General features: G+C 61.7%; 56 protein-coding genes, 2 tRNA genes and 1 pseudogene (2 of these 59 cut by a window edge). 32 read left to right on the top strand and 27 right to left on the bottom strand.

What is annotated here, in order from left to right; all coding sequences use genetic code 11:
- From dgcB to J5M56_RS12205, 4 genes are all read right to left on the bottom strand, one after another.
- A protein-coding gene (dgcB, locus tag J5M56_RS12220; protein ID WP_207936994.1) for a dimethylglycine demethylation protein DgcB crosses the window boundary here: on the bottom strand, positions 1-1,891 show its 5' portion. Its footprint begins 62 nt before the window's first position; the window shows 1,891 of its 1,953 coding nt (coding positions 1-1,891); it begins with the start codon at positions 1,889-1,891; its stop codon lies beyond the left edge, outside the window.
- 180 nt (positions 1,892-2,071) lie between these two features.
- The gene (gene dgcA / locus J5M56_RS12215; protein WP_186478424.1) at positions 2,072-4,132 is read right to left on the bottom strand and encodes a dimethylglycine demethylation protein DgcA; all 2,061 of its coding nucleotides are present in this window, start codon (positions 4,130-4,132) and stop codon (positions 2,072-2,074) included.
- A 15-nt stretch (positions 4,133-4,147) separates the two neighbouring features.
- Positions 4,148-4,678 (bottom strand): DUF5943 domain-containing protein, encoded by a 531-nt coding sequence (locus J5M56_RS12210; RefSeq protein WP_060478331.1) that lies wholly within the window; start codon positions 4,676-4,678, stop codon positions 4,148-4,150.
- 77 nt (positions 4,679-4,755) lie between these two features.
- Positions 4,756-5,733 carry a dipeptidase gene (locus J5M56_RS12205; RefSeq protein WP_060478330.1) on the bottom strand — a complete coding sequence of 326 codons (978 nt, stop codon included), beginning with the start codon at positions 5,731-5,733 and terminating at the stop codon, positions 4,756-4,758.
- 284 nt (positions 5,734-6,017) lie between these two features.
- Between J5M56_RS12205 and J5M56_RS12200 the strand changes: the two genes are divergently transcribed.
- From J5M56_RS12200 to J5M56_RS12190, 3 genes are all read left to right on the top strand, one after another.
- On the top strand, positions 6,018-6,419 hold the full coding sequence (locus J5M56_RS12200; RefSeq protein ID WP_186478423.1) for a lysozyme inhibitor LprI family protein: 402 nt from the start codon (positions 6,018-6,020) through the stop codon (positions 6,417-6,419).
- Positions 6,420-6,533: 114 nt separating this feature from the next.
- Complete coding sequence (locus J5M56_RS12195; RefSeq protein ID WP_081016646.1) at positions 6,534-7,250, top strand: hypothetical protein; 717 nt, start codon at positions 6,534-6,536, stop codon at positions 7,248-7,250.
- Between the two features lie 68 nt (positions 7,251-7,318).
- On the top strand, positions 7,319-7,870 hold the full coding sequence (locus J5M56_RS12190; RefSeq protein WP_207936992.1) for a hypothetical protein: 552 nt from the start codon (positions 7,319-7,321) through the stop codon (positions 7,868-7,870).
- On the opposite strand, the gene J5M56_RS12185 is transcribed toward J5M56_RS12190, so the two are convergent.
- Entirely contained in the window at positions 7,861-8,823 is a 963-nt protein-coding gene (locus J5M56_RS12185) for a GlxA family transcriptional regulator (protein WP_060478327.1), read from the bottom strand. The two genes, J5M56_RS12190 and J5M56_RS12185, sit on opposite strands and share 10 nt — an antisense overlap.
- 146 nt (positions 8,824-8,969) lie before the next feature.
- On the opposite strand from J5M56_RS12185, the gene choX reads away from it, so the two are divergent.
- The 4 genes from choX to J5M56_RS12165 all read left to right on the top strand — a co-directional run bounded on the left by choX (position 8,970) and on the right by J5M56_RS12165 (position 12,386).
- On the top strand, positions 8,970-9,914 hold the full coding sequence (choX, locus tag J5M56_RS12180) for a choline ABC transporter substrate-binding protein (RefSeq protein WP_060478326.1): 945 nt from the start codon (positions 8,970-8,972) through the stop codon (positions 9,912-9,914).
- Positions 9,915-10,033: 119 nt separating this feature from the next.
- Positions 10,034-10,918, top strand: a complete 885-nt coding sequence (locus J5M56_RS12175) for a 3-keto-5-aminohexanoate cleavage protein (protein ID WP_060478325.1) — start codon at positions 10,034-10,036, stop codon at positions 10,916-10,918.
- Positions 10,919-10,936: 18 nt separating this feature from the next.
- Positions 10,937-11,902: an L-carnitine dehydrogenase gene (locus J5M56_RS12170; RefSeq protein ID WP_207936990.1), complete on the top strand. Its 966-nt coding sequence runs from the start codon at positions 10,937-10,939 to the stop codon at positions 11,900-11,902.
- 10 nt (positions 11,903-11,912) lie between these two features.
- The gene (locus J5M56_RS12165) at positions 11,913-12,386 is read left to right on the top strand and encodes a thioesterase family protein (RefSeq protein ID WP_207936988.1); all 474 of its coding nucleotides are present in this window, start codon (positions 11,913-11,915) and stop codon (positions 12,384-12,386) included.
- 47 nt (positions 12,387-12,433) lie between these two features.
- Here the strand turns inward: J5M56_RS12165 and J5M56_RS12160 are convergent, their stop codons facing one another.
- Positions 12,434-12,898, bottom strand: coding sequence for a hypothetical protein (locus J5M56_RS12160; RefSeq protein WP_207936987.1), 465 nt, complete (start codon positions 12,896-12,898; stop codon positions 12,434-12,436).
- A 334-nt stretch (positions 12,899-13,232) separates the two neighbouring features.
- Here J5M56_RS12160 and J5M56_RS12155 point away from each other — a divergent pair, with 334 nt between their 5' ends.
- Positions 13,233-13,490 carry a hypothetical protein gene (locus J5M56_RS12155; RefSeq protein ID WP_186478417.1) on the top strand — a complete coding sequence of 86 codons (258 nt, stop codon included), beginning with the start codon at positions 13,233-13,235 and terminating at the stop codon, positions 13,488-13,490.
- 55 nt (positions 13,491-13,545) lie between these two features.
- Here J5M56_RS12155 and J5M56_RS12150 read toward each other — a convergent pair whose 3' ends face one another.
- On the bottom strand, positions 13,546-14,652 hold the full coding sequence (locus J5M56_RS12150; protein ID WP_207936985.1) for a GlxA family transcriptional regulator: 1,107 nt from the start codon (positions 14,650-14,652) through the stop codon (positions 13,546-13,548).
- Positions 14,653-15,044: 392 nt separating this feature from the next.
- Positions 15,045-16,421, bottom strand: coding sequence for an L-serine ammonia-lyase (locus J5M56_RS12145; RefSeq protein WP_060478342.1), 1,377 nt, complete (start codon positions 16,419-16,421; stop codon positions 15,045-15,047).
- Positions 16,422-16,863: 442 nt separating this feature from the next.
- On the opposite strand from J5M56_RS12145, the gene J5M56_RS12140 reads away from it, so the two are divergent.
- From J5M56_RS12140 to choV, 3 genes are all read left to right on the top strand, one after another.
- A complete protein-coding gene (locus J5M56_RS12140) occupies positions 16,864-17,811 on the top strand; it encodes a choline ABC transporter substrate-binding protein (protein WP_060478315.1) in 948 nt (315 codons plus the stop codon).
- Positions 17,812-17,892: 81 nt separating this feature from the next.
- Complete coding sequence (gene choW / locus J5M56_RS12135) at positions 17,893-18,741, top strand: choline ABC transporter permease subunit (RefSeq protein WP_186478442.1); 849 nt, start codon at positions 17,893-17,895, stop codon at positions 18,739-18,741.
- Positions 18,738-19,916: a choline ABC transporter ATP-binding protein gene (choV, locus tag J5M56_RS12130; RefSeq protein ID WP_186478416.1), complete on the top strand. Its 1,179-nt coding sequence runs from the start codon at positions 18,738-18,740 to the stop codon at positions 19,914-19,916. The genes choW and choV overlap by 4 nt, the downstream gene beginning before the upstream one ends.
- Before the next feature lie 122 nt (positions 19,917-20,038).
- Here the strand turns inward: choV and hisF are convergent, their stop codons facing one another.
- From hisF to J5M56_RS12100, 6 genes are all read right to left on the bottom strand, one after another.
- A complete protein-coding gene (gene hisF / locus J5M56_RS12125; protein WP_060478312.1) occupies positions 20,039-20,809 on the bottom strand; it encodes an imidazole glycerol phosphate synthase subunit HisF in 771 nt (256 codons plus the stop codon).
- Positions 20,810-20,819: 10 nt separating this feature from the next.
- Positions 20,820-21,557 carry a 1-(5-phosphoribosyl)-5-[(5-phosphoribosylamino)methylideneamino]imidazole-4-carboxamide isomerase gene (gene hisA, locus J5M56_RS12120; protein ID WP_003257484.1) on the bottom strand — a complete coding sequence of 246 codons (738 nt, stop codon included), beginning with the start codon at positions 21,555-21,557 and terminating at the stop codon, positions 20,820-20,822.
- Positions 21,558-21,584: 27 nt separating this feature from the next.
- A complete protein-coding gene (locus J5M56_RS12115) occupies positions 21,585-21,845 on the bottom strand; it encodes a DUF2164 domain-containing protein (protein WP_060478311.1) in 261 nt (86 codons plus the stop codon).
- A complete protein-coding gene (gene hisH, locus J5M56_RS12110; protein WP_060478310.1) occupies positions 21,846-22,484 on the bottom strand; it encodes an imidazole glycerol phosphate synthase subunit HisH in 639 nt (212 codons plus the stop codon). It abuts the gene before it with no gap.
- Positions 22,485-23,078: an imidazoleglycerol-phosphate dehydratase HisB gene (gene hisB, locus J5M56_RS12105; RefSeq protein WP_023532883.1), complete on the bottom strand. Its 594-nt coding sequence runs from the start codon at positions 23,076-23,078 to the stop codon at positions 22,485-22,487. It lies immediately after the preceding gene.
- A 212-nt stretch (positions 23,079-23,290) separates the two neighbouring features.
- A complete protein-coding gene (locus tag J5M56_RS12100; RefSeq protein ID WP_060478309.1) occupies positions 23,291-24,949 on the bottom strand; it encodes an OFA family MFS transporter in 1,659 nt (552 codons plus the stop codon).
- Positions 24,950-25,373: 424 nt separating this feature from the next.
- Here J5M56_RS12100 and J5M56_RS12095 point away from each other — a divergent pair, with 424 nt between their 5' ends.
- From J5M56_RS12095 to J5M56_RS12075, 5 genes are all read left to right on the top strand, one after another.
- Positions 25,374-27,608: an AsmA family protein gene (locus tag J5M56_RS12095; RefSeq protein ID WP_207936983.1), complete on the top strand. Its 2,235-nt coding sequence runs from the start codon at positions 25,374-25,376 to the stop codon at positions 27,606-27,608.
- Entirely contained in the window at positions 27,605-28,672 is a 1,068-nt protein-coding gene (gene mutY / locus J5M56_RS12090; RefSeq protein ID WP_207936981.1) for an A/G-specific adenine glycosylase, read from the top strand. Before J5M56_RS12095 ends, mutY begins: the two co-directional genes overlap by 4 nt.
- Entirely contained in the window at positions 28,669-28,941 is a 273-nt protein-coding gene (locus J5M56_RS12085; protein ID WP_060478306.1) for an oxidative damage protection protein, read from the top strand. Before mutY ends, J5M56_RS12085 begins: the two co-directional genes overlap by 4 nt.
- Before the next feature lie 90 nt (positions 28,942-29,031).
- Positions 29,032-29,107: transfer RNA gene (locus J5M56_RS12080), tRNA-Phe, on the top strand.
- A gap of 234 nt (positions 29,108-29,341) precedes the next feature.
- Entirely contained in the window at positions 29,342-29,785 is a 444-nt protein-coding gene (locus tag J5M56_RS12075; protein ID WP_186478412.1) for a hypothetical protein, read from the top strand.
- Between the two features lie 87 nt (positions 29,786-29,872).
- Here the strand turns inward: J5M56_RS12075 and gabP are convergent, their stop codons facing one another.
- A complete protein-coding gene (gene gabP / locus J5M56_RS12070) occupies positions 29,873-31,258 on the bottom strand; it encodes a GABA permease (protein ID WP_060478304.1) in 1,386 nt (461 codons plus the stop codon).
- Positions 31,259-31,888: 630 nt separating this feature from the next.
- Between gabP and J5M56_RS12065 the strand changes: the two genes are divergently transcribed.
- The 5 genes from J5M56_RS12065 (at position 31,889) to J5M56_RS12045 (ending at position 36,197) form a co-directional block, all read left to right on the top strand.
- Positions 31,889-32,662 (top strand): ABC transporter ATP-binding protein, encoded by a 774-nt coding sequence (locus J5M56_RS12065; RefSeq protein WP_060478303.1) that lies wholly within the window; start codon positions 31,889-31,891, stop codon positions 32,660-32,662.
- Between the two features lie 11 nt (positions 32,663-32,673).
- A complete protein-coding gene (locus J5M56_RS12060) occupies positions 32,674-33,426 on the top strand; it encodes an ABC transporter substrate-binding protein (RefSeq protein WP_060478302.1) in 753 nt (250 codons plus the stop codon).
- A gap of 54 nt (positions 33,427-33,480) precedes the next feature.
- Positions 33,481-34,176, top strand: coding sequence for an ABC transporter permease (locus J5M56_RS12055; protein WP_207936979.1), 696 nt, complete (start codon positions 33,481-33,483; stop codon positions 34,174-34,176).
- A complete protein-coding gene (locus tag J5M56_RS12050) occupies positions 34,173-34,862 on the top strand; it encodes an ABC transporter permease (RefSeq protein WP_060478300.1) in 690 nt (229 codons plus the stop codon). Before J5M56_RS12055 ends, J5M56_RS12050 begins: the two co-directional genes overlap by 4 nt.
- 129 nt (positions 34,863-34,991) lie before the next feature.
- The gene (locus J5M56_RS12045) at positions 34,992-36,197 is read left to right on the top strand and encodes a methyltransferase (RefSeq protein WP_207936977.1); all 1,206 of its coding nucleotides are present in this window, start codon (positions 34,992-34,994) and stop codon (positions 36,195-36,197) included.
- A gap of 241 nt (positions 36,198-36,438) precedes the next feature.
- Here J5M56_RS12045 and J5M56_RS12040 read toward each other — a convergent pair whose 3' ends face one another.
- Positions 36,439-36,720, bottom strand: coding sequence for a DUF3077 domain-containing protein (locus J5M56_RS12040; RefSeq protein ID WP_207936975.1), 282 nt, complete (start codon positions 36,718-36,720; stop codon positions 36,439-36,441).
- A complete protein-coding gene (locus J5M56_RS12035) occupies positions 36,713-36,985 on the bottom strand; it encodes a hypothetical protein (protein WP_060478297.1) in 273 nt (90 codons plus the stop codon). Before J5M56_RS12035 ends, J5M56_RS12040 begins: the two co-directional genes overlap by 8 nt.
- Before the next feature lie 476 nt (positions 36,986-37,461).
- Between J5M56_RS12035 and J5M56_RS12030 the strand changes: the two genes are divergently transcribed.
- From J5M56_RS12030 to J5M56_RS26760, 3 genes and pseudogenes are all read left to right on the top strand, one after another.
- Entirely contained in the window at positions 37,462-37,710 is a 249-nt protein-coding gene (locus tag J5M56_RS12030; RefSeq protein ID WP_207936973.1) for a hypothetical protein, read from the top strand.
- 98 nt (positions 37,711-37,808) lie between these two features.
- Positions 37,809-37,884, top strand: a tRNA-Thr gene (locus J5M56_RS12025).
- A gap of 192 nt (positions 37,885-38,076) precedes the next feature.
- Positions 38,077-38,246 (top strand): annotated as a pseudogene (locus J5M56_RS26760) (integrase); the annotation flags it as partial.
- A 158-nt stretch (positions 38,247-38,404) separates the two neighbouring features.
- On the opposite strand, the gene J5M56_RS12020 reads toward J5M56_RS26760, so the two are convergent.
- The 3 genes from J5M56_RS12020 to J5M56_RS12010 form a co-directional block, all read right to left on the bottom strand.
- Positions 38,405-38,689 carry an XRE family transcriptional regulator gene (locus J5M56_RS12020; RefSeq protein ID WP_207936971.1) on the bottom strand — a complete coding sequence of 95 codons (285 nt, stop codon included), beginning with the start codon at positions 38,687-38,689 and terminating at the stop codon, positions 38,405-38,407.
- Between the two features lie 134 nt (positions 38,690-38,823).
- Positions 38,824-39,150 carry a type II toxin-antitoxin system RelE/ParE family toxin gene (locus J5M56_RS12015; RefSeq protein ID WP_207936970.1) on the bottom strand — a complete coding sequence of 109 codons (327 nt, stop codon included), beginning with the start codon at positions 39,148-39,150 and terminating at the stop codon, positions 38,824-38,826.
- Between the two features lie 639 nt (positions 39,151-39,789).
- Positions 39,790-42,087, bottom strand: a complete 2,298-nt coding sequence (locus tag J5M56_RS12010; protein WP_207936969.1) for a TonB-dependent siderophore receptor — start codon at positions 42,085-42,087, stop codon at positions 39,790-39,792.
- A gap of 139 nt (positions 42,088-42,226) precedes the next feature.
- Here J5M56_RS12010 and J5M56_RS12005 point away from each other — a divergent pair, with 139 nt between their 5' ends.
- Together J5M56_RS12005 and J5M56_RS12000 are read left to right on the top strand one after the other, a co-directional pair.
- Positions 42,227-42,946, top strand: a complete 720-nt coding sequence (locus tag J5M56_RS12005) for a response regulator transcription factor (protein ID WP_060478284.1) — start codon at positions 42,227-42,229, stop codon at positions 42,944-42,946.
- A 1-nt stretch (position 42,947) separates the two neighbouring features.
- The gene (locus J5M56_RS12000; RefSeq protein ID WP_207936968.1) at positions 42,948-44,330 is read left to right on the top strand and encodes an ATP-binding protein; all 1,383 of its coding nucleotides are present in this window, start codon (positions 42,948-42,950) and stop codon (positions 44,328-44,330) included.
- A gap of 150 nt (positions 44,331-44,480) precedes the next feature.
- Here J5M56_RS12000 and J5M56_RS11995 read toward each other — a convergent pair whose 3' ends face one another.
- From J5M56_RS11995 to J5M56_RS11980, 4 genes are all read right to left on the bottom strand, one after another.
- The gene (locus J5M56_RS11995; protein WP_186478399.1) at positions 44,481-45,770 is read right to left on the bottom strand and encodes an OprD family porin; all 1,290 of its coding nucleotides are present in this window, start codon (positions 45,768-45,770) and stop codon (positions 44,481-44,483) included.
- A 417-nt stretch (positions 45,771-46,187) separates the two neighbouring features.
- Positions 46,188-46,385 carry a hypothetical protein gene (locus tag J5M56_RS11990; protein WP_060478281.1) on the bottom strand — a complete coding sequence of 66 codons (198 nt, stop codon included), beginning with the start codon at positions 46,383-46,385 and terminating at the stop codon, positions 46,188-46,190.
- Between the two features lie 181 nt (positions 46,386-46,566).
- Positions 46,567-47,673, bottom strand: coding sequence for an agmatine deiminase (aguA, locus tag J5M56_RS11985; protein WP_060478280.1), 1,107 nt, complete (start codon positions 47,671-47,673; stop codon positions 46,567-46,569).
- A 20-nt stretch (positions 47,674-47,693) separates the two neighbouring features.
- Positions 47,694-47,885: a hypothetical protein gene (locus J5M56_RS11980; RefSeq protein WP_207936967.1), complete on the bottom strand. Its 192-nt coding sequence runs from the start codon at positions 47,883-47,885 to the stop codon at positions 47,694-47,696.
- 240 nt (positions 47,886-48,125) lie between these two features.
- Here J5M56_RS11980 and rfbC point away from each other — a divergent pair, with 240 nt between their 5' ends.
- Genes rfbC through J5M56_RS11955 form a run of 5 tightly spaced genes read left to right on the top strand, consistent with a single transcriptional unit; the run spans position 48,126 to position 53,237 of the window.
- Positions 48,126-48,668 carry a dTDP-4-dehydrorhamnose 3,5-epimerase gene (rfbC, locus tag J5M56_RS11975; RefSeq protein ID WP_207936966.1) on the top strand — a complete coding sequence of 181 codons (543 nt, stop codon included), beginning with the start codon at positions 48,126-48,128 and terminating at the stop codon, positions 48,666-48,668.
- Positions 48,665-49,525: a dTDP-4-dehydrorhamnose reductase gene (gene rfbD, locus J5M56_RS11970; RefSeq protein WP_207936965.1), complete on the top strand. Its 861-nt coding sequence runs from the start codon at positions 48,665-48,667 to the stop codon at positions 49,523-49,525. The genes rfbC and rfbD overlap by 4 nt, the downstream gene beginning before the upstream one ends.
- A 39-nt stretch (positions 49,526-49,564) precedes the next feature.
- Entirely contained in the window at positions 49,565-51,379 is a 1,815-nt protein-coding gene (locus tag J5M56_RS11965; RefSeq protein ID WP_186478396.1) for an ATP-binding protein, read from the top strand.
- Entirely contained in the window at positions 51,376-52,785 is a 1,410-nt protein-coding gene (locus tag J5M56_RS11960) for a sigma-54 dependent transcriptional regulator (RefSeq protein WP_186478395.1), read from the top strand. The genes J5M56_RS11965 and J5M56_RS11960 overlap by 4 nt, the downstream gene beginning before the upstream one ends.
- Positions 52,782-53,237, top strand: a complete 456-nt coding sequence (locus tag J5M56_RS11955) for a YiiD C-terminal domain-containing protein (RefSeq protein WP_207936964.1) — start codon at positions 52,782-52,784, stop codon at positions 53,235-53,237. Before J5M56_RS11960 ends, J5M56_RS11955 begins: the two co-directional genes overlap by 4 nt.
- A gap of 80 nt (positions 53,238-53,317) precedes the next feature.
- Here J5M56_RS11955 and cysQ read toward each other — a convergent pair whose 3' ends face one another.
- On the bottom strand, positions 53,318-54,136 hold the full coding sequence (gene cysQ / locus J5M56_RS11950) for a 3'(2'),5'-bisphosphate nucleotidase CysQ (protein ID WP_186478393.1): 819 nt from the start codon (positions 54,134-54,136) through the stop codon (positions 53,318-53,320).
- Positions 54,133-54,699 carry an ADP compounds hydrolase NudE gene (nudE, locus tag J5M56_RS11945; RefSeq protein WP_060478273.1) on the bottom strand — a complete coding sequence of 189 codons (567 nt, stop codon included), beginning with the start codon at positions 54,697-54,699 and terminating at the stop codon, positions 54,133-54,135. The genes cysQ and nudE overlap by 4 nt, the downstream gene beginning before the upstream one ends.
- 64 nt (positions 54,700-54,763) lie before the next feature.
- Between nudE and yrfG the strand changes: the two genes are divergently transcribed.
- On the top strand, positions 54,764-55,426 hold the full coding sequence (yrfG, locus tag J5M56_RS11940) for a GMP/IMP nucleotidase (RefSeq protein ID WP_060478272.1): 663 nt from the start codon (positions 54,764-54,766) through the stop codon (positions 55,424-55,426).
- A 110-nt stretch (positions 55,427-55,536) separates the two neighbouring features.
- Here the strand turns inward: yrfG and lysM are convergent, their stop codons facing one another.
- On the bottom strand, positions 55,537-55,571 hold the 3' end of the coding sequence (lysM, locus tag J5M56_RS11935; RefSeq protein ID WP_060478271.1) for a peptidoglycan-binding protein LysM. 406 nt of this gene lie beyond the right edge of the window; the window shows 35 of its 441 coding nt (coding positions 407-441); its start codon lies off the right edge, out of view; the stop codon is at positions 55,537-55,539.

The following is a 55,571-nucleotide window of genomic DNA, read 5'->3' as shown; positions in this document are numbered from 1 at the left end:
CTTCGAGCAGCACATCGGCCACCAGCTCGGCGAGGTCCTTGATCTGTGGGCGCGGCTCCACCACACCTTCGAGCATCGCAGTGCACTGCGGGCAACCCACGGCCACCAGCTCGGCCTTGGTTTCGCGGATGTCGTCCATGCGCATGTCCGGAATCCGCTGCTTGCCAGGGATGTCGGTGATCGGCGCGCCGCCGCCGCCGCCACAGCAACGGGAACGGAAACCTGAGCGTTGCATTTCGCGTACCTCGATACCCAGCGCCTTGAGCACTTCGCGCGGCGCTTCGTACTCACCGTTGTAACGGCCCAGGTAGCACGGGTCGTGGTAGGTGACACTGCCGCCCTTGTGCTTGCCGAGGTTCAACTTGCCGGCCGCAATCAGTTCAGCGATGTAGGTGCTGTGGTGCTGCACCTGGTACTCACCGCCCAATGCGCCGTACTCGTTCTTCAGTACGTGGAAGCTGTGCGGGTCGCAGGTGACGATGCGCTGGAACTTGTACTTGGCCATGGTCTGGATATTGCGCTTGGCCAGTTGCTGGAAGGTCGCTTCATCGCCCAGGCGGCGCGCCACGTCACCGCTGTCGCGTTCCTCCAAGCCAAGCACGGCAAAGTCGACGCCGGAGGCCTTGAGCACCTTGACGAACGAACGCAGGGTGCGCTGGTTGCGCATGTCGAAGGCACCGTCACCGACCCAGAACAGCACTTCGGTAGCCTGCACCTGCGACAGCAGCTGCAGGTTGAGGTCGGCCGCCCAGTTCATCCGCCCACCGGGGGCGAAGCCGCCGGGGTTGTCGGTGGCGATGAGGTTGTCCAGCACTTCGGCGCCCTTGTTCGGGGTCGCACCCTTTTCCAGGGTGAGGTGGCGGCGCATGTCGACGATGGCATCGACGTGCTCGATCATCATCGGGCATTCCTCGACGCAAGCGCGGCAGGTAGTGCACGACCACAGCGTCTCGGCGTCGACCAGGCCATTGACGATTGGCTGATGTGGGTTGCCGCTGTGCTCGCCAATCGGCTTGCCAGGATACGGGCTGCCGGCAAAGTTGGCATCGCTGCCGCCGGCCAGGCCGATGACCATGTCCTGAATGAGTTTTTTTGGGTTCAGCGGCTGGCCTGCAGCGAACGCCGGGCACATGGCTTCACATTTGCCGCACTGCACACAGGCGTCGAAACCGAGCAGCTGGTTCCAGGTGAAGTCCACCGGTTTTTCCACACCCAAGGGCGCGTTCGGGTCTTCCAGGTCCAGTGGCTTGAGGCCGGTGGAGCGGCCGCCGCCGAAGCGCTCGGCGCGGCGGTGCCAGGCCAGGTGCAGGGCACCTGCGAAGGCGTGCTTCATCGGGCCGCCCCAGGTCATGCCGAAGAACAGCTCCGACACACCCCACAGCACGCCCAGGCCAAGAATGGCCACCATGACCCAGCCGCCAGTGTTGGCCGGCAGGATACCGGCAACCGGCAAAGTGGCGATGAAGAAGCTTGCGGCAAACACTAGCAGGCTCTTGGGCAACCGCATCCACGGGCCCTTGGACAGGCGCGAAGGCGGGTTCAGGCGGCGTTTGAAGACGAAGATGGCGCCGCTGAACATGATCACCGTGGCGATCAACAGGGCGTAGCCGAGTATCTTGCTCTGCAGGCCGAACCCATGCACCAGGATCGCCAGCACGGCCGACAAGACAAAGCCACCAGCGGTGGCCACGTGGGTGTTGGACATGTACTTGTCGCGCTCGACCACATGGTGCAAGTCCACCAGGTAGCGCCGCGGCATGGCCAGAAGGCCGCCGATCAGGTTGACCTTGGATGGCCGGCCACGCCGCCACATGCGCACCCGGCGCAGGGCACCGAGCACTGCCAGGCCAAGGGCAGCGAACAGCAAAATGGGTAGAAGGGTGTTCAACATGGGAGGCTCCCACAACAGCTGAATTCTTGCGCCGCCTCAAGGGCTACGCGGACCCCTGTAGGAGCGAGCGAAGCTCGCGATAGCGCCCGAACAGACAACCCGGGTGCCAAGGCTGACGCCATCGCGAGCTACGCTCGCTCCTACAGGGGGGCCAGTCCCGCCTCTAGAGAGGCGGAGCGATCAGAAGTCCTTGCACAGGCGCAAAGCGTCGTAGATCGCCGCATGCACGTTGCGTTGGGCCACGCAGTCACCGATGCGGTACAGCAGGTAACCTTCGCCCGGCTGGCTAAGGATCGGCTGTGGCTTGATGGCGAACAGCGCTTCCACGTCGATCTGGCCCTTGTTACGCGAACCTTCCTTCAGCGCGTAATACAGTTGCTCGTCCGGGCGCACGCCGTTCTCCACCACCACCTGGTCGACCACGCGCTCTTCCTTGGCCCCGGTGTATTCGTTCTCCAGCACCGCCACCAGCTTGTCGCCCTCGCGGTAGACCTTTTCCAGCATCATGTCGCCGGTCATGATCACTTCTTTGGGGTACATGCTGCGGTAGTAGGTCGGGAAGGTAGTACCGCCCATGGCCACACCCGGCTTGATGTCGTCGGTGACGATCTCGACCTGGCTGCCCTTGTCGGCGATGAAGTCTGCCACCGACATACCGGTGAATTCGCAGATGGTGTCGTACACCAGCACGTTCTTGCCCGGCGCGACCTTGCCATCGAGCACATCCCAGCTGCTGACCACCAGCCCTTCGGCGGCGCCCCAGTGCTCGTTCTGCTCCAGGTAAGAATGCCCACCGACGGCCAGCACGATGATGTCCGGCCGCAGGTCCTGAATGGTCGCCACGTCTGCGGCGGTGCCCAGGCGCAGGTCGACCTTCAGGCGGGCGAACTCCAGCTGGTACCAACGCGTGATACCGGCAATCTGGTCGCGCTGCGGGGCCTTGGCGGCGATGGTGATCTGCCCGCCGATCTGGTCTTTCTTCTCGAACACGGTCACATCGTGGCCGCGCTCGGCCGCCACACGGGCCGCTTCCATACCGGCAGGGCCGGCACCGACGATGACGACCTTGCGCTTGGGCCCGGTGGTCTTCTCGATGATGTGCGGCACGCCCATGTATTCACGGGAAGTCGCGGCGTTCTGGATGCACAGCACATCCAGGCCCTGGTACTGGCGGTCGATGCAGTAGTTGGCACCGACGCACTGCTTGATCTGGTCCACCTGGCCCATCTTGATCTTGGCGATCAGGTGCGGGTCGGCGATGTGCGCGCGGGTCATGCCGACCATGTCGACGTAGCCGCCTTCCAGAATACGCGTGGCCTGGTTCGGGTCTTTGATGTTCTGCGCGTGCAGCACCGGCACCTTGACCACTTCCTTGATGCCCGCCGCCAGGTGCAGGAATGGCTCTGGCGGGTAGCTCATGTTGGGAATGACGTTGGCCAGGGTGTTGTGGGTGTCGCAACCGGACCCCACCACGCCGATGAAGTCGATCATGCCGGTGGCATCGTAATAGGCGGCGATCTGCTTCATGTCCTCGTGGCTGAGGCCATCGGGGTGGAACTCGTCGCCGCAGATACGCATGCCCACGCAGAAGTCGTCACCCACTTCGGCGCGCACGGCCTTGAGCACTTCCAGGCCGAACTTCATGCGGCCTTCGAAGCTGCCGCCCCACTCGTCGGTACGCTTGTTGACCCGCGGGCTCCAGAACTGGTCGATCATGTGCTGGTGCACAGCCGACAGCTCAACGCCGTCCAGGCCACCTTCCTTGGCACGCCGCGCGGCTTGCGCGTAGTTGCCGATCACGCGCCAGATCTCTTCTGGCTCGATGGTTTTGCAGGTGGCGCGGTGCACCGGTTCACGGATACCCGACGGCGACATCAGGGTCGGCCAGTTGAAGCCGTCCCAACGCGAGCGACGGCCCATGTGGGTAATCTGGATCATGATCTTGGCGCCATGCTTGTGCATGGCGTCAGCGAGGTTCTGGAAGTGCGGGATGATGCGGTCGGTCGAAAGGTTGACCGACGACCACCATTCCTGCGGGCTATCGATGGCCACTACCGACGAGCCGCCACAAATGGCCAGGCCGATACCTCCCTTGGCCTTCTCTTCGTAGTACTTCACATAGCGGTCGGTGGTCATGCCGCCGTCAGTGGCGTAGACCTCGGCGTGCGCAGTGCTGAGCACGCGGTTGCGGATGGTCAGTTTGCCGATCTGGATCGGCTGGAACATTGCTTCGAATGCCATGACGCTCTCTCCGGCTTACAACGGCTTGACGACGAACAGGCCATCTTCGTGGCCTTCTTCCGAACCGCCATAGACCTGTTCGGCCACGGTGCGGATAGAGCTGCCGCGGGCAGCGAGAATCTGGTCCATGGCACCGGCGAACCAGCCAGTGAACATGTAGTCGACCTTGCGCCCGCACTTGCCATAGACGTACACGAACGCCGAGTGCTTGAGCTTGACGCTGCAGGTGCCTTTATCCAGGTCGATGTCCTGGATCTCGAACAGGCCCCAGCCACGTTGGCTCAGGCGCTTCATGTAATGCTCGAACACCGCTACGCCTTCCAGGCCATGGCATTCAGCTTCTTTCTCGCACCAGTGCCAGGCGGACTTGTAGCCGGCTTTGTAGAGGATCTCGGCATAGGCGTCGGCGCCCAGCACTTCCTCAATACCGATGTGGTTGTTGACGAAGAAATGGCGCGGCACATACAGCATCGGCAAGGCGTCGCTGGTCCAGACACCGGTCTCGCTGTCGACTTCGATTGGCAATTGCGGGGCGATCTTGGCCATGGAAACTCAACTCCAGAAAATTTTTATGTGGGTGCCCCGGCGTTGCTGGCAGGGGCTATCAGGCTTTGGAGAGCGGCTTACTCGCCCCAGACGTCCTTAAGGACGTTTACCCAGTTCTCGCCCATGATCTTGCGGACCACGCGCTCGGAATGGCCGCGCTTGAGCAGGGTCTCGGTGAGGTTGGGGAATTCGCCGACAGTGCGAATGCCAAGTGGGTTGATGATCTTGCCGAAGTTGGTCAGGCGACGGGCGTAGCCCTTGTCGTGGGTCAGGTACTCGAAGAAGTCCTGGCCGTGGCCCTGGGTGAAGTCGGTACCGATACCGATAGCGTCTTCACCGACGATGTTCATGGTGTATTCGATGGCCTCGGCGTAGTCGTCGATGGTCGAGTCGATACCTTTGGCCAGGAACGGCGCGAACATAGTCACGCCGACGAAGCCGCCATGGTCGGCAATGAACTTCAGCTCCTCGTCCGACTTGTTGCGCGGGTGCTCTTTCAGGCCCGAAGGCAGGCAGTGGGAGTAGCAGACCGGCTTCTTCGATTCGAGGATCACTTCCTCGCTGGTCTTGGAACCTACGTGGGACAGGTCGCACATGATGCCGACGCGGTTCATCTCGGCGACGATCTCGCGGCCGAAGCCCGACAGGCCGCCGTCGCGCTCGTAGCAACCGGTGCCCACCAGGTTCTGGGTGTTGTAGCACATCTGCACGATGCCCACGCCCAGCTGCTTGAACACCTCGACATAGCCGATCTGGTCTTCGAATGCATGGGCGTTCTGGAAGCCGAAGAGGATGCCGGTCTTGCCCAGCTCCTTGGCCTTGCGGATGTCGCTAGTAGTGCGTACCGGCATCACCAGGTCGCTGTTCTCGCGGATCAGTTTCTGGCTGGCGGCGATGTTGTCGACAGTCGCTTTGAAGCCTTCCCAGACCGACACCGTGCAGTTGGCCGCAGTCAAACCGCCTTTGCGCATGTCTTCGAACAGCTCGCGGTTCCATTTGGCAATGATCAGGCCGTCGATGACGATGCTGTCGGCGTGAAGTTCGGCTGGGCTCATCAGGCTGTCCCCTTTAATGACTTGTGCTGCGCCGAATCTTCTGCCGGCGCTTTGAGGCCAGCATATGCCTGTGCCCAGCAGCGCCCCGATGCAAAAACGACAGGGGGTTTGCCGAAAGCGTCAATGCGCGACATCGCGCCCTCTGGCACGCCGTACGGCAATGAGAGGCAGTCGCGATAACGGCACCTGCCGCCGCTTGATGAACATTTCGTCAGAGAGCTATCGTCTTGCGGGTAGCTGAGCGAGAATCCAGCCGATGGGTGAGCCTTGTTAAGGAGAAAAGGATGAAGTCATTGGCATGGCTGGTATTGCTGGCCGTGGTGTCGGGCGCACAGGCCGGCGAAGAAGAAAGCACCCCCTGCGACAACGTCGAGACTGACCAGCAGACCTACGCCTGTGCGGCGTTCAACAAGCAGACCGCCGAGCGCGAATTGAAGTCGGCGTATGACGACTTGATTCAGCGCATTCGCGACCAGTATGCCGACGATGGCGACAAGGCGAGTGCCCTTGTTGGGAAAATGGACGCTGCCGAGAAGTTGTGGACCCAGCTGCGTGACGCCGACTGCAAGGTCGAAACCTATGCCGAAAAGCCAGGCAGCAAAGCGTTGCAGGCAGCCTGGGATACCTGCGTGGCGCAGCGTAGCGATGACCGCTCGGAGTACCTGCAGTCTATCGGCCAGCAATAGAAGCTTCGGCTGAACAGGAAAAGCTTTCAGCTTATCTGTCTTGGCGATCCGAACCACAGTGCATGCCAAGCGCCTCACCCGAGGCGCCGGAATGTACTGAACAGGAACCAAGATATGACCTCCAACATCAGCAAAACCGACATGGACACCGCCATCGCTGCCCTGAAGAAGGAAGGCGAAGAACGCGCCGTCATGGTCGCCAATACCGTCTGCATCTTTGCCCCGGATGTACCTGCCAGCGTTGCCGAAGACGTGCTCGATGGTATGCGCTTGATGAATTTGTCGGCGAACAAAAAGTTCGACAAAGAAACCCAACAGCGCGAGTGGTACAACTTCTACAACGATGGCCTAGGCAAGTTCGGCTGGACCCTGACCGGCGCTGCCCATGTAGAGGAAGCCCTCGACAAGGACACCCACACCCTGGCCACCCTGGCCCCTGAAATCGTCACCGTGCAGATTGGCAGCACCCATCGACTGAGCCGTTGTGTGAGGCGCTCTTTCGAAGTGATCGTGCAAACGCCAAAGGCGCAGCAGTTGCTCGAAGAGAGCAGCCTGAGCGTTTCGGGCAAATCCAGCACCATTCAGATTTCGGCTTGCGAAATGACCCCGCAAGGGCTGCCGATCATGCACATGACCAGCGTTCAGCTCAGCTATGACAAGGTTGAAAAAGCTGCTGGTTCTGCCGGTCGCCTTATCGACAAGTCGAACACCCGCGTTTACCGGGCTTCCCAGCAAGGCTCGTTCAGCGTTCGCCACTTCAACGCCATGCGCGAAACCGTGAGGCTGAAGCTGGCTAGCCAGGCGTTCGACATCCTGGCACTGGACATCTGACCCGGGCCCGGCGTCGCCCTGGCGGCGTCGGGTATCCCTTCCGACATTTGCAGCGAGGGGCCAGAAGCATGCCCGCAAAACCCGCCGCGCACGCCTTGGACGACCTTCATGCCTGCCTTCGCCTGGCACAGCTGGAGGCCAACCAGACGTACGATCGCCAGCAAGACGGCCAGCGCTGGTTCAGCCGTTTCTTGCGGAGCCTGGAAGACAGCGGTGTCGAACTGGTGCAGCGGACAGCGAAGAGCCTCGACTACGTCCCCACGGACGCCGTGTTTCAAGATGTCTTCACCGGCTGGATTCCCGCCCCCCAGGCGCGCAACCTCAAGTTCCGAAGGGTTGCCAGCGACATACTCCATGGTTTGAAACAGCCAGACCTCGCCTTGTTGCGCAACACCTCGGCCAGTTCGCACATGCACATCGAATTTGACCTGGATGACGAGGGTAGCCATATGGCAATCGTGTTTTACCTATGCTGTGCAACCGACCCTGACTCACCTCGCACGCACCTGAGACTGCATTTGCACCACCTGGGCGCGAAGCTTGATGTTCAGGCTTTCGAGGCGAGGCGATCGCAAGTTGAAAAGCGCCTGCAAGCGCTCTGCAATGTGGATCAGCTCTGATCCGGCAATTGTGGCTTGAGCGCCTGGCGCTCTTCACGTGGGCAGCGGCCAAAGCGTCGCTTGTAACGGCGGGTGAAATACGACGGCAGCTCGAAACCACACGCCACGCTGACCTGCGTAATGCTCATCTGCGTCTGACACAGCAGCTGGCGCGCCTTGTCCAGACGCAAGCTCAGATAAAAGCCGCTCGGCGTTTCATTCAGGTACAGCTTGAACAGGCGCTCGAGTTGTCGCCGAGTGATCATGGCTCGTGCGGCCAGGTCCAATGTACTGAGCGGTGGCTCGGTATGCTTTTCCATATCGCCGATCACCTGCACCAGTTTGCGGTTGCTGATGCCATAGCGCGAGGCAATCTGCATCCGCTGGTGATCCTGGCGCGGCCGGATGCGGCCGAGCACGAATTGCTCCGACACCTGCACCGCCAATTCACTGCCATGGGATCGGGCAATCAGGTCGAGCATCAGGTCGATCGACGCGGTGCCGCCGGCGCATGTGATTCGCCGCCGGTCGATTTCGAACAGCTCTTGGGTCGCCTGCAGGCTCGGGTAGTTTTCCTTGAACGCGTCCAACGCTTCCCAGTGCAGGGTAACGCGATGGCCATCGAGCAAGCCGGCCTCGGCCAACACCACCGCTCCGGTATCTATGCCGCCGAGGATGACGCGTTCATGGTCCAGGCGACGCAGCGTTTGCTGCAGTGCCGGCCCATAGCAGGCCAACGGATCGAAGCCCGCCACGATCAGCACAATGCCACAGGGTTCGGCCGCCCCGAGCGCTGCGTCGGCGTTCACTGACATGCCATTGCTGGCCTGCACGGCACCACCGTCCAGGCTCAGCACCTGCCAACGATAACAAGGGCCATTGAAACGGTTCGCCACACGAAGAGGCTCTACGGCACTGATGAACCCCATCGCCGAAAACCCTGGCAACAACAGAAAATGGATCAGTTGCGGCATTGCATGCTCCACGGCAAAAGGTGGTCGCCTCCGTGCAAATCTTGGTCGCCAGGGTGCGATTTTCCACCCTGGGTGCAGCGTAGCGTGTTCACACGGCCCACAGAGGCCCGAACCTATAAAAAATGCCCTGCCGATGGAGAGCCACCATGCACAGCTTGATCCGCCGCAGTCTGTTGACCTTCGCACTGAGCAGCATCGCTTGTACCCCACTTTTCGCCGCTGAGCCCGCAGCCTGCAAGAACGTGCGCCTGGGCGTGGTCAACTGGACCGACGTCATTGCCACCAGCGCCATGGCCCAGGTGCTGCTCGATGGCCTGGGTTACCAGACCAAGCAGACCAGCGCCTCGCAGCAGATCATCTTCGCCGGTATCCGCGACAAGCGCCTGGACATGTTCCTGGGTTACTGGAACCCGATCATGACCCAGACCATCACCCCGTTCATCGACGCCAATCAGGTCAAGGTCCTGGAAAAACCCAGCCTGGAGGACGCCCGCGCGACCCTCGCCGTGCCGAAGTACCTGTACGACAAAGGCTTGAAGACTTTCGCCGATATTCACAAGTTCGAGAAAGAGCTGGGCGGCAAAATTTACGGTATCGAGCCAGGCTCCGGTGCCAACACCCAGATCAAGGCAATGATCGCCAAGAACCAATTCGATTTGGGCAAGTTCCAGCTGGTGGAGTCCAGCGAAGCCGGCATGCTCGCCGCCGTCGACCGGGCCGTGCGGCGCAAGGAAGCGGTGGTGTTCTTCGGTTGGACGCCACACCCGATGAACGTGAACATCGACATGGCCTACCTGGGCGATAGCCAAGGCGCCCTGGGCCCTGACGAAGGGCGCGCCACGGTCTGGACCGTTACCGCGCCGGACTACGCCGAGCGCTGCCCCAATGCCAACCGCTTGCTGGCCAACCTTAACTTCAGCGCCGAAGACGAGAGCCGCATGATGCAACCGCTGCTCGACCACAAGGACGCGCTGGAGTCGGCCCGACAGTGGCTCAAGGACCACCCCGAGGACAAAGCCCGCTGGCTGGAAGGTGTGACTACCTTCGATGGCAAGCCGGCTGCAGACAACCTCAAGCTCACCGCCAACTGATCCGGCCTCTTCGCGGGTAAACCCGCTCCCACAGCCAAAGCACATGCCAGGGCCATCACGGCCCCTGTGGGGGCGGCTTCACCCGCGAAAAGCCAAAACCGACACCACAAGGAACCGCCATGAACCACGACGTCATCATCACCTGCGCCCTCACCGGCGCCGGCGACACGGTCGCCAAGAGCCACTTGGTCCCGGTCACCCCGAAACAGATCGCAGAATCGGCCGTCGAGGCCGCCAAAGCCGGCGCCACCGTTGTTCACTGCCACGTGCGTGACCCGCAGACCGGCCGCTTCAGCCGCGACGTGAACCTCTACCGCGAGGTCATGGAACGTATCCGCGAGGCCGACGTGGACGTCATCGTCAATCTCACCGCCGGCATGGGTGGCGACCTGGAAATCGGCCCGGGTGAATCGCCAATGGAATTCGGCCCCGGCACCGACCTGATTGGCCCACTGGAGCGCCTGGCCCACGTCGAAGCCCTGCTGCCGGAAATCTGCACCCTGGACTGCGGCACGCTCAACTTCGGCGACGGCAACGCCATCTACGTCTCCACCCCCGCGCAACTGCGCGCAGGTGCCAAGCGCATCACCGAACTGGGCGTAAAAGCCGAACTGGAAATCTTCGACACCGGCCACCTGTGGTTCGCCAAACAGATGATGAAAGAAGGCCTGCTCCAAGACCCGCTGTTCCAGCTTTGCCTGGGCATCCCATGGGGCGCGCCGGCAGACACCACCACCATGAAAGCCATGGTCGACAACTTGCCTGCGAACGTGACCTGGGCCGGCTTTGGCATCGGCCGTATGCAGATGCCGATGGCGGCACAGGCCGTGTTGCTGGGCGGCAACGTGCGGGTTGGCCTGGAAGACAACCTGTACCTGGACCGTGGCGTGCTGGCCAGTAATGGCCAGCTGGTGGAACGCGCCGCCGAAATCATCACCCGCATGGGTGGCCGCGTGCTCAGCCCGGCAGAAGGCCGGGCAAAAATGAACCTCAAGCGCCGCTGATCCTTTCAGGAGTTCGTTATGCCCTTCATCACCAAGATCAAGACCTTCGCCGCCCTGGGTAGCGGCGTGATCGGCAGCGGCTGGGTCGCTCGCGCCCTGGCCCATGGCCTGGACGTTATCGCCTGGGACCCGGCACCCGGTGCCGAGCATGCCCTGCGCAAGCGCATCGCCAACGCCTGGCCGGCGCTGGAGAAACAAGGCCTTGCGCCAGGGGCGGCGCAAGATCGCCTGACCTTCGTGGCAACCATCGAAGAATGCGTGCGCGACGCTGACTTCATACAGGAAAGCGCACCCGAGCGCCTGGACCTCAAGCTCGACCTGCACGCCAAGATCAGTGCGGCGGCCAAGCCCGAGGCGATCATCGGCTCCAGCACCTCCGGGCTGCTGCCCAGCGAGTTCTATGAGTCCAGCACGCATCCAGAGCGCTGCGTGGTAGGCCACCCGTTCAACCCGGTTTACCTGCTGCCACTGGTCGAAATCGTCGGCGGCAAACGCACCGCGCCCGAAGCCATCGAAGCCGCTATAACCATTTACACCGCACTGGGCATGCGCCCGCTGCATGTGCGCAAGGAGGTGCCAGGCTTCATCGCCGATCGCCTGCTCGAAGCGCTATGGCGCGAAGCTTTGCACTTGGTCAACGATGGTGTGGCGACAACCGGTGAAATCGACGACGCGATCCGCTTTGGCGCAGGCCTGCGCTGGTCGTTCATGGGCACGTTCCTGACCTACACCCTGGCCGGTGGCGACGCCGGCATGCGCCACTTCATGTCGCAATTTGGCCCGGCGCTGAAACTGCCGTGGACTTACCTGCCCGCGCCGGAGCTGACCGACAAATTGATAGACGACGTGGTGGACGGCACCGCTGAGCAACAGGGCGAACGCAGCATCGCCGCGCTTGAGCGTTACCGTGACGACACCCTGCTGGCGGTGCTGGACGCGGTGAAAACCAGCAAGGCCAACCACGGCATGGCTTTCGGCGACTGAGGTGCCCACGATGCCCACACTGATCACCCACCGCACCCCAATCCAGGAGGACTGGGTCGACTACAACGGGCACCTGCGTGATGCCTTCTACCTGCTGATATTCAGCTACGCCACCGACGCACTGATGGAACGCATCGGCCTGGATGCCGACAATCGCGGGCAGAGTGGCCACTCGCTGTTCACCCTCGAAGCCCATATCAACTACCTGCATGAGGTGAAGTTGGGTGCACACGTGTGGGTGCAAACGCAGATCATCGGTTTCGATCAAAAACGCCTGCACATTTATCACAGCCTGCACCGGGCAGGGTTCGATGAAGTGCTGGCCGGCAGTGAGCAAATGCTGTTGCATGTGGACCTGGCGGGGCCGAAGTCGGCGCCGTTCAGTGCATCCAGTTCCAGCTCATTGCAACTACTAGTGGACGAGCAACGAGAGTTGCCTACCCCTGAGTATGTAGGGCGCACGATCAAGCTGCCCGGTCGATAGGCGCAGGCAAGGCAGCATGGACGCATGCTGCCTTGCACCGATTGCACTCAGAGAGGTCGGATTTCTACCTGTTCAATCAACTTGGTCAAGTTGCCATTATTTGGGGTCAAGACCATACCTTCAGGCATTTCGAGGGGATGCGCCGATAACGTCGGCACATCAAAGTCACCTGCATAACTTGTGCTCGTATAGCTGTGATACGCCACGCTGTTACCCAAGCGCAGCGTCTTGCCTGCGGTCATGTTCTTGACCCGTGCCGACCATACTTTGCGTACCCAAGCACTGCCACACACGTCCTCGATCATCGTCGTAGCCATATTCCCCGCCGGCAGATCGAAGCTGCAACTGTCGCCCTGCATGCCAGGATTATCGAAGACCGTGACATTGATCAGTACCGGTGGATAGTAGTTCTCGACGGTTTCCCTGCGTTCGTTGAAACGCCGTGCTGCGTCATGGTGGTCGACGGTACCCAGCGCTGCACCCTCCGCGCTCCGTGTGCGAACCGTCGCCACTATCAGAGCAGGAGCACGCAGGTGGGTAACCTGGCAAAAATATCAGGTGGTCGGCTGGTGCAACGGCGGCAAAAAAGAACCCCGGAAAGCCGTGAGCGTCCGGGGCCAAGAGCGAGCAACATCCACTGTGCATGAGCGAGGGTGACCAAACCCTCTGAGGCCGTGAATGCTTGCAGTGTGCTGGGTTCGCAGGTGCTGGATTTAGCCGGAAACGACCTGTTCTTAGCCAAAGCAGCCATGCCCGCATTCTGTGGTTGCGGGCATGTCGCGGGCGCCACAGAATCGGTCGTAAATCAAAGCAGCACTCTTTTAGCGATAAAAAGGGACAACAGCCATGATGCATGCGGATTTGATTGACCAGGACGATCTGGCAGGCCACCTGCGCGCGCGCGGGTTCGACATTCCAGCCGGGGCCAGTGCCGAGCAGGCTTGCGAGGCGGTGATTCGTGGGCTGACCGAGCCTAACGCACGGGCGCTCAAAGGCATGGTGGAACAGATGTACACCGGCAGCGCGACCATCCTGCCTGCCGTGCGCCAGGCCATCGACAAGCAGCTGTTACCAGCGTTGGCCCAGTTCAGCCGACGCGGCTGATTATTTTCTGACTTGGCCTACTCGCGGATGACCCCGCGAGTAGGCCATTAGCGTTTCAGAGCCTTACGCTGGCGAACGTCGATTCGTTGCGCGCCTGGCTGAGGGCAGCCATCGGCCCACCGTGGGGCGACAGGGTCATGGCCTGCGGGATTGGCATCATCGCCACCTGTTGCGTGGTGTTGGAGCCCACACGCTCATCACGCGGTGGAATGCCGAAGTACTCGCGGTAGCACTTGGAGAAGTGCGGCGTGGATACAAAGCCGCACACCGACGCCACTTCGATGATCGACATCGGCGTCTGCTTGAGCAACTGCCGCGCACGGATCAGGCGCAGCTTCAGGTAATAGCGCGACGGCGAGCAGTGCAGGTACTTCTGGAACAGCCGTTCGAGCTGACGGCGCGATACCGACACATAAACGGCCAGTTCGTCGAGGTCGATCGGCTCTTCGAGGTTGGCCTCCATCAATGCCACGATCTCCTGCAGCTTCGGCTGGTTGGTGCCGAGCATGTGCTTGAGCGGCACGCGCTGGTGGTCCTGCTCGTTGCGGATGCGCTCGTAGACGAACATCTCGGAAATTCCCGCAGACAGCTCGCGGCCATGATCACGGCTGATCAGGTGCAGCATCATGTCCAGCGGCGCGGTGCCACCGGAGCTGGTGAAGCGATTGCGGTCGAGGGTGAACAGGCGGGTGCTCATATTGACCCTTGGGAAGGCCTCTTGCATCGCTGCCAGGCACTCCCAGTGCACGCTGCAATCGAAGCCGTCGAGCAGCCCGGCACAGGCCAGCGCCCAGCTGCCGGTACACACCGCACCCAGGCGGCGCGACTGGCGGGCCTGAGCCTGCAGCCAGGTAACATGTTCGCGGGTCACGGTGCGCTGAATACCCACGCCACCACAGACGATCACGGTATCGATCGGCGGTGCGCTGTGCATGGCTGCATCGGGGGTGATCTGCAAGCCGTCACTGGCCCATACCTGGCCACCATCGACGGTCAGGGTGTGCCAACGATAAAGCTCGCGGCCGGACAACTGGTTGGCCATGCGCAGCGGCTCGACAGCCGATGCCAGGGAAATCAGGGTGAAATTGTCCAACAGAAGAAACCCGATGGACTGGGGGGCTGTGCGGTTCTGGGTTGGGTTCCCGGAGGTGTACGACGTCATCGCGGTTTCTCCTCACACAAATGCAGGGGTGCCTCAGGCGGGCACTGATTTTCTTGTTATGACCCCGACTTCGATGCTGGGGGCTTGATAGCAAACTCAACGCAAAGGCCGTGCCTAAAGTTGAACGCGCATCCGAAAAAAACTGAAAACGACGCCTTCGTTCGGCAAATCAGGCACTTCGCTCAACTTGGCCAGCCTTCGCAAACCGGCGTGCTAGCGCCTTGCGGGTTACGGCTGAGCAATTTGGTGACAGGCCCAGCGCCGGTTGCCCAGAAACGACACTCTTTAGTGTCACCGACAATGCAGACACTGATCGCGACACCTGACGATTGGTTGAAATACAAACGCCCCAAAAAGGGGCGTCGCGCAGGGTGCAGACCGCTATCGGCGCATCAGCATTCGATGGCGCTGACCGCCAGGCCACCGCGGGAGGTTTCTTTGTATTTGTCGTGCATGTCGGCACCGGTGTCGCGCATGGTGCGGATCACCTGGTCGAGGGAGATGAAGTGCTCGCCGTCGCCGCGCAGGGCCATCTGTACGGCGTTGATTGCCTTGACCGCGGCAATGGCATTGCGCTCGATGCATGGCACCTGCACCAAGCCTCCGACCGGGTCGCAGGTCAGCCCGAGGTTGTGCTCCAGGGCAATTTCGGCTGCGTTTTCCACCTGCGGCGGGGTAGCACCCAGCACCTGGGCAAGGCCTGCTGCCGCCATGGCGCAGGCTGAGCCAACCTCACCCTGGCAACCGACTTCTGCCCCGGAGATCGAGGCGTTTTTCTTGCACAAGATACCCACGGCAGCTGCACCGAGGAAGAAGTCGACCACGCTCGACTCGTCCACCGCATCGCTGAAGCGCATGTAGTAATGCAGCACCGCCGGGATGATGCCGGCCGCGCCGTTGGTAGGTGCAGTGACCATGCGCCCGCCAGCGGCGTTCTCCTCGTTAACTGCCAGAGCGAACAGGTTCACCCACTCCATGGCGCTCATGGTCGAACCGATCACGTTGGGCTTGCCGATCTCCTGCAGGCTGCGGTGCAGCTTGGCAGCACGGCGGCGTACGTTGAGCCCGCCAGGTAACGTACCCTCGTATTTGAGGCCGTTGTTGACGCACTCCTGCATGGCTTCCCAAAGCTTGTGCAGACCGGCGCGGATTTCTTCCTCGCTGCGCCAGACCTTCTCGTTGGCCATCATCAATTGCGACACGCTGAGGTCGTTTTGCTTGCACAGGCGCAGCAGTTCGGCTGCGCTGTTGAAATCGTACGGCAACACCGTCTGGTCAGCGTCCAGTACGCCGCTGGCGGCCTGGGCGGCATCCACTACGAAGCCGCCCCCCACCGAATAATAGGTGTCACGGTGCAGTTCGCCCTGGGCGCCTTCGGCGATCAAGGTCATGGCGTTGGGGTGGTACGGCAGGTTTTCGTCCAGCAACAGCATGTCGCGAGCCCAGACGAACTCGATGGGCAGGCGATTATCCAGCTTGAGGATATTGGTTTCGCGCAGGTCGGCAATGCGCGGGACGATCTGGGTTGGGTCAATGGCGTCTGGCCATTCGCCCATCAGCCCCATGATGGTGGCGTTGTCGGTGCCATGGCCAATACCGGTTGCCGAAAGCGAGCCGTACAGCCGCACTTCGACCCTTTGCACCTGCTCCAGCTCGCCGCGTTCACGCAGGCCCTGAACGAACAGGGCGCCAGCGCGCATGGGGCCTACGGTGTGGGAGCTGGAAGGCCCGACACCGATCTTGAACAGGTCGAACACGCTGATGGCCATTGTCGCTTCACCTCTTGCTGGGCTTGTCTCTGCGCGCCATGCGCAGGGCGGGGCAACTGCTAGGCTGAAGCTGCGAGCCGCCACGAATGCACGCATCATCGGGCTTTTGCCTACCCCCTCGCCGTCTGCAACCGACGTACTTTTGTCCAGCAGCGCCGCGGCCATTTCGGCCAGGCGCGCGCCGCTTTCAAGCGGCCAGCTGACGCAAAAATACGGCTACAGGGGTGGAAAAACTCATAAACGACATCGCCCATACTGGATGCGACCCGTTGCGTACTGGTTACGACCCCACCAGTAGGCGATTGCCCTGCGCTGGAGGATTATCGAAAGCGACTCGTATAGCACGGCCACGCAACCTGCCCTCTGCAGGCCTGGTCGACCGGACCCTGAGAACGTCCGGCGACCCACGCGAACCCGAAGACAAAATCACAGGAGTCCATCCATGAAAGGTTCACCCTCGCTGTTGTTGGTTGCGATGCTTGCTGCGCCGCTGATGGCCCAGGCCGCCGAGCCTGAGCAGTGCAAGACGGTACGTTTCTCCGATGTCGGCTGGACTGACATCACCGTCACCACCGCCACCACCAGCGCTGTGCTCGAAGCACTGGGTTACAAGACCCACACCACGATGATCTCGGTACCGGTGACCTACAAGTCATTGGCCACCGGCAAGGACCTGGACGTGTTTCTCGGCAACTGGATGCCGACCATGGAGAACGACATCAAGCCGTACCGTGACGCAGGCACGGTGGAAACCGTGCGCGCTAACCTGGAAAACGCCAAGTACACCTTGGCCGTACCCCAGGCGCTGTACGACAAGGGCCTGAAGGATTTCAGCGATATTCCCAAGTTCAAGAAGGAACTGGACGGCAAAATCTACGGCATCGAACCGGGCAACGATGGCAACCGCACCATCCAGAGCATGATCGACAAGAACGCCTGGGGCCTGAAGGATGCCGGTTTCAAGATCGTGCAATCGAGCGAGGCCGGCATGCTGACGCAAGTGGACCGCGCGCAGAAACGCGGTGAAGCGATCGTGTTCCTGGGTTGGGAACCTCACCCGATGAACACTCGCTTCAAGATGCAGTACCTGACCGGCGGGGACGAGTTCTTCGGCCCCGATTTCGGCAAGGCTACCGTGCTGACCAACACCCGCAAGGGCTATACGCAGGAATGCAGCAACGTCGGCCAACTGCTGAAGAACCTGTCGTTCGAGCTCAAGGATGAAAGCACCATGATGGGCTATGTCCTGGACGACAAGATGAAGCCCGACGCAGCCGCCAAGAAGTGGCTCAAGGATAACCCCGGCAAGCTCGATACCTGGCTTGCAGGCGTTACCACCGTGGATGGCAAACCCGGCCTTGAGGCGGCCAAGGCCAAGCTGACGCAATAACGCAAGACGCCATGGCAACACCGCGGGGCAGGACCGTGCCTGCCCCGGACTGATTTCAATCTTTGCAGGTGGAAGCTCGCTATCATGCTTATCGATCAGAAAATACCCTTGGGGCAGTACATCGCGTCGTTCGTGGAATGGCTGACCCAGAACGGCGCCTCGTACTTCGATGCCATCGCCCGAGGCCTGGAGTTCATGATCCATGGGGTCACCAGCACCCTGACCTTTTTCAACCCATTCGTGCTCATTGCCATATTCGCCGCCTTGGCGCACTTCATTCAGCGCAAATGGGCGCTAACCGCTTTTGTCGCCTTTTCGTTTCTGCTGATCCTCAACCTGGGGTACTGGCAGGAAACCATGGAAACCCTGGCCCAGGTGAGCTTCGCCACCGTGGTTTGCGTGGCCATCGGCGTGCCGCTGGGTATCGTCGCCGCGCACAAGCCAATGTTCTATACCGCCATGCGCCCGGTGCTGGACCTGATGCAGACAGTGCCGACCTTCGTCTACCTGATTCCAACCCTGACCCTGTTCGGCCTCGGCGTAGTGCCGGGGCTGATTTCGACGGTGGTGTTCGCCATCGCCGCGCCAATTCGTCTTACCTACCTGGGCATCTGTGACGTACCGCAAGAGCTGATGGACGCCGGCAAGGCGTTTGGCTGCTCGCGCCGTCAGCTGCTCACCCGTATCGAACTGCCGCATGCGATGCCAAGCATCGCTGCCGGCGTTACCCAGTGCATCATGCTGTCGCTGTCGATGGTGGTGATCGCCGCCCTGGTGGGCGCCGACGGCCTGGGCAAACCTGTGGTCAACGCACTGAACACCGCCGATATCTCCCTGGGCTTCGAAGCAGGCCTGGCGATCGTGCTGCTGGCGATCATGCTCGACCGTATCTGCAAGCAACCGGAACTGCCGGTAAGGGGTGAGGCATGAGCATCATTCGATTCGAAGACGTCGACGTCATTTTCTCCAACAAGCCACGCGAAGCGCTGTCGCTTCTGGACCAAGGAAAGACCCGCGAACAGATCCTCAAGCAAACCGGCTTGGTGGTGGGTGTGGAAAAGGCCAACCTCGATATCAACAAAGGCGAGATCTGCGTACTGATGGGCCTGTCCGGTTCGGGCAAGTCGAGCCTGCTGCGCTGCATCAACGGCCTCAACACCGTCAGCCGCGGCAAGCTGTTCGTCGAGCACGAAGGCAAGCATATCGACATCGCCAACTGCACCCCGGCCGAACTTAAGATGATGCGCACCAAACGCATCGCCATGGTGTTCCAGAAGTTCGCCCTGATGCCGTGGCTGACGGTGCGCGAGAACATCAGCTTTGGCCTGGAAATGCAGGGCCGCCCCGAGAAGGAGCGGCGCAAGCTGGTCGACGAGAAGCTCGAACTGGTTGGCCTGACCCAATGGCGTAACAAGAAGCCGGACGAACTCTCCGGCGGCATGCAGCAGCGTGTGGGCCTGGCCCGGGCGCTGGCGATGGATGCCGACATCCTGCTGATGGACGAACCGTTTTCGGCCCTCGACCCGCTGATCCGCCAGGGCCTGCAAGACGAGCTGCTGGGCCTGCAGGCCAAGCTGAGCAAGACCATCGTGTTCGTCAGCCACGACCTGGACGAGGCCCTGAAACTGGGCAGCCGCATCGCCATCATGAAAGACGGGCGGATCATCCAGTACAGCAAGCCGGAAGAGATCGTACTGAACCCGGCCGATGAATACGTGCGTACCTTCGTCGCCCACACCAATCCGCTGAATGTGCTGTGCGGCCGCAGCCTGATGCGCAGCCTGGACAACTGCAAACGGGTCAACGGCTCGGTCTGCCTGGACCCAGGGATCGACTCCTGGCTGGACCTGGGTGAGGGCGGTTCGCTCAAGCGTGCGCGCCAGGGCCAGAACGGCCTGGACATGCAAAATTGGGCACCAGGGCAGGATGTGGAACTGCTGGGGCGCAGGCCCACGGTGGTGCACGCCGACATCGGCATGCGCGATGCCCTGCAGATTCGCTACCAGACTGGCAACAAGCTGGTGCTGCAGGATAACGACAAGGTGGTGGGGATTCTTGGGGATACCGAGCTTTATCACGCGTTGCTCGGCAAGACCCACGGGTGATGCAATTGGGGCCGCTTTGCGGCCCATCGCGACCTAACGGTCGCTCCTACGGGGGGCACGGGTGCTTTTGTAGGAGCGACCGCGAGGTCGCGATGGGCTGCAAAGCAGCCCCAATCAATGTTTCAGCGAACCACGATCCCGCGTGAAGCCATGTAGGCCTTGGCCTCAGGCACCGTGTACTCACCAAAGTGGAAGATACTCGCCGCCAGCACCGCACTGGCGTGCCCTTCCACGATCCCATCAGCCAAATGCTGCAGGTTACCCACACCACCCGACGCGATCACCGGAATCCCCAGCGCATCGCTGATGGCGCGGGTAACCCCAAGGTCGAAGCCGTTCTTCATGCCATCCTGGTCCATGCTGGTCAGCAGAATCTCCCCTGCCCCCAGGCCTTCCATCTTCTTCGCCCATTCAACGGCATCCAGCCCGGTAGGCTTACGCCCACCGTGGGTGAAGATCTCCCAACGCGGGGCTTCGCCCGGCCCGGACACCTTCTTGGCATCGATGGCCACAACGATGCACTGCGAGCCGAAACGGTCTGCCGCCTCGCCCACGAATTCCGGGTTGAACACCGCCGCGGTGTTGATCGACACCTTGTCGGCACCGGCGTTGAGCAGGTTGCGGATGTCTTGCACGGTACGCACGCCACCGCCCACGGTCAGCGGGATGAACACCTGGCTGGCCATACGCTCGACGGTATGCAGGGTGGTGTCGCGGCCGTCGACGCTGGCGGTGATGTCGAGGAAAGTGATTTCGTCGGCACCCTGCTCGTTGTAGCGGCGGGCGATTTCCACCGGGTCCCCGGCATCACGGATGTTTTCGAACTTAACGCCCTTGACCACCCGGCCGTTGTCCACGTCCAGGCAAGGGATGATGCGCTTGGCCAGTGCCATGGTTCAGTCCTCAGCCTTGGTAGTTGTCGCAGAAAGCCTGGGCCTCGGCGACATCGAGGGTGCCTTCGTAGATGGCACGCCCAGTGATGGCGCCGATGATGCCCGGCGCTTTGGCGTCCAGCAGGGCCTTGATGTCGCCCAGGTTGTGAATGCCACCCGAGGCGATCACCGGGATCGAAGTCGCTTCGGCCAGGGCCTTGGTGAACGGCACATTGCAGCCTTGCATCATGCCGTCCTTGGCGATATCGGTGTAGACGATCGCCGAAACACCATCAGCCTCGAAACGCTTGGCCAGGTCGATGACCTGCACCGAGCTGACCTCGGCCCAACCATCGGTAGCGACGAAACCGTCCTTGGCGTCCAGGCCGACGATGACCTTGCCTGGGAAGGCCTTGCACGCCTCGGCGACGAATTCAGGCTGCTTGACCGCCTTGGTGCCGATGATCACGTAGCTGACGCCTGCCTTGACGTAGTGCTCGATGGTTTCCAGCGAACGAATGCCGCCGCCGATCTGGATCGGCAGGGTCGGGTAGCGCTTGGCGATGGCCGTGACCACTTCACCATTCACCGGCTGGCCCTCGAAGGCACCATTGAGGTCCACCAGGTGCAGGCGGCGGCAGCCACCTTCGACCCACTTGGCGGCCATGCTCACCGGGTCGTCGGAGAATACCGTGGAATCTTCCATGCGGCCCTGGCGCAGGCGCACACAGGCACCGTCCTTCAGATCGATAGCGGGGATAATGAGCATCTTGGGAACCTGTATGTTCTTAGGGTTTCAGGGCTTCTCGAGCGCCCACAGATCGCTTTCGATGCTCTCGAACCGCTCCTTGAGGTGCAGCTGAACATCGGCAATCGCCCTGTTGTAGTAAAGGGGTGCAATTTGTTTGCTGAACAGCTCGAGGACCTCGGCCACTTCGAACGACCCCAGCTGCAGCTCGAAGCGGTCTTCGAGAAAGCGCTTGAGCGTATCGAGCGCCTCGCGTTCCTCTTGGGCAGCCAGGGTGATGGTCGGGGCCTTGGTCTTCGAACGGCTCATTTACCAGCGCCCGTCCCAGGCCACGAAGTTCTGCAGCAGCTGCAGGCCATGGGTGTGGCTTTTCTCGGGGTGGAACTGCACGGCAAAGCGCGAGCCATCGGCCAAGGCTGCAGCGAAGTCGACGCCATAGTGGCCACGGCCGACTACCTGGCTCGGTTTGCCGGCATTGATGTAGTAGCTGTGCACGAAGTAGAAACGCGCACGGTCTGGAATGTCGTGCCACAGCGGGTGGTCGATGGTCTGGCTGACTTCGTTCCAGCCCATGTGCGGCACCTTCAGGTGCTCGCCGTCTTCTTTCAGGTCTTTGCCGAAGAAACGCACCTGGCCAGGGAACAGGCCGATGCAGTCGACACCGTCGTTCTCTTCGCTGTGCTCAAGCAACGCCTGCATGCCAACGCAAATGCCGAGGAACGGGCGATCCTGGCTCACTTCGCGCACCAGGCTGTCGAAGCCCAGGCGGCGGATTTCAGCCATGCAGTCACGGATCGCGCCCACACCGGGGAACACCACACGGTCAGCCTCGCGGATCACCGCCGCGTCGCTGGTGACCAGCACCTTACCGGCGCCAACATGCTCCAGCGCCTTGGCTACCGAGTGCAGGTTGCCCATGCCATAGTCGATTACCGCTACCGTCTGCATTTACAGGCACCCTTTGGTCGACGGCATCTGCCCGGCCATGCGCTCGTCGAGCGTCACGGCCATGCGCAGGGCGCGGCCGAATGCCTTGAACACGGTTTCGATCTGGTGGTGAGTGTTGTGCCCACGCAGGTTGTCGATGTGCAAGGTCACCAAGGCGTGGTTGACGAAGCCCTGGAAGAACTCCTGGAACAGGTCGACATCGAAGCCGCCCACCGAGGCGCGGGTGTATGGCACGTGCATCTGCAGGCCTGGGCGGCCGGAGAAGTCGATGACCACGCGTGACAGCGCTTCGTCCAACGGCACGTAGGCGTGGCCGTAGCGGAAGATGCCCTTCTTGTCGCCAATGGCCTGGGCGAATGCCATGCCCAGGGTGATACCGACGTCTTCGACGGTATGGTGATCGTCGATATGCAGGTCGCCCTTGCACTCGATATCCAGATCGATCAACCCATGACGGGCGATCTGGTCCAGCATGTGTTCAAGGAAAGGCACACCGATATCGAATCGGGCCTTGCCACTGCCATCGAGGTTGATCGAGCACTTGACCTGGGTTTCCAGGGTATTGCGCTCGACGGAAGCCTTACGTTCGACCATCACCAGCTCCGCAAAATCATTGGGCGAAAAGGGCTCCATTATAGGCCCAGAACGCGCCGGCTTGAAACGCGGATGACATATGGCATTAGGCATGGGTGGGTAAAGTCGGCGCTGCCAGGTTCGACACACCTTGCCAAGCAACTGGCCGACCTACCTGCTCCAGCCGTAAAGGGGCCCTCACAGGCCCCAGTGATGCGCTCAGGCTGGCCCCATCAGTGGAACAGCACAGCGGTCTTCTGCAAGGTGATCCAAATACCCCAAGCCAGCGGAATCACCACCACGGCCCAGGCGATCAGCACCAGCGGCAGGCTGCCAGGGGCTGGGTGCCATTCCAGCGAGCGCGCACCTTCGGCACCTTTGTCGTGGCTAAGCGCACGCTCGGCAGCCAGTTCGGCATCGCTCATGAAATGCTTGTCGGCCACCGGGCGCACCAGCATGTTGCAGATAAAGCCCAACACCAGCAGGCCGGCGAGGATGTACAGCGTCATGTCGTAGGCCGCGGCACGTTCCACGCCCGCCGCCAACTGGTACTCGCGCAGATAGGTGATCAGCACTGGGCCCAGCACGCCAGCAGCAGCCCAGGCGGTCAGCAGGCGACCGTGGATGGCGCCGACCATCTGTGTACCGAACAGGTCGGCCAGGTAGGCTGGCACGGTAGCGAAGCCACCGCCGTACATCGACAGAATGATGCAGAACGCCGCCACGAACAGCGCCACATTACCCAAGTGGCCCATGTTCGGCACCAGGCTGTACAACCCAACCCCCAGGGCGAAGAAGGCGAAGTAGGTGTTCTTGCGGCCAATGTAGTCGGAGAACGACGCCCAGAAGAACCGGCCGCCGATGTTGAACAGGCTGAGCAGGCCAGTGAAGCCGGCGGCGATGGCAGCGATTTGCGCCAGTTGCGCAGCGTTCAGTTCGCTGAAGGTCAGCTCGTTGCCCAGCAGCTTGCCGGCGAATACTTCCTGCAGCAGTGGCGATGCCATGCCGAGAATGCCGATACCCGCCGACACGTTCAGGCACAGGACCAGCCAGATCAGCGCAAACTGCGGAGTTTTCCAAGCCACGCTGACGTGGACGTGGCGGTCGGTGACCATCGCGTTGGCTTTTTTGACCGGTGCAGTCCAGCCCTCAGGCTTCCAGCCGGTGGGCGGCACGCGGTAAGCCAGGGCACCTGCGGTCATGAACACGAAATAGATCGCAGCCATGACGACGAAGCTCTGCCACACGCCCACTTCATGCTCGTTGCCAAAATGGCCCATCAGCGCGGTAGCCAGGGGTGCGCCAACCATCGCGCCGCCGCCAAAGCCCATGATCGCCATGCCAGTGGCCATGCCGCGTTTGTCCGGGAACCATTTGATCAGGGTCGAAACCGGCGAAATATAGCCAAGCCCAAGGCCGATACCGCCAATGACCCCCGACCCCAGCCACATCAGCCACAGCTGGTGCGTCTTCACACCAATGGCAGAAATCAGCATGCCGCCGCACCAGCACAGCGCCGACACCAGGCCAGCCTTACGAGGGCCTGCGTGTTCCAGCCAGCCGCCGAGCACCGCCGCCGAGCAGCCGAGGAAGACGAAGAACAGGGTATAGATCCAGCTCAGCATCGAGATCGGCCAGTCGCATTGCGCGCTGAACATACGGGCGATGAAGCCCATGTCCGCCGAACAGGCCACAGGCGCGGTGATGCCGATGGCTTGAGACAGCGGCAGCCAGAATACCGAGAAGCCGTAGGCCATGCCGATGCACAGGTGAATGGCCAGGGCCGCGGGCGGAACCAGCCAGCGGTTGAAGCCCGGCCGGGCGATGATGCGCTCCTTGGACAGGAAACTTGGCGCGCTGGCCACCCCCCCCGCCCCGATTGTAGTGCTCATGGATTCGATCCTTTTGTAGGTAGACAGTGCCGGCGGATATCGTCCCAGGCTCTTGTACTCGCACGCAGGGCGAGGGGCCTTATCCTTGGGTAACGGCCCGCGACAATGGGTCGCGGCCACGCCGCAAAGCGGCACAAGAGTACCAGCTCACAGGTGACATGAAAGCAATCTGATATCGTTATTTTTGCCAACGCTGAATCGGTATTTCACTGCCGACCGCTTCGCACGCAAAAGCTTTGATGACTCTCCCAAAGGCGAGCCACCGGCGAAGAATCCAGCCGTGAAGGAACTGGCGCAATCACAACTGTCGAACCTCCAAACCACCTGATTCGCCCTGCATCGTGCGCCGATCAAGCAGGGCCCTCCCCTGCGGCGCTATACTCTGGCGTTCGGAATCACCACTACAGACTACAAGGACTCGCCCATGAAAGCGTTCGGCAAAATCCTGGGACTGGGGCTTCTCGGGTTGCTGCTGATCATTGTGGCGCTGGGCTTCGCCCTGACCCACTTGTTCGATCCCAACGACTATAAAGACGAGATCCGCCAACTGGCGCGCGACAAGGCCCACGTCGAGCTCACCCTTAACGGCGACATCGGCTGGAGCCTGTTCCCATGGCTGGGCCTGGAGTTGCATGACGCCAGCATCGCGACGCTGACCAACCCGCAAGCGCCATTCGCCGACTTGCAGATGCTTGGGTTGTCTGTACGCGTGCTGCCATTGCTGCGCCGCGAAGTGCAGATGAGCGATGTGCGGGTCGAGGGCCTGAACCTGACCCTGGCGCGCGACGAAAACGGCCATGGCAACTGGGAAGACATCGGCAAGCCGCTGCCCACGGCAGACCAGGGCGCTGCCGATGCGCCTGCCCAGGCGCCTGCCGAGCAGCCGGCCAAGCCTGCTCAGAGCAGCGAACGCGCAGTCAAGCTGGATATCGACAGCCTAACCGTGAACAACGCCCGGGTGCAGTACACCGATGCCAAGAGCGGCCAAAGTTACAGCGCCGAAAGCATCCAGCTGAGCACGGGCCCCGTTCACGAAGGCGCCAACATCGCCCTGAAGGCCAGCGCTTTCCTCAGCGCCAGCCAACCAGCGATCAAGGCCCGCACGGAGCTTGCCGGGCAGTTGCGTTTCGACCGCGCGCTCAAGCGCTACAACTTCGAAGACATGCGCCTGAGCGGCGAAACTTCGGGTGAGCCGACCGGTGGCAAGACCGTCACCTTTGGTGCCCAGGGCCAACTGCTGGTCGACATGGGCGCCAACGTGGCGTCGTGGAGCGGCCTTAAAGTGTCTGCCAACCAACTGCGGGCACTCGGTGAGCTGAACCTGCGCGACCTCGACAAGCAACCGCAGCTCAGCGGCGGGCTGTCCATCGCCCAGTTCGACCTGCGCAGCTTCCTCGACGGCATCGGCCACCCACTGCCGGCCACCCAGGACGCGGCCGCATTCGCCAAGCTGGAGCTGGTCACCCGCCTGCAAGGCACCCCAACCAGCCTGACACTGGCTGACCTTGCCGTGAAACTGGATGACAGTACCTTCACCGGCCGCGTGGCCATCGAAGACTTTGCCAAACAGGCCCTGCGCCTGCAGCTCAAAGGTGACACCTTCGACGCCGACCGCTACATGCCTGCCAAGAGCGAGCAAGCCAAGGGGGCCACTGCTGCGCGCCAGGCCGAGGTTCAGCAACAGGAAGCCAGCGCCGTGGCCGGTGCCGGCAGCTCGCCGTTGCCCGACGCCCCGACCCAGGTGGCCTGGAGCCAGGACAAACTGCTCCCGGTCGACCGCCTGCGCGGGCTCGACCTGCAGGCCGACCTGGCCTTCGGCTCGCTGACGCTGGACAAGCTGCCCATCAGCGACGCCCAGCTGCAGGCTAGCGCACAGGGCGGCCTGGTGACCTTGCAGGCCTTGCGCGGGGGCCTGTACAACGGCTCCTTCGAGGCCAAGGGCAATATCGACGTGCGCCCTGCCGTGCCGCAGCTGGGCTTGAACACCAAGATCAACCGCGTCCCGGTCGAACACTTCATCAAGGCCGAAGGCAAGTCGCAGACCCCACCGGTCAAAGGCCTGCTGACCCTGAACAGCGACCTGACCGCCACCGGCAACAGCCAGAAGGCACTAGTCGACAACCTCAACGGCAGCGCAAACTTCACCATCAACGACGGTGTGCTGGTCAATGCCAACCTGGAGCAGCAACTCTGCCAGGCCATCGCCACCCTCAACCGCAAGCACCTCAGTGGCGAACCTCGCGGCAAGGACACCCCGTTCCAGGAACTGCGCGGCAGCCTGGTGATTCGCAATGGCGTGGCCAGCAACCCAGACCTCAAAGCCCGCATCCCGGGCCTGACCGTCAACGGCCAGGGTGACCTCGACCTGCGCGTGCTGGGCATGGACTACAACGTTGGGGTGATCGTCGAAGGCGACCAGCGCGCCATGCCGGACCCGGCCTGCCAGGTCAATGAGCGCTACGTCGGTGTTGAAGTGCCGCTGCGCTGCCGCGGCCCGCTGGAGCTGGGCGCCAAGGCTTGCCGCCTGGACCAGGATGGCCTGGGCAAAGTCGCAGCCAAGCTTGCTGGCAACCGCCTCAAAGACAAGATCGATGAAAAACTTGGAGACAAAGTGAGCCCAGAATTGAAAGACGCGCTCAAGGGGCTGTTCAAGCGATGACCCCCACGCAGTTCTCCAGCGCCGTGCTGGACTGGTACGACCAGCACGGTCGCCACGACCTGCCCTGGCAACAGGGCATCAACCCCTATCGGGTGTGGGTCTCGGAAATCATGCTGCAGCAGACTCAGGTCAGCACCGTGCTCAACTACTTCGACCGCTTTATGCAGGCCCTGCCGACCGTGCAGGCTCTGGCGCAAGCGCCGGAGGACGAAGTGCTGCACCTGTGGACCGGGCTTGGTTACTACACCCGCGCGCGCAACCTGCAGAAGGCCGCGAAGATCATCGTCGAACAGCATGGCGGTGAATTCCCCCGTAGCGTCGAGCAGCTCACCGAGCTGCCCGGCATTGGCCGCTCCACCGCCGGGGCCATTGCCAGCATCAGCATGGGCATCCGCGCACCGATTCTCGATGGCAACGTCAAGCGCGTGCTGGCGCGCTATACCGCCCAGGCCGGTTACCCGGGCGAGCCCAAGGTGGCCAACCAACTGTGGGCTACCGCCGAGCGGTTCACCCCGCAGCAGCGCGCCAACCATTACACCCAGGCGATGATGGACCTGGGGGCGACGCTGTGCACACGCAGCAAGCCCAGCTGCCTGATCTGCCCGTTGCAGCGCGGCTGTGAAGCGCACCTGCACGGCGAAGAAACCCGCTACCCCGAGCCCAAGCCACGCAAGGCGCTGCCCCAACGCCGCACGCTGATGCCACTGCTGGCCAACCAGGAAGGCGCCATCCTGCTCTATCGCCGCCCTTCCAGCGGCCTATGGGGCGGCCTGTGGAGCCTGCCGGAGCTGGACGACATCGGCCAGCTCGATGACCTCGCCTACCAGCACGGCCTGCGCTTGGCTGGCAGCCGTGCGCTGGAAGGCCTGACCCACACCTTCAGCCACTTCCAGCTGGCGATCGAGCCGTGGCTTGTGCGCGTCGACCCGGTCGGCCAGCACGTGGCCGAGGCCGACTGGCTCTGGTATAACCTCGCCACCCCGCCGCGCCTGGGCCTCGCCGCCCCGGTCAAGAAGCTGCTCAAACGCGCGGCCGACGAACTGATTGCAGGAGAAGCCCAATGACCCGCACCGTGATGTGCCGCAAATACAAAGAAGAACTCCCAGGCCTGGCGCGCCCGCCATACCCTGGCGCAAAAGGTCAGGACATCTATGACCACATCTCGGAAAAGGCTTGGGAAGACTGGAAGAAACACCAGACCATGCTGATCAATGAGAAGCGCCTGAACATGATGAACGGCGAGGACCGCAAATTCCTCCAGGTCGAGATGGACAAGTTTTTCGCGGGCGAGGAATACGCTCAGGCCGAAGGTTACGTTCCACCGGCCGAATGACCCCACGGATCGTAAGCGACGGAATTAATTTAAAATTTTTTCAAAAAGTCGTTGACGGGCGGTCTGAAAATCTATTTAATTCACCTCGTCGCCCAGATAGCTCAGTCGGTAGAGCAGAGGATTGAAAATCCTCGTGTCGGCGGTTCGACTCCGTCTCTGGGCACCACCTTCAAGCTTCTGGTGGTTGCAAAGTTACCCGAAGCGACAACAAGAAACCCGCCCAGTGCGGGTTTTTTGTTGTCTGGGATTTCACCTTCGTGAAGTACCGACCCTGTTGGCCATTGAAAACTGGCCCCTCCCCCGCCGCTCGAGCAAAACCAGGCAACACCGCTAGCCAGTTGAATAGCCTGGGCGGCTGCGCTTCAATACGCGCACTTTCAGAACACCCCCAGGATGAGCCATGGCCACCACGTCAAAGCAACAGAAACGCGCCAAGCGCGCCGCCAGCAAGGCCAAGCAGAACCGCATGGTGCGCAGCGGCCAGGCAGTCAAGGCCAGTGCCGGTGACAGCGCGAGCATCGAGCAGGTGTTCAACAAGGCCATGGAAACCGACAGCTACAAAGAGCTGTTCGAGAAGATGAAAGCCGCCCAAGAAACCAGCCTGGTGGCGATGATCTCGGTGTTCCTGGTGGACCCGCTGCTGGCTCTGGTACTCAAAGGCCACAAAGAAGAGCACGCCACCGACTACATCGTGCTGGTGTTCAACGCCTACCGCACCTGGCTGGACGGCGCCGACGAGGACACCACCATGGCCTGGCTGGAGAGCGATGAGTTCCAGCAAGCTTACATCGCCGCCTCCGAGCTGGTGGCCAAGCAGCAGCAACAGCAGAAGCAGTTCGGCTGACTCCTGCTTTGGGCCCTTAGGCTTGCGGGAAAACAACAAGGCCGCGCCCTGCCAAGGACGCGGCCTTTTCATTTCAAACAGCGCGAATCAGTTGTCCAGCGCCACGCGCGCGGCTGCTTCACGCTTGCGGTGCACCAGCAAGCCCGCCGCCACCACGCCAATGCTCAGCAGCGCAGTCGCGATGATCTCGGCCCGGTGATCCTCACGCAGTGCCATCACCGCCAGCACGGCAACGATGAAGGCAATGGTCGCCCAGGTCAGGCCCGGGAACAGCCACATCTTGAACACGATCTTCTCGCCGCGGGCTTCGCGCTGGCTACGCATGCGCAGCTGCGACACCGCAATCACCAGGTACACCAGCAGCGCGATGGCGCCAGAGCTTGCCAGCAAGAACTCGAATACCTGCGCCGGCGCCACGTAGTTGGCGAACACGCAAAGGAATGCCGCAGCGGTGGACAGCAGCACGGCCACATGGGGCGTGGCGGCCTTGGTGGTGCGCTGGGCAATGGCTGGAGCGTCGCCACGTTTGCTGAGCGAGAACAGCATCCGCGAAGACGTGTACAGCGCAGAGTTCAAGCAGCTGGTGACAGCGACCAGCACCACGATGTCGACGATCAACTTGGCATTCGGCACGCCGATACGGCTGAGCACTGTCTGATACGAACCCACTTCGGCCAGGGCCGGGTCATTCCAAGGCACCAGCGCCACCACCAAGAAGATCGACACCAGGTAGAACAGGCAGATACGCCAGATCACCGAGTTGGTGGCACGGCTGATCTGCTTGCCTGGGTCTTTCGATTCGGCAGCTGCGATGGTGACGATTTCGGTGCCCATGAACGAGAACATGGTGGTCAGCATGGCCGCAAGCACAGCGCCCAAGCCATTGGGCATGAAGCCCTGGGTATCGAACAGATGCGAAGCACCGCTGACCTGGCTGCTTGGCACGAAGCCGAACATGGCGATGCAACCGACCACGATGAAGCCGATGATGGCCAGCACCTTGAGCAAGGCGAACCAGAACTCGAACTCACCGTAATTCTTCACGCTGCACAGGTTGGTCAGGGTCAGCGCCAGGGTAATAAGCAGGGAGAAGGCCCACAGGTCCACAGACGGGAACCAAGCGTGAAGGATGGCCGCCGCTGCGTTGGCCTCCAAAGGAATGACCAGCACCCAGAACCACCAGTACAACCAACCGATTGTGAAGCCAGCCCAACGGCCAATGGCGCGGTCGGCATAGGTGGAGAAAGACCCGGTATCCGGCGAGGCGACAGCCATTTCGCCCAGCATGCGCATGACCAGCACCACCAAGGTGCCGGCGGCGGCATAGGCCAGCAGCACGGCCGGGCCGGCGGCTGCGATGGCGTGGCCGGAACCTACGAAAAGACCGGCGCCGATGACGCCAGCAATGGACAGCATGGTGACATGCCGTTGTTTGAGCCCCTGAGCGAGGTCATTGGAATTGTTACCGCTCATCAAAACTACCTTTGTAAGGAGTGGACCACGCCGACTGCGGAAACAGAGCGCACCTGGGGTTGACCTAGGCATCGCTGCAATCGGCGTATGGCTACTCGCAATTAGCGCGCCAGGTATGAGGTACATTCGTCTGACAGCCCCATTACCCCTTGTAGGGCGCGGTTTGCAGCCCATTCGGCCAGGGTTTGACCGAAAGGCCGTTGAAGGAAGCTGCAAACGATGGATTACTGAAATACCCACTTACAAACGCACCAAAGGTGCTCCTAGGTAACACCTATGCACCACTGCAAAGCACATTAGTGCAACCCCAGGTACAACCCAATACCTCAACTTCAGATGCCCCAGTCGCACCTGCCTGGCCCCGCGCCACTGAGCGACAGGGCTAAAACAGCTTCCCAGCACCGGCCAAAAATGGCACCATCGCGCCTTTTTTCATCAAGGCAATGGAGCCGGCGCGCCCCTTTGCGGACATCTGCGCGACGTTGCACTGCAACGATGCGACAAACTGCCCCGGCAAAGCCTTGAGCCCCCTGCGACCCTGTTGGCCGTCCAATGCCGCTATGCTAGCGTGGCGCTCGCCAGGAAGGCCGCCAACAGCTGGGAACGCACCCGATCACATGAGGACCGCACATGGCCCAGGCCACGCCCGCGCTGGAAATCCGCAATTTGCACAAACGCTACGGCGAGCAGGAAATTCTCAAAGGCATATCGCTGACCGCGCGCGACGGTGACGTGATCTCCATCCTGGGGTCGTCCGGCTCCGGCAAGTCCACCCTGCTGCGCTGCATCAACCTGCTGGAAAACCCCCATCAGGGCGAAATCCTGGTTGCCGGCGAGAGCCTCAAGCTCAAGGCCGCAAAGAACGGCGACCTGATCGCCGCCGACAACCGCCAGATCAACCGCCTGCGCAGCGAAATCGGCTTTGTCTTCCAGAACTTCAACCTGTGGCCGCACATGTCGATCCTCGACAACATCATCGAGGCGCCACGCCGGGTGCTTGGCCAGAGCAAGGCCGAGGCCACCGAAGCGGCCGAAGCCCTGCTGAACAAGGTTGGCATCTACGACAAGCGTCACAGCTACCCCGCCCAGCTTTCCGGTGGCCAGCAACAGCGTGCTGCCATCGCCCGTACCCTGGCCATGAGGCCCAAGGTGATCCTGTTCGACGAGCCAACCTCGGCGCTCGATCCGGAAATGGTCCAGGAAGTGCTTAACGTTATCCGCGCATTGGCCGAAGAAGGCCGTACCATGCTGCTGGTGACGCACGAGATGAACTTTGCCCGCCAGGTGTCCAGTGAAGTGGTCTTCCTGCACCAGGGCCTGGTTGAAGAGCAAGGATCGCCACAGCAGGTCTTCGAAAACCCGACCTCGGCGCGTTGCAAGCAATTCATGTCCAGCCACCGCTAACGGAGCAATACATGCACACTTACAAGAAGTTCCTCCTGGCAGCCGCTGCCACCCTGGTGATGTCGGCAAACGCCATGGCCGCGGAAAAACTGCGCATGGGTATCGAAGCCGCCTACCCACCGTTCAACAACAAGGATGCCAGCGGTAACGTCGTCGGCTTCGACAAAGACATAGGCGACGCCCTGTGCGCCAAGATGAAGGTCGAATGTTCGGTGGTGACCTCCGACTGGGACGGCATCATCCCAGCCCTGAACGCCAAGAAGTTCGACTTCCTGGTGTCGTCGCTGTCGATCACCGACGAGCGCAAGCAGGCGGTCGATTTCACCGACCCGTACTACTCCAACAAGCTGCAGTTCATCGCACCGAAGAACGTCGACTTCAAGACTGACAAGGCTTCGCTCAAGGGCAAGGTGATCGGCACCCAGCGCGCCACCCTGGCCGGCACCTACCTTGAAGACAACTACCCGGATGTAGAGGTCAAGCTCTACGACACCCAGGAAAACGCCTACCTGGACCTGGTGTCTGGCCGCATTGATGGCATCCTGGCCGACAAGTATGTGCAGTACGAGTGGCTCAAGAGCAAAGACGGCATGAACTTCGAGTTCAAGGGCGAGCCGGTGATGGACAGCGACAAGATCGGTATCGCCGTGCGCAAAGGTGACACCAAGCTGCGCGACGAGTTGAACAAAGCCCTGGCAGAAATCAAAGCCGACGGTACGTACAAGAAGATCAACGACAAGTACTTCCCGTTCAGCATCGAGTGACCCACCCTGACCGGCGCGCCCATGCGGCGCGCCAGTCCCTAGAATGACCTGCCCATGAATATCGACCTGCACGGATTCGGCCCGGCCATGATGGCTGGCACGCTGATGACCGTAAAACTGGCGCTTTGCGCTTTGCTGCTGGGGCTGGTGCTGGGCCTGCTCGGCGCCCTGGCCAAAACATCTACCGTCACGCCACTGCGGTGGCTGGGCGGCTTTTACTCCACCCTGGTACGCGGCGTGCCCGAGCTGCTATGGGTGCTGCTCATCTATTTCGGCACCGTTGGGGTGATGAACGCCCTGGGCGAAGCCCTGAACATGCCGGGCCTGGAACTGAGTTCCTTCGCCGCTGGCGTGATTGCCCTGGGGCTGTGCTTTGGCGCCTACGCCACAGAAGTGTTCCGTGGCGCGATCCTGGCCATCCCCAAGGGCCACCGTGAAGCCGGCATGGCGCTGGGCCTTTCCAAGGGCCGTATTCTGTCGCGGATCATCCTGCCACAGATGTGGCGCATCGCCCTGCCCGGCCTTGGCAACCTGTTCATGATCCTGATGAAGGACACCGCGCTGGTATCGGTGATCGGCCTGGAAGAAATCATGCGCCATGCCCAGATCGGCGTGACCGTGACCAAACAGCCATTCACCTTCTACATGGTTGCCGCCTGCATTTACCTGAGCCTGACCATCATTGCCATGACCGGCATGCACTTCATGGAAAAACGCGCCGCTCGCGGCTTTGCGAGGGCCGAACAATGAATTGGGAAGTCATCATCAAGTGGCTGCCGCGCCTGGCCCAGGGCGCGACCCTGACCCTGGAGCTGGTGGCCATCGCCGTAGTCGCCGGGTTGATTCTGGCCATCCCCCTGGGTATCGCCCGCTCCTCGCGCCACTGGTACGTACGCGCTGTGCCGTTCAGCTACATCTTCTTCTTCCGCGGCACGCCGCTGCTGGTGCAGCTGTTCTTGGTGTACTACGGCCTGGCCCAGTTCGATGCCGTGCGCGCCAGCTCGCTGTGGCCGTACCTGCGCGACCCGTTCTGGTGCACGGTGCTGACCATGACGCTGCACACCGCTGCCTACATCGCCGAGATCCTGCGCGGTGCGCTGCAGTCGATCCCCAAAGGTGAGATAGAAGCGGCGCGGGCGCTGGGCATGTCCCGGGGCAAGACGCTGTTCTACATCATGCTGCCGCGCGCTGCGCGCATCGGCCTGCCGGCCTACAGCAACGAAGTGATCCTGATGCTCAAGGCCAGTGCCCTGGCCAGCACCGTGACCCTGCTGGAGCTGACCGGCATGGCCCGTACCATCATCGCCCGGACCTACCTGCCGGTGGAGATTTTCTTCGCAGCCGGTGTGTTCTACCTGGTGATCTCGTTCGTGTTGGTGCAAGGCTTCAAGCTGCTCGAACGCTGGTTGCGCGTGGACGCCTGCCAGGGCCGCTGAGCCGTACTATCGCATTCGCGGGTGAACCCGCTCCCACAGCCAGTGCGCGAACCTTGAGCCAAGCGCACGTCTGTAGGGGCGAGCCCCCCGCGAGTAGGCCCGACAAACCCACCCTCGCCTCAACCCCCCATGCCCAGCTACCTGCACAGCCACCAGTTGCATGCCCGCTTCAAGGCCCTCGACCAGTTCCTGACCGAGCACCAGGCACTGTGGAAACCCAGGCCCTTCACCGCCCTGCGCCTGGACTGGGAGGCCAGCCATCCTGAGCTTGCCGCCTATCTGCGCGGCTGTACCTTGGCCGACGCAGAGGCCGACGTTGCCCCAGCGCAACTGCCCGCCCCGTTCCCGCAACTGGCCGCACAAGCCGAACAGCTGGCAGCCGTGGGCGAGCTCCCGGATACCGGCCTGCCCAGCGCCGGGCACCGTCTGGACGCCAATGTGCCAGGCCGCAAATGGCAGCAGATAGAAGCCTTCAGCCGCCGCGTGAGCTTTCGCGAGCAGACTCGCCATTGGCTGGACTGGTGCGCCGGCAAAGGCCACCTGGGCCGTCGCTTGCTGCAACCGGGCCAGCAGCTGACGTGCCTTGAGTACAACGCCGAACTGGTCGCAGCAGGCCAGGCGCTGAGCGATCACCATCACCTGCCTGCAAACCATGTTCACCAAGATGTCATGGCTACCGGCAGCCGCCAGCACCTGGGCCAGGACAAAAGCGTGGTCGCCCTGCATGCCTGCGGTGACCTGCACGTTCACCTGCTGCGCGAGGCCAGCCAGCAAGGCTGCCGCCACCTGGCCGTGGCCCCCTGCTGCTACAACCGCATCGGCGGCGATCGCTATCAGCCGTTATCCACAGCCGCGCAGGGTTCGGCGCTGCACCTGAGCATCACCGACCTCGGCCTGCCGCTGAGCGAGACCGTCACGGCTGGCGCCCGCGTGCGCCACCAACGCGACTGCTCCATGGCCCGCCGCCTGGGCTTCGACCTGCTGCAACGCAAACAGCGTCAGTGCGATGAATACCTGCCTACCCCATCGCTGCCGGTGGCCTGGCTGGCCAAGCCGTTCGAGCAGTACTGCCGCGAGCTGGCGGCGCTGCGAGCGGTGCCGATCAGCACCACCCCGGACTGGGCCGCGCTGGAGGCCGCAGGCTGGCAACGCCTGGCCGAGGTGCGCAACCTGGAGCGGTTGCGCAACCTGTTCCGTCGCCCGCTGGAACTGTGGCTGGTGCTGGACCGCGCGCTGTACTTGAGCGAGCAAGGCTACGATGTTCGCTTGGGGACTTTCTGCGCCTATCCACTGACCCCGCGCAACCTGCTGCTGCTGGCAGAACGTGACCAATAGCCGCAGCACAACCTGTGGATAACTCTGTGAACAAGCTTGTGATTACCTGTTGGATCACTTCGCTATTTCAAGGCTTGTGCTTATGCAGCAGCGCGGCTGGAGCCCAGCAAAAACAGGCATTTGCGCAAAGACCAGTGGTTGGGGCGAGCGGCCTGCGTTTCGCGCAAGGCGTTATTGCCTCTTGTGCATAAACCAAAATTCGATTAGGCAAAGCCCGCTGGGTTGCAGCGGGCCTGGTGGGCTACCTGAGTGCTTTTTGCTTGGCCAACTCGATGTCGTTCATTAGCGCTTTGGCCATGCCCAGCAGATAATCCGAGGCGCCCAGCAGCTTGTGGTCATCCTCCATGTCCCCTTCACGAACCAAGTGCTTGATATAGCCCAGCAGGATCGACACATGTTCGTAAGCATGATCGACCGGGATACCCGGCTGCACACGCAGTAGGTTCATTGGCGGGTTGCCCGCTTCCAGGAACGTCGCCATGCCGGCGGTTTGGATGGGTTTGGCGGTTTCGGCATCATTCATCGCGCTGCTCCCCTGCATCGCTCAAGGTCGCCAGCGCGTGCTGGAACAGTATCAAGGCCGAATCGACGGCAGAAGCGGCGTTGGCCAACGTGGTCAAGCCTGGCTCACCGGCGTGGAGGCGGCAATGTTCATCGATGGTTTCGACCACGCCGCGCATGAGTTCGATACCGTGGACGAAGGCGTCTTCGGGGGAGATATCGCTGTGGACAGAGAAATACGGGGTTTGGACAAGCGGATGGGGTGGATCGGGGACGATCTTTTTCATGCAAGCAGCTCCATGAGAGGAACCACCACATCAATTTTTCTCACGAATTAAGGTGGCGGTCGTACACGGGGTGAGAAAACCGAGGGAGCTACAAAGCTCGGCCAGACCGAAGTCTGCCCGTGTACAACCGCCATAAACTGGCTAGCCAGTAACTCCTTATCGGGTTTCTCACACCCGGTCACCAGGGTTTGGTAACCCGGAAACGTTATCCCTGGGCCACCTTCCCGCCAACAGTGAAGGCTCGACTAGCAGCGTAGGATAATTCCCAAACACCAAAATCCTGAAGCATTTGGTCTTAACTTAGGAATTTCCTCACAAATCAGCCCAGTCATTGGTGGGCAGGTTCCCCACACGGCGCGTTCCCGGTGTATGATCCGCCCCCCAAAATATTGAAAGCTAGTCGCACGCTGCCCGCCAGCCTTGCGACCATCTGGCGTTGCGCCGGATTCGACAACGGACTAACGGACTACACCATCGTGACCTACGCCAAACCCCTCGCCCTGCTGGCCCTGACCCTGGCCTTGAGCGCCTGCAGCCACAGCCCCGCCGAGCACCCCGCCAGCAGCCTGGACTGGAACACCCCCGGCATGCAGCTGGGCGGTGACTACGGCCTGCCACTGCGCACCGAAAGCCCCTGCCGCAAGCGTGGCTGCGACAACGACAAGCTGATTTTCAACCCCGGCAAGAGCGAGCCAAACGTCAATACCATCCACCGCGGCTGGTAGGAAATTTCTCCTTTTGGCTCGGTGACTTAGGTCATTTTCGCTTTATCGCAACTAAGTGGTTTACAGGCGCCAAACGATCGTTATAATGACGCCCCATTGCCGGTATAGCTCAGATGGTAGAGCAACTGACTTGTAATCAGTAGGTCCCGGGTTCGATTCCTGGTGCCGGCACCATTCAAGGTTCCATAGAAAGCTTTCAAAATCTCTGGAATCCCCGAAAAACCCGCCTTCTGGCGGGTTTTTTCGTTTTGGGGTTCCGTAGGCTACTGAGGGTAGCTAGCGCTGATAAGGGTAGTTTTAACGGTAGATGTCCCTTTCAATATCGGAGACTCCCTTTAGGGCCCCACCCTTGCCCCGCATACAGGCATCATCTGCCGCACGGCAAAGCTCAGAAAGCGCGAGTACAAGCTCTTTGACGGCAACGGCTTGTGCAACCCATCAGCCGCAAAGGCTAGCGGCTCAGGTAAGTCAAACCCGATGGCCGCGAAGGCCTGACTATCCTCGGCAGCTATCCGGTGGTCGGGCTGGGCGACGCACCCCGCACCCGTCATAGCAGACCTGCGGATCATAGTTACTCATAGGCATGTACTCTTGGCTTTGATAGCGGCGCAGTGTAGCCAATACTAGGCCCCTTCTAACGCGCAAAAATGAGAAGGGCCGGCCGACTGGCTAGCCCTTAACTATAAGCCTGTGGTTAGGCCGCTTTCTTCTTCACGGTGATATCAATCTCCAGATCGGCGCTGGCCAGCAGGTTCACCAGGGCATCCAGGGAAAACTTATCGATCTTCCCATTCAGCAGCTCACTTAAGCGAGGTTGTGTCACGTGCAGCCGGCGGGCTGCATCCTTTTGTGGGAGATCCCAAGCCTTCACGGTCTTGGTCAATACCCTCATGAGCTGGGAGCGCAGCCGAAGGTTTTCGGCTTCTTCTGGCGAATCAACCAACGCATCCCATACGGAGGTAGAGCGTTCGTTTGCCATCATTGATTCCTCAGTTACATCTTCATTCAGAGAAATGATCGAGTTGGACTCGAATAGGAAGATCCCTACACCGCCAAGTGAAGGATGTCCTCTCCCCCCACGCCTTACTCGGCGCGGGGGCGTTTGCCACACCATCAGTCCAGCGACTTGAACCGCTCTTTAGCCAGATCAATATCGCGCTTTTCCGTCTTTTCAGTGGTTTTGCGGAAAGCATGCAGTACATAAACTGCTTCCGGCCGGTTCACCACATAAAACACGCGAAAAGCCCCGTCTTTACACTTGATGCGGATTTCCCGCACCCCTTGCCCGACGTTTTCCATCGGCTTCCAATCTGATGGCTCTTCACCGTCTTGGATCAGCTCAAGCTGGTACCCAGCCCGCTGACGGGCCACCTCAGGAAAATCCCGCAAATCTTCCTTACTGCTGCCCACCCAATAGATGGGTTTCAGGACTTCGACCATTATCAAGGTTCCTTCTATCAAGGGGATTTCTTCTACGATTCATCGGCGCTTCCTCACTGTGGTGGTTTTGCTAATGCCCCCGCTGGCCTGACATCGGGCTTTTTCGGGTTTTACGGCATCAACGGGGCAAGATTATATCGATATCGATATATAGTCAAGTAAATGACAACCAATTATCCCGAAATCGATATGTGACAGAAAAAAGGTCGCCCAACGCTTTTGCAGCCGTGACCAGCGACGGGCCGCTGGGATCGGACATTGGCGGGAGTCACCGGCATGCACTTGCGTGAGCCATTTTGGCTGACCTGCCTCGACTTAGTCTTGATGTTCACAACCTAGATACCATAAACATTCAGGATGGCACTAAAGGTGGTCGCATTGCTGGCTTAGGCTAGGCTACGAAGTCTTCAGACCAAATCTTGCTATTGGTACACCTCAAAATCTCCTAAATCCCAGCCCACGCGAATTCCCCGCTTTTAAAGTAATAAAACGTCCGCCTGATGCCAGTACGCGCCGGAATCTCGGGCAAACCCGCTCCCACCAAGCCTGTGCAGGCTTTGATAGCCACGAAAAGGGCCGCAAAGCGGCCCAGGTGTTTTCGACAAAAAGCCTTACCGCCAGCTCAGGCATTCGCTTCGATCAAAACGCAGTGCTAACCGTCAGCGACATGCTGCGCGGATCCCCGTAAATCGCCCCCGCATAGAAGCCATACCGGGTGTAGTAATGCTTGTCGAACAGGTTATCGACATTGACGCTAACGGTGGTGTCGTCCGTCAGCTGGTACTTGGCCATGGCATTCCAAATCGCATAACCAGACCAATTCACATCGGTCGCCCCCCCACTCACGCCATTCACCGGCTGCCCTGCTGGGCTGGAGATGGCGCGGATGTTGGTCTGCGCCTTCACCCCGGCACCTAGGGTCAGGCGGTCCAGCGGACCAGACAGGCGGTAGGTGGTCGAGGCCTTGAACAGGTGCGAGGGGTCACTGCGCCCGTCGCTGTCCACGCGGCGGAAGTGCAGGTAGGTATAACCGGCATACAGGTTCCAGTTCGGTGTCAGGGCGCCGGCGATTTCAAGGTCGATACCGTCGGTTTCCTGGCCGGTGCCTGCCTTGTAGGCATCGCCGCCGGTTGGGGTGGTCAGGCCGTCGTCGAGCACGGCTTTGTTCTGCTGCTTGGTGCGGAAGTAAGCAGCAGACGCGTTCAGGCGGCCATCCAGCCAGGCGCCCTTGATGCCGGTTTCGTAGCTCTGACCACGGATCGGCTCGACTTTGGTGCCGCTTTCGGTTTCGGCGGTTTGTGGGTTGAAGATGTCGGTGTAGCTGGCGTACAGCGAATAGGTGTCGTTAAGGTCGTATACCGCGCCCAGGTAGGGGGTGACGATGCCGTTGTTCTGCTGGTTGCTGCGCACACCGGCAACGCTGTTGGTGGTGGCGGAGTAGTCGGTGGTACGCACGCCGACGATCACCGACAGCGGGTCGGTGATGCTCAGGCGGGTGGCGGCGTACATGCCCTGCAGGCGGGTGGTGGTCTTGGTGTGCAGGCCCGTGCGGGTGGCGATCATGTCGTAATCGCTGTCGACGCCGTTGTGCCAGTCGCTGATCGGGAAACCGTTGTTGGCGCGGAATTGGCAGCCCACCGAGGGCGCGCTGACGCGGTCGTCGCTGACCATGGTGCAGCTGTATTGCGGCGACCAGGCCACAGTTCGGCTGTCGTTGTAGCCGACCATCGCCTGGTGGGTGCGGCCAAACAGCTGGAACGGGCCGGACAGGTCGATTTGTGCAGACTGCTGGGTGGTGTCGCTGGAGCTGTGCAGGCCGTTGAGCACCGCGCCGCTGCCATCCTGGTTCCAATAACCGCCGTAGCGGCCACGGCCGGCCGAGTTGACCTTGGCGAGGCCGCGGTGGTTGAGCACGTCAGAGGTGCTTTGCGCGACTTTCAGGTCCAGGCTCCAGTCGTTGTCGAAGCGGTGTTCCAACGAGCCGAAGGCGGTGCGGGTGGTGTACTCGCCGAAGCTCCAGCTGGGTACCAGGTTGGTGCTGCGTGGCAGGTCGGTCTTGCTGCCGTCGCCGTACCAGATGGGGATGTTCGCACCCCAGCCGCCACCGACCACCTTGTTGTATTCGTACTGAAAACCGGCGCCCAGGGTGGTGGCGTCGTCGATGTCGAAGGCGAAGCTGGCAAGGGCGGCGCGGGAGCGTTCTGACTGGTTGTCGCGGAACGAGTTGGCATCACCCTGGGTCATTACGAAGCGCGAGCGCAGGCGGCCGTCTTCGGACAGCGGCAGGTTCAGGTCGGCGCCCAGGCGGCGTTTGTCCCAACTGCCGTAGGTGGCGTAGGCGCTGCCACCAAAGGTTTTGGTCGGGGCCTTGCGGATCAGGTTGACGGTGGCCGAGGGGTCGCCGGTGCCACCGAGCAGGCCGTTGGCGCCACGCACGATGTCGATACGTTCGTACAGGTCCATGTTCAGGGCATTGCCGCCGCCGTTGAAGTCCGAACCACCCTGGAACTGCAAACCATCGACCTTCCAGTTGCTGATGGAATAGCCACGTGCGCGGAAGTCGGTACGCCCGCCGACTTCGGACTTGCTGGTACTGACCCCTGGCGTGGTGTCCAGCGCTTGCTCGATGGAGTGCACATCGCGGTCGTCCATCTGCTGGCGGGTAATGGTGGTGACCGACTGCGGCGTCTGCCGGGGGGTGAGCTTCAGGCCTGTTGAGCTGCGCGTGCTCTCGACGGTGTAGCCGAGCTGGCCGGTGTCATCTGCGGGTACGAGCGCGCTGTCCTCGATCTGGGTGGCATCGAGCACCAGTGGCTGGCTTTCGGCAGCCAAGGCGCTGCCACTGATGGCAACGGCAACGAAGAAGGCAAGCGGGTGCAGGCGGCTGCCGCCCCGGACAACAGAGGTGAAGTCGTTCATGGCACTATTAGGTTTCATTTGGGAAGGCTTCGTATTCGCAGATGATTTTTTGTTACGATTCTAGGCATCAGCCCTCTGGGCTCCATGCCCGACTTGTACGGGGATGTAATGGAACGTAACGAGCGCTGCTAGCCCTCCTCCACCAGGTGTATTACCGATGAGCACAACCTTGCTGGTTGTCGACGATGACGACGAAATCCGCGAACTTCTTTGCGATTACCTAAGCGACGCCGGCTACACCGTGTTGGCGGCGGCCGATGGTGATGGCATGCGCCAGCAACTGGCCGCGAGCAAGGTCGACTTGGTGGTGCTCGACCTGATGCTGCCTGGCGAGGATGGCTTGAGCCTGTGCCGCCAGTTGCAAGCGATGCCGGGCCTGGCGGTGATCATGCTGTCCGCCAAGGGCAGCACGCTGGACCGCATCATCGGCCTGGAGGTGGGTGCCGATGACTATCTGGCCAAGCCGTTCGAGCCGCGTGAACTGATTGCCCGTATCAAAGCGGTGCTGCGCCGGCCGCAGCGGCTGGAGGGTGCTGAAGAGGCACCGGCGTGCGACGCCGAGCACTTCGCAGGCTTTAGCCTGGACCACGTCAAGCGCCTGCTGACTCGCCCCGACGGCGCCACCCTGACCTTGCCTCGCTCCGACCACAGGGTGCTGCGGGAGCTGCTCGAGGCCAACAATCGAGTGGTGTCGCGCGACCAATTGACCCGTCGTGCCTTTGGCCGCGACCACCACCCTGACGATCGCTCTGTGGATATGTGCATCAGCCGCCTGCGCCAGCAATTGCGCCACGCGCCGGCCGGCGATATTCAGATACTGACCATCCGTAACGAGGGCTACCTGCTGAGTGTCGCCGACGCCCAGGCCGGCAACTGATATGCGCTGGCTCCGCCGCCTGTGGCCGCGCACGTTGTTTGGTCAACTGTTGCTGATCATGGTCAGCGGCACGCTGGTGGTGCAGCTGATGTCGAGCAGCATCTGGTTCGATGTGCGTTTCGCCCAGGTGCTCGAGGCTCCGATCCGGCTCATGGCCGCGCGCAGCGCCCCCTTGATTGCCAAGGCCGGCTGCCATGCCCAGGGCATACAGGCACCGGCTCACTATCGGGTGCGATGTGCCGACGCCGTGCCAGCGACGGGGGTAGATGAGCGCCGCGGGCGCAGGCGCGCCGAGCTGCTGCTGCAACAGGCACTCGAATACGAGCTGGGGCATGCCCAGCAGGTGCGCTTGCTGCGCGTGCAACTGACCGATCAGCAGGGCCATCCGATTGTCTGGCGTAGCCTGTTCGGCCTGCGCACCGCCCAGGCGCACATTCAGTTCGCCGTTGCGTTGCCAGACGGCCATTGGCTGAGCATCGACGGGCAGGAGCTACAGGGCTGGAGCGGTGAGTCGGCCTGGGTGTTGATCAGCGACTATTTGCTGCGGGTGTATGCCCTGCGCATCGTCGCCGTGCTGGTGGTCTGCCTGATCGCCGTGCGCTTGTGCCTGCGCCCACTGCGGCGCTTGGCCGATGCGGCGCGGGGGTTGGGCAGCAATCTGGAGCAGCCCGCCCTGGCCCTGGACGGCCCAGAAGAAGTGCGCCAGGCCGCGCAAGCATTCAACGCCATGCAGCAGCGGTTGATTGCCATGGTCAACGACAAGGCCTACTTCCTGGCAGCCGTTTCCCACGACCTGCGCACCCCACTGACGCGCATGCGCCTGCGTCTGGAGCGGCTGCCGGACGACGAGCAGCGCGAACGCCTGCGGCAGAACATCACCCAGATGGACGACATGATCGGCCAGGTGCTCGATTACCTGCGCACAGGTGAGCAGCAGAACCTGCAACTGGTCGACCTGGATCGCTTGGTCGCGCGGCTTTGCGCCGACCTTGCCAGCGCGGCGGAGCCTTTGCCGGTGCATGGCCAGGGCGGCAGCCTGCGGGCTGATGCATTGCTGCTGCAGCGTTGCCTGCAGAACCTGGTGGTCAACGCGCTGCGGTATGCCAAGGAGGTTTCGCTAAACCTGCAGGCCACTGCTGGCGGTGTGTACATCCATATCGACGACCGCGGGCCAGGCATCGCGCCAGGCTTGCTCAACACCGTCACCGATCCTTTCGTGCGCGGCGAGGGCTCACGTAACCACGGGTCCGGCGGTTACGGTCTGGGGCTGAGCATCGCCCAGCGCATCGCCAGCAGCCATGGCGGGGAGCTGCTGCTGCACAATCGTGAAGGTGGTGGGTTGCGGGTCAGCGTGTTCTTGCCCACTGCAAGCCGCGAGGCTTAACGGGTTGGCGTGGCGGTTGCGGCGGCGCGCTAGCTGGAAGCTTCAAGCGAGCAAAAAAAATCCGACACCAGATGACTGGTATCGGATTTTTCAAACCCTTGCCTACGCGCCGATGCTCAGGTGGCGAGCATCAAGCGCTTGCGCTCAGTATCAGAAGATGCTGATTGGGTATTCGACGAATACGCGCACTTCGTTGCCGTCGTCGTTGTAACCGTTCTGTTGGACGGCGGTGTTGGTACGCAGCCAGGAACCACGCAGCTTGACCGACAGGTCCTTGGCCGGGCCGTCCTGTACGACGTAACGCAGCTGGTTGAAGATTTCGCGCTCTTTACCTTCGCCGTAGCCGTGGGTGTTGATGTTGTCACCCGCCACATAGGCGATTTTGTAGGTCAGGCCCGGCATGCCGAAGGCGCCGAAGTCCAGGCCATAGGCCAACTGCCAGGAGCGCTCGTCTTCGGCGTTGAAGTCCGACCAGTAGGAGTTGGCCAGGTAGATGGTCGAGCCGCCGTCACCCACGCCACCACGGTCCTGGTACCAGCCGTAGTTGTAGCCGGTGCTGCCGGTGCTGCGCTGGTGCGCCAGGGTCACCGAGTGCGGGCCGAAGGCGTAGGTAGCAGCCAGGCTCCAGATGGTGTTGTCGTCACCGGCAAGCTGAGCTTTCTGCACGTACTTGCTGTTGATGTCCGACTTGTAGCCGTTGAAGTCCAGGGTCAGGGACTGGTCTGCCGAAATCGGGTAGACGTAGTTCATGCCCAGGTAGTGCTTCTTCATCACGTCTTCGATGTTCGACGTGTAAGCAGAGGCGGTGAAGTTTTCAGTGAACTTGTAGCTGCCACCGAACACATCGATCGTCTTCAGGTGGCCGCTGTCACGGCCTTCAGCGCTCTTGCGCGCCTCTTGGGTGAAATGACCGGCATTGAGCTCCAGGCCTTCGATTTCCTTGGAGGTGATGAAAGTACCGGTGTAGCTCTCTGGCAGCAGGCGGCTGTCGTCGTACTGCAGCACTGGCAGCTCGGGCATCATGTCACCGTACTTGAGCACGGTGTTGGAGACGCGGAACTTGATGGCAGCACCACCACGGGCCAGGTTGTGCGGCGAGTTGGTAGGGGCGGTATCGCTAGGCTTGAAGAAGTCGATACCAGCGCCGCCATTGCGGCCTTTGCCGCCATCCAGGCGCAGTGCGTACAGGCCAAAGGCATCGACGCCCACGCCTACAGTGCCTTGGGTGAAGCCGGAGGAGAATTTGCCGATGAACGCCTGGCCCCATTCGCTCTGGTCGCGGTTGCCATGCTTCTTGTCGCGGTTGATGTAAGCGTTGCGCAGCAGCACGTTGGCGTGGCTGTCTTCGAGGAAGCCGTTGCTCTGGGCCTGGTCATTGGCCTGGGCCTGGGTCGCGGCGATCATCGCCAGGGCGAGCAGGCTGATCCTGGTTTTCAACATGTTGTTTTCCTTGTTTCTTAATCAAAAACGCTTTGCACCATTACGCCTGGAACCAACGCCCCTTCGTAGGTTCGACGCTATGCGGATCCGAACTGAAAAGCCCGCCAACGGTGTGTGTGGCGGGCCTCTCGCAGCAGCATGACCATGGGTGGCCAGCAAGCGTTGGCCGAATCCTAGCGGTGTGCGATTACAAATGTCAAAAACTCGTGAAATGCAGGCTGATATGACCAAGAACCACGCTGGCCGCAGGGCATTTCAATGCATCCCTGGCTATAGGAAGGACAATTTACCTTGCAAAGAAAGGTTACGAGGCTGCGTTGAAAACCCTGTTCAAGCCCAAGAAAAGCCTGCGCACCCACAAATAAAAACGCCACCGCATAGGCGGTGGCGTTTTGCCTTGGGCGGGCTGATGACCCGTCAGGGCCAGACCCCCAGCAGTGCATCCAGCTCTGCATCGCTGATCAGGCCTTGTGGGTAGCGGCCGTCAAGCAGACGTCGTGGGTCGGTCGTCCTGACCCGTTTGCCTCCATGCTGTTTCAACCAATGCGCCATGACCTTCAGCGATTGATGGTTGATTGCCAGTGGGCGCAAAGCCGTCTCACTTGCTGCATTCATGTTCGCACGTACTCCCTTGGCCCGTGAGCGGCTAATTTACGTCTTGATTGTTACAGTACCGAGAGCCCGGTCTGCCGGGTAACTCTCTGAAAACAATACAAAACCTATGCCATCCCCCGCTCCGGGTATCGGCGCGAACAAAAAAGCCCGTCTTGCGACGGGCTTCTTCATAACGCGCCGATCAGCGCTTGAACGGTGCAGGCTGCTGCTGAGTCAGGCAGTGGATGTTGCCACCGCCAAGCAGCAGCTCGCGGCCGGGGATCATCACCACTTCGTGGCTGGGGAAGACTTTGGCCAGAATCGCTCTGGCCTGCGCATCTGCCGGGTCGTCGAAGCTCGGGGCGATGATGCCGCCGTTGACGATCAGGAAGTTGACGTAGGAGCCGGCAAGGCGCACGGATGGGTCACGCTCTTGGCTACCGGCCACATGATCGACGCCGGCGCATTCTGCTTCAGTAGCGAACAGCGGGCCGGGAATCGGCATTTTGTGCACCACGAACTCACGCCCTTTGGCATCGCGGGTGTTTTTCAGCACTTCGTAAGCGGCGTGGCAGCGTGCGTAATTGGGGTCGTTGGAATCATCGGTCCAGGCCAGTAACACTTCACCAGGGCTTACGTAACAGCAGAAGTTATCGACGTGGCCGTCGGTTTCGTCGTTGTACAGGCCCTCGGGCAACCAAACGATGGTATCGACCGCTAGGTGCTCGCGCAGGGTTTGCTCGATCTGCTCGCGGCTCAGGTGCGGGTTGCGGTTGCGGTTGAGCAGGCACTCTTCGGTGGTGATCAGCGTCCCTTCGCCGTCGACGTGGATAGAACCGCCTTCAAGCACGAAGCCTTCGGTGTGGTAGCGCTGGCAGCGCTCCATTTCCAGTACCTTGGCCGCCAGCTCTTCATCGCGGTTCCACGGTGCATACAGGCCGCCGTCGAAGCCGCCCCAGGCGTTGAAGCCCCAATCAACCCCACGCACTTCACCGTGCTCGTTGATGACGAAGGTTGGCCCCGTGTCACGCACCCAGGCATCGTCGTTGCTGATTTCCACCACACGGATGTTCGGCAGGTCGAGTTGGCGACGGGCGTTTTCGTACTGGCCGGCAGAAACGGCCACGGTCACAGGTTCAAAGCGGGCGATGGCCTTTGCCAACGTGACGTGGGCAGCCTGCGCAGGCTTGCCGCCCAGGCGCCAGTTGTCCGGGCGCTCCGGCCATACCATCCAGACTTGGCTTTGCGGCGCCCATTCGGCGGGCATGTGGAAGCCATCGGCACGGGGAGTGGAGTTGAGGGTTTTCATGGTTAACCTCTGCAAAGGCGCTAGCCGATGGTCAATGGATAGCAGGAAAGTGTGACATCAGCGACGGCCTGGCTGCGACCCTCGCGGCTGGCTATTTTATAACCGATATATATCGGCTTTGAAAGCACAAATACGGCCATATCTGAATTTTCAATTCCATATTTGTCGATATGAATCGAAATAAGGCGACCTACGGTCAGGCCGAATTCCACCTTCTATATAATTCCTTGGCGCAGGGTGCCCGCGCGTGCCAAAACCCTTCAAGATGAAAGCTATTTCATGATGGCCCTTGAGATACCTGGGGTATGGCCGATACCTAGGTGCGAAGATGAAATTAACGAAGGGCGCATGCTGGCGCACGGCCAGCCGATCTAGGCTCAGTTTGCCAAGGCGGCGGACACCAAGCGGACCTTCCAAGGTCGGACCCTCAGCACACTGACCGAAGAATTGCCATGAACATCATAGCGACCGAAATACCCGACGTAGTCATCATTGAACCGAAGGTCTTCGGCGACAGCCGTGGCTTTTTCTTCGAAAGCTTCAATGCTCGCGAATTCAAGAAGCAGACCGGCTTCGATGGCCACTTCGTCCAAGACAACCACTCCCGCTCCCAACGCGGCGTGCTGCGGGGCATGCATTATCAAATCGATAACCCGCAAGGCAAACTGGTGCGCGTGGTGCAAGGCGAAGTGCTGGACGTAGCCGTAGACATCCGCCGCAGTTCGCCCACCTTCGGCCGCTGGGTTGCACGGCGCCTGAATGCCACCGACCATTTGCAGTTCTGGATTCCGCCGGGGTTCGCCCACGGCTTTCTGGTGCTGAGTGAGTCAGCGGATTTCCTGTACAAGACCACCGACTACTACAACCCCGCCGCCGAGCGCTCGATCCGCTGGGATGACCCTGACCTGGGCATCGACTGGGGGGTCGCGAACCCGACCCTGTCCGCCAAGGACCAAGCTGCCGTACTGTTGAAGGACGCCGACCTGTTCCCATGAAAATTCTCGTCTGTGGCCACAACGGCCAGGTTGCTCAGGCACTGCAGGCCCAGTTGCGTGGCTTGGGAGACGTGCAGGTGCTTGGCCGCGAGCACCTGGACATGGCCTGCCCCGAGGCACTGCGCGAGCCGCTGCGGCGGCTGGCCCCGCAGTTGATCGTCAATGCGGCTGCCTATACGGCGGTCGATCAAGCCGAAAGCGAACCGGGCCAGGCCTTCGCGATCAACGCGCAAAGCCCCCAGGTGTTGGCCGAAGAGGCACAGCGCCTGGGTGCGCCGCTGATTCACTACTCCACCGATTACGTGTTCGATGGTGACAACCCCCTGCCCTACACCGAGGCAGACCGCCCCAACCCGCTGGGTGTCTATGGCCGCAGCAAACTGGCCGGGGAGCAAGCCATTACCGCAGCAGCGGGCGAGCACCTGATACTGCGCACCAGCTGGGTCTACTCGCTGTATGGGCGCAATTTTCTGTTGACCATGCAACGGCTGCTGCAGGAAAAACCGCAACTGCGGGTGGTCGATGACCAGATCGGCGCCCCCACCTGGGCCACCTCCATTGCCATCGCCACCCGTGAATTGATCCAGCGCTGGCAAAGTGGCCAGCACGGGGCCTGGGGCACTTATCACCTGGCTGCCCAAGGCGAAACCTCGTGGTACGGCTTCGCCCAGGCCATCGGCGAACAGCTCAAGGCACGCGGCCTGCCCTGCGCCGAACTGCTGCCTATACCTGCCAGCGAGTACCCGACCCCGGCGCGACGCCCGGCCAACTCCCGCCTGGACTGTTCGCGCCTGGCCCGCGAGTGGGATGTGCGCCTGCCGCACTGGCAGCAAGCGCTGATCGACTGCCTCAACTAGCGCATAATTGCGCCAGACCCTCTCTGGCGCCTTTACGCGATGATTGCAAAACCCACGCCCCCTCGCCGTCCCCGCTGGCGCAGCCTGGCCCTGCTAGCCCTGTGCCTGACACCGCTGCTGTGGCCGCTGCACCACCTGGCTGAGCGCTACTACCAGGATCAACTGGCTTCGCAGAACCGCCAGACCCTCGACCTGTACGTCGCCAACTTGCTGGGCACCCTGCACCGCTACGAAACCCTGCCGCAAATCCTCGGCGACCTGCCCGCCCTGCGCGGTGTGCTGGCCGACCCGTTCCGCCTGGAAGCGGTCACCAACGCCAATCGCCTGCTCAAGGACATCGTTCAACAAACCGGCGCCGAAGTGATTTACCTGATGGATGTCAGCGGCAATACCCTGGCCGCCTCCAACTGGGACAAGCAGGACCGCTTCGTCGGGCGTAATTTCTCATTCCGGCCGTATTTCAACGAGGCCATGGCCGGCCGCTTGGGGCGCTTCTTCGGCCAGGGCACCACCTCAGCAAAGCGCGGTTATTTCTTCGCCGCCGCCGTGCGCGATGGGGAACGCATCGTTGGGGTGCTGGTGGTGAAGGTCGACCTGGACCACACCGAAACCTTATGGGGCCGCACCCCTGAGCAATTGCTGGTCACCGATCACAATGGCGTGGTCATCCTCACGTCGCGCCCAGACTGGCGTTTCCGCGCCACTCGCCCGCTCAGCGAAGCCGAGCGGCAAGCGATCATCGCTATCCAGCCCTACCCAACCCAGGCCCCACAACCGCTGGTGCTGAACCAGGACGCCTGGCTCACCCAGACCCGCGACATCAAAGAAACCGGCTGGCAGGTGAGCATCCTCGCGCCGCGCATGCTGGTCGATCGCTCGGTGCAAACGGTGATGGCCATTGGCGCCGGCGCCCTGCTGGTGCTGATGCTGTTGGCTGGGCTGGTGATGCAGCGACGCAGGCATTACATCGACCGCATCGACTTCGAGGCGCGGGGCAGGCAAGAGCTTGAAACCCGTGTGGCCGAGCGTACCGCGGCCCTCGAAGGCCTCAATACCCGGCTCAAAAGCGCCGTACTGGAGCGTGAAAATGCCCAACAGGAGCTGGTGCGCGCCCAGGACGAACTGGTCCAGGCTGGCAAGCTGTCGGTGCTGGGCACCATGTCGGCAAGCATCAGCCACGAGCTCAACCAACCGCTGGCAGCCATTCGCAGCTACGCGGAAAACGCCGAAATTCTGCTCGACCACCAGCGCACCGAAGATGCCCGCGGCAACCTCAAGCTGATTGGCGAACTGACCGGGCGCATGGCCTCGATCATTGCCCATCTGCGCGCTTTCGCCCGTCGCGACCGTCACGCGCCGGAAAGCGTCGCCTTGCAGCCGGCGCTGGATGACGCCCTGGCATTGCTGGCCAAACGCCGCCGGGCAATGGCGGTGGAGCTGATCCGCGACCTGCCCGAGGCCACCTTGTGGGTTCAAGCAGGTGAAACCCGGCTGCGTCAGGTGCTCGGCAACCTGCTGGCCAACGCCCTCGACGCCTTGACCGAAAAGGCCAACCCCCGGCGCCTGTGGCTCAGTGCCGAACAACGCGACGACTACGTCTACCTGTACATTCGTGACAACGGGCCAGGTTTCAGCCGCCAGGCCCTAGAGCACGCCAAGGAGCCGTTCTTCACCACCAAGACCCGCACCCAGGGCCTAGGCCTTGGCTTGGCCATCTGCGAAAGCCTGATGCGCGCACTGGGCGGTGAACTGCTGCTGGCCAACCACCCCGAAGGTGGCGCCCTGCTCACCCTGCAACTGCGCGTGGCTGCCCCCGGCGCTACCTTGCCCACTTCGGAGGACCCTTCGGCATGACGACCGAGCCGTACATCGACAGCCAGGCGCAGGTGATCCTGGTCGATGATGACCCGCACCTGCGCCAGGCCCTGAGCCAGACCCTGGACCTGGCCGGCCTGAAGGTGATCGCCCTGGCCGATGCCCAGGGCCTGGCCGAGCGTATAGAACCGGATTGGCCCGGCGTGGTGGTCAGCGATATCCGCATGCCTGGCATCGACGGCCTGCAACTGCTGGAGCAATTGCACAGCCGCGACAGTGAACTGCCGGTGCTGCTGATCACCGGCCACGGCGATGTGCCGCTGGCCGTGCAGGCCATGCGTGCGGGGGCCTACGACTTTCTGGAAAAACCCTTCGCCAGCGATGCCATGCTCGACAGTGTGCGCCGCGCCCTGGCGTTACGCCGGCTGGTGCTGGATAACCGCAGCCTGCGCCTGGCGCTGAGCGACCGCCAGCAACTGGCTACCCGGCTGGTTGGCCATTCACCGTCGATGCAGCGCCTGCGCGAACAGATCGGCGCTCTGGCAGGCACCCGTGCCGATGTCTTGATTCTGGGTGAAACCGGTGCCGGTAAAGAGGTGGTTGCCCGTGCGCTGCACGACCTGTCCAGCCGCCGCGATGGGCCATTCGTGGCCATCAATGCCGGCGCCCTGGCCGAGTCGGTGGTGGAAAGCGAGTTGTTCGGCCACGAGCCAGGGGCCTTTACCGGCGCTCAGAAGCGGCGTATTGGCAAATTCGAGTTCGCCAACGGCGGTACCCTGTTCCTCGACGAAATCGAGAGCATGAGCCTGGATGTGCAGGTGAAACTGCTGCGTTTGCTGCAGGAGCGGGTGGTCGAACGCCTGGGCGGCAACCAGCTCATCCCGCTGGATATCCGTGTGGTCGCGGCCACCAAGGAAGATTTGCGCACCAGCGCCGACCAAGGCCGCTTCCGCGCCGACCTGTACTACCGCCTGAACGTGGCGCCGCTGCGTATTCCGCCGCTGCGCGAGCGTGGCGATGACATCCTGGTGCTGTTCCAGCACTACACCGACGCTGCCAGCGCGCGCCACGGCCTGCCAGCACACGAGCTGCAACCGGCCCAGCGGGCCATGTTGCTGCGCCACGGCTGGCCGGGCAACGTTCGCGAATTGCAAAACGCCGCCGAGCGCTTTGCGCTGGGCCTGGAGCTGGCTCTGGATGGCCAGGCAGCAGCGCCTGCGGCCAGCGCCACGCCAATACTGCTGGGCAACCTCAGCGAACAGGTCGAGCAGTTCGAACGCTCCTTGATCGCCGCCGAACTGGCCCAGCGCCATAGCTCCATGCGCAGCCTGGCCGAAGCGCTCGGCATCCCGCGCAAAACCCTGCATGACAAGCTGCGTAAGCACGGCCTGCATTTCGAAGGCGGCAGCAGCGCCAGCGACGACCACGAGGAACACCGCCCATGAGTGCCGATAGCCAATACCTGCAGTCCGTGCTGCACGATGATATTCCGCTGACCCGTGACATGGGGTTGGAAGTCATCGATTGGCAAGCCCACACCTTGCGCCTGCAGCTGCCGCTGGCGGCCAACGTCAACCACAAAAGCACCATGTTCGGCGGCAGCCTGTACTGTGCTGCGGTGCTGGCCGGGTGGGGCTGGCTGCACCTGCGCCTGCGTGAGCTGGGCATCGACGATGGGCATATCGTCATCCAGGAGGGGCAGATCAGCTATCCGCTGCCGGTGACTGGCGCAGCAGTGGCGCGCTGTACAGCACCAGAGGAGAAGGCCTGGGAGCGATTTGTGACGATGTACCAGCGCCGTGGCCGGGCACGGCTGACGCTGCACACGACGGTCAGCAATGCAGGCGATGATGAACCGGCAGTCACTTTCAGCGGGCAGTACGTCCTGCACCGCTGAAGAGGACGGCCGGCAGGGTCGCGGTGATCGTGTCCGCCTTGTCTACCTGTGCCAGCCTATTCGCGCGGGAGCCAGGACCGTCAGATCAGGCTCAGCAATGCTTGCCGCCAGCTTGCCTGAGCAGGCAAGGCCAGGAAGAACGGATTGAGCAGCGACTCGCGCGGCGGGTAACGGAAAGGCTGGCCATCCACTTCGATCACCTCGCCACCTGCGCCCTCCAACACCCCCTGCGCTGCCGCCGTGTCCCATTGCGAGGTCGGCGCCAGGCGCGGGTAGCAATCGGCGCTGCCTTCAGCCAATAGGCAGAATTTCAGCGAACTGCCGATGTTCGCCAGTTCCAGTTCGCCCACCGCGGCGCTCAGCCCTGCCAGCAACGCCTCTTGTTGTGGGCTGGAATGGCGACGGCTGGCCACCACGGTAAAGCGGCCGTCGGCAGGCGGCCCGTTGCGTACCTGAACAGCCACGGCTTCACAAGCCCCGTCACGGCGCCAGGCACCTAGCGCACGGCCACCGAAATAGCAGCGGCCATTGGTGGGCATCGCTACCACGCCAAACACCACCTCGCCATTTTCGATCAATGCGATGTTGACGGTGAACTCCTCGCTACCGGCGATGAACTCTTTGGTGCCATCGAGTGGGTCCACCAGCCACCAGCGGCTCCAGCCCTGGCGCTCGGCCAGCGGGATGTCGCAGTCCTCTTCGGAAAGCACCGGAATATGCGGCGCCAAGCGCAGCAAACCATCGGCGATCACCTGGTGTGCCGCCAGGTCGGCGGCCGTCACCGGCGAATCGTCGGCCTTGTTGACCACCGCGACGTCGGCGCGCCAGAACGGCAGGATGGCCTGCCCGGCCAGTTGAGCGAGTTTGACTACTTCGTGCATCAGCTGTTGATCGTTCATGCCTCCAGCAGCCCCCGCTGAATCAACAGGTCGCGGGCCAGGTAAAGCGCTGCCAGCGCGCGCCCTTCGGTGAACTGCGGGTGCATGGCCAGGGCCGACAGCTCACGCAGGTTGACCTTGTCGACCCGCATCGGCTCCGGCTCGTCCCCTTCCAAACGTTCTTCGTACAGATCGGTTGCCAGCACCACCTGGATTTTCTGGCTCATGTAGCCAGGGGAGAGGGACAGCTCGGTCAGGTGTTCCAGTTGGCGGGCGCCGAAGCCGGCTTCTTCCTTGAGTTCCCGATCGGCGGCGGCCAGCACGTCCTCACCCGGCTCGATCAGGCCTTTGGGCAAAGACAATTCGTACTCATCGGTGCCACCGCAGTATTCCTCCACCAACACCGCGTGCTCGGCGTCGAGCATGGCCACTATCATCACAGCCCCATAACCGTTGCCACGGCCCACCAGGCGCTCATAGGTGCGCTCGGTGCCGTTGCTAAAGCGCAGTTGCACGGCTTCGACCCGGAACAGGCGGCTGCTGGCGACGATCTCGCGGCTGAGGACGGTGGGTTTCTGGCGCATGGGGCAGCTCCTTGGCGTGAACGGGTTACTATACCGTGGCTTGCCGACTGATCGAGAATTTCCCATGCCTGTTCTTCCCTGGTCCGCCATCGATACCGTCCTGCTGGACATGGACGGCACCCTGCTCGACCTGCACTACGACAACCGCTTCTGGCTCGACCACCTGCCCCAGCGCTATGCCGAGCTGCATGGGGTCAGCCGGGCCATGGCAGAAATGGAGCTGCAGCCGCTGTTCGAGCGTAATGCCGGCACGCTCAATTGGTACTGCCTGGACTTCTGGAGCCGGGAGCTGAACCTGCCCATTCGCGAGCTAAAACGCGAAATCGCTGACCTGATCGCCCTGCGGCCCGATGCCGATACCTTCCTGGCAGCCATCGGCAAGGCTGGCAAGCGCGTGATAATGATCACCAATGCCCACCGCGATTCGCTGTCGCTGAAACTGGAGCGAGTGGAGCTGGCAGCGTACTTCGAGCGGCTGATCAGCTCCCACGATTACGGCTTCCCCAAAGAGAATGCGCAGTTCTGGGATGCACTGCAGGCCGATATTGGCTTTGACCCGCAGCGCAGTCTGTTCATCGATGACACCCTGAGCGTACTGCGCAGCGCGCGGCAGTACGGCGTAGGCCATTTGCTGGCCGTGCGCCAGCCGGATAGCCAGGCGCAGCCGCGCGATACCGAGGAGTTCGCAGCGGTCGAAGATTACCGGGATTTACTGGCAGGCCTGTGAAACCTATTCGCGGGTAAACCCGTGCCTACCGGCTGGCGATCACCTCAAAGGATGCGCCGAACTGGTAAAAGCAGGTTTACCCGCGAACAGCCCGAACCGGGCTGCACGGTTTAGTCAGGGATACGTAGCACCTGGCCTGGGTAGA

This window comes from Pseudomonas sp. 51_B (assembly GCF_017491595.1).
Classification (GTDB): Bacteria; Pseudomonadota; Gammaproteobacteria; order Pseudomonadales; family Pseudomonadaceae; genus Aquipseudomonas; species Aquipseudomonas promysalinigenes.
The sequence above is the reverse complement of the archived record's forward strand: the minus strand, read 5'-3'. Positions and strand labels throughout refer to the sequence as shown.

Coding starts and splice junctions, on each gene's coding strand:
- J5M56_RS12200 (WP_186478423.1), top strand. CDS start 6,018: ATGAAGTCATTGGCATGGCTGGTATTGCTGGCCGTGGTGTCGGGCGCA.
- J5M56_RS11965 (WP_186478396.1), top strand. CDS start 49,565: ATGATTGCAAAACCCACGCCCCCTCGCCGTCCCCGCTGGCGCAGCCTG.
- J5M56_RS12165 (WP_207936988.1), top strand. CDS start 11,913: ATGCCCACACTGATCACCCACCGCACCCCAATCCAGGAGGACTGGGTC.
- J5M56_RS12065 (WP_060478303.1), top strand. CDS start 31,889: ATGGCCCAGGCCACGCCCGCGCTGGAAATCCGCAATTTGCACAAACGC.
- aguA (WP_060478280.1), bottom strand. CDS start 47,673: ATGAAAACCCTCAACTCCACTCCCCGTGCCGATGGCTTCCACATGCCC.
- J5M56_RS12185 (WP_060478327.1), bottom strand. CDS start 8,823: ATGCCGCAACTGATCCATTTTCTGTTGTTGCCAGGGTTTTCGGCGATG.
- J5M56_RS12015 (WP_207936970.1), bottom strand. CDS start 39,150: ATGGTCGAAGTCCTGAAACCCATCTATTGGGTGGGCAGCAGTAAGGAA.
- J5M56_RS12040 (WP_207936975.1), bottom strand. CDS start 36,720: ATGAATGATGCCGAAACCGCCAAACCCATCCAAACCGCCGGCATGGCG.
- J5M56_RS12055 (WP_207936979.1), top strand. CDS start 33,481: ATGAATATCGACCTGCACGGATTCGGCCCGGCCATGATGGCTGGCACG.
- J5M56_RS12010 (WP_207936969.1), bottom strand. CDS start 42,087: ATGAAACCTAATAGTGCCATGAACGACTTCACCTCTGTTGTCCGGGGC.
- J5M56_RS11995 (WP_186478399.1), bottom strand. CDS start 45,770: ATGTTGAAAACCAGGATCAGCCTGCTCGCCCTGGCGATGATCGCCGCG.
- J5M56_RS12175 (WP_060478325.1), top strand. CDS start 10,034: ATGAACCACGACGTCATCATCACCTGCGCCCTCACCGGCGCCGGCGAC.
- J5M56_RS12035 (WP_060478297.1), bottom strand. CDS start 36,985: ATGAAAAAGATCGTCCCCGATCCACCCCATCCGCTTGTCCAAACCCCG.
- J5M56_RS12140 (WP_060478315.1), top strand. CDS start 16,864: ATGAAAGGTTCACCCTCGCTGTTGTTGGTTGCGATGCTTGCTGCGCCG.
- J5M56_RS12145 (WP_060478342.1), bottom strand. CDS start 16,421: ATGGCCATCAGCGTGTTCGACCTGTTCAAGATCGGTGTCGGGCCTTCC.
- yrfG (WP_060478272.1), top strand. CDS start 54,764: ATGCCTGTTCTTCCCTGGTCCGCCATCGATACCGTCCTGCTGGACATG.
- nudE (WP_060478273.1), bottom strand. CDS start 54,699: ATGCGCCAGAAACCCACCGTCCTCAGCCGCGAGATCGTCGCCAGCAGC.
- J5M56_RS12060 (WP_060478302.1), top strand. CDS start 32,674: ATGCACACTTACAAGAAGTTCCTCCTGGCAGCCGCTGCCACCCTGGTG.
- choV (WP_186478416.1), top strand. CDS start 18,738: ATGAGCATCATTCGATTCGAAGACGTCGACGTCATTTTCTCCAACAAG.
- J5M56_RS12000 (WP_207936968.1), top strand. CDS start 42,948: ATGCGCTGGCTCCGCCGCCTGTGGCCGCGCACGTTGTTTGGTCAACTG.
- J5M56_RS12045 (WP_207936977.1), top strand. CDS start 34,992: ATGCCCAGCTACCTGCACAGCCACCAGTTGCATGCCCGCTTCAAGGCC.
- J5M56_RS12150 (WP_207936985.1), bottom strand. CDS start 14,652: ATGACGTCGTACACCTCCGGGAACCCAACCCAGAACCGCACAGCCCCC.
- J5M56_RS12195 (WP_081016646.1), top strand. CDS start 6,534: ATGACCTCCAACATCAGCAAAACCGACATGGACACCGCCATCGCTGCC.
- J5M56_RS12050 (WP_060478300.1), top strand. CDS start 34,173: ATGAATTGGGAAGTCATCATCAAGTGGCTGCCGCGCCTGGCCCAGGGC.
- J5M56_RS11960 (WP_186478395.1), top strand. CDS start 51,376: ATGACGACCGAGCCGTACATCGACAGCCAGGCGCAGGTGATCCTGGTC.
- mutY (WP_207936981.1), top strand. CDS start 27,605: ATGACCCCCACGCAGTTCTCCAGCGCCGTGCTGGACTGGTACGACCAG.
- hisA (WP_003257484.1), bottom strand. CDS start 21,557: ATGCTCATTATCCCCGCTATCGATCTGAAGGACGGTGCCTGTGTGCGC.
- J5M56_RS12100 (WP_060478309.1), bottom strand. CDS start 24,949: ATGAGCACTACAATCGGGGCGGGGGGGGTGGCCAGCGCGCCAAGTTTC.
- gabP (WP_060478304.1), bottom strand. CDS start 31,258: ATGAGCGGTAACAATTCCAATGACCTCGCTCAGGGGCTCAAACAACGG.
- rfbD (WP_207936965.1), top strand. CDS start 48,665: ATGAAAATTCTCGTCTGTGGCCACAACGGCCAGGTTGCTCAGGCACTG.
- cysQ (WP_186478393.1), bottom strand. CDS start 54,136: ATGAACGATCAACAGCTGATGCACGAAGTAGTCAAACTCGCTCAACTG.
- J5M56_RS12095 (WP_207936983.1), top strand. CDS start 25,374: ATGAAAGCGTTCGGCAAAATCCTGGGACTGGGGCTTCTCGGGTTGCTG.
- J5M56_RS12205 (WP_060478330.1), bottom strand. CDS start 5,733: ATGAGCCCAGCCGAACTTCACGCCGACAGCATCGTCATCGACGGCCTG.
- J5M56_RS12085 (WP_060478306.1), top strand. CDS start 28,669: ATGACCCGCACCGTGATGTGCCGCAAATACAAAGAAGAACTCCCAGGC.
- J5M56_RS12210 (WP_060478331.1), bottom strand. CDS start 4,678: ATGGCCAAGATCGCCCCGCAATTGCCAATCGAAGTCGACAGCGAGACC.
- J5M56_RS12005 (WP_060478284.1), top strand. CDS start 42,227: ATGAGCACAACCTTGCTGGTTGTCGACGATGACGACGAAATCCGCGAA.
- hisF (WP_060478312.1), bottom strand. CDS start 20,809: ATGGCACTGGCCAAGCGCATCATCCCTTGCCTGGACGTGGACAACGGC.
- J5M56_RS12170 (WP_207936990.1), top strand. CDS start 10,937: ATGCCCTTCATCACCAAGATCAAGACCTTCGCCGCCCTGGGTAGCGGC.
- J5M56_RS12155 (WP_186478417.1), top strand. CDS start 13,233: ATGATGCATGCGGATTTGATTGACCAGGACGATCTGGCAGGCCACCTG.
- J5M56_RS12020 (WP_207936971.1), bottom strand. CDS start 38,689: ATGGCAAACGAACGCTCTACCTCCGTATGGGATGCGTTGGTTGATTCG.
- J5M56_RS12190 (WP_207936992.1), top strand. CDS start 7,319: ATGCCCGCAAAACCCGCCGCGCACGCCTTGGACGACCTTCATGCCTGC.
- J5M56_RS12075 (WP_186478412.1), top strand. CDS start 29,342: ATGGCCACCACGTCAAAGCAACAGAAACGCGCCAAGCGCGCCGCCAGC.
- J5M56_RS12115 (WP_060478311.1), bottom strand. CDS start 21,845: ATGAGCCGTTCGAAGACCAAGGCCCCGACCATCACCCTGGCTGCCCAA.
- rfbC (WP_207936966.1), top strand. CDS start 48,126: ATGAACATCATAGCGACCGAAATACCCGACGTAGTCATCATTGAACCG.
- J5M56_RS11990 (WP_060478281.1), bottom strand. CDS start 46,385: ATGAATGCAGCAAGTGAGACGGCTTTGCGCCCACTGGCAATCAACCAT.
- J5M56_RS11955 (WP_207936964.1), top strand. CDS start 52,782: ATGAGTGCCGATAGCCAATACCTGCAGTCCGTGCTGCACGATGATATT.
- choX (WP_060478326.1), top strand. CDS start 8,970: ATGCACAGCTTGATCCGCCGCAGTCTGTTGACCTTCGCACTGAGCAGC.
- hisH (WP_060478310.1), bottom strand. CDS start 22,484: ATGCAGACGGTAGCGGTAATCGACTATGGCATGGGCAACCTGCACTCG.
- dgcA (WP_186478424.1), bottom strand. CDS start 4,132: ATGGCATTCGAAGCAATGTTCCAGCCGATCCAGATCGGCAAACTGACC.
- hisB (WP_023532883.1), bottom strand. CDS start 23,078: ATGGTCGAACGTAAGGCTTCCGTCGAGCGCAATACCCTGGAAACCCAG.